The following is a 54,136-nucleotide window of genomic DNA, read 5'->3' as shown; positions in this document are numbered from 1 at the left end:
GTCCGCCCTGAACCCCACAGATGCTCCAACACCTGCCGATGCCCGAACGTCAACACACCCGGCCTCGCCACCAGCACCCCCAACCCAACCAAGATCAGTTGCACTGAAGCCTAGAAACCACCCCGTGGTGGCAGGCGATAACTTCATGATCGACAGGAGAACCACGGGAGGGAGCGCACGATGGGCGAGCGGCTTGCGGTGGTCAGCGGCGGCGGGACGGGAATCGGAGCGGCGATCGCCCGGACGTTCGCCGTCGACGGGTACGACGTGGTGATCGTGGGGCGGCGGACGGACGTACTCGACGCCACCGCCGCCCGGGTGGACGCCGAGTGCGGGCGGACCGGCGCGGTCCGCGCGGTCGGCGCCGACCTCACTGACCCGGACCAGCTCGACCGGGTCCTCGACGCCCTCGACGGCCGCCCCGTCGACGTGGTGGTCAACAACGCCGGCGGCTACCTCGCCGGGGACACCGGCACGCTCGCCGGCACCGCCGCGTGCTGGCGGGCCAACCTGGACGCCAACGTGCTCACCGCCGTGCTGCTCACCGAGGCACTGCGTCCGTCCCTGCGCCGGCCTGGCGGCCGGGTCATCCTCGTCAGCTCGATCGCGGCCCAGCGGGGCGGCGGAGGGCCGTACTCGGCGGCGAAGGCGGCGCTGCACGGCTGGGCGTACGACCTGGCGGCGGAACTCGGCCCGGAACAGATCACGGTCAACGTGGTGAGCCCCGGGTACGTCACGGACACCGAGTTCTTCGGCGACAGGATGACGCCCGAGGGCCACGCCCGACGGGTCGCGGCCACGCTCGTGGGGCGTGCCGGCGAGCCGGCCGAGATCGCCGAGGCGGTCCGCTACCTGGCGAGCCCCGCGGCCGGCTACGTCACCGGCCAGATCCTGGGCGTCAACGGCGGCTCCGTACTAGGCCGCTGACCGCCCCCGCCCGCCCTCCCTCCCCGCCCCCGCCCTCCCTCCCTCCCCGCCCCCGCCCTTCCTCCGCGATCTTGCACTTTGTGCCCCGACAAATGTGGACAAGCTCCGCAACTTGGGGGCACAAACTGCAAGATCGGCGGGGAGGGGGCGGTGGCGTGACTCGCGGGGGTGTCGCTGCGGGCTGGTAGAAATGCCGGATGAGCCAGGATCGGGCGGCGGTACGGGAGCGGGCCGAGGCGGTGCTGCGGCGGTTGGCCGGCGAGCACGCCCGGCTGCGTGAGGACCAGTGGCGGGCCATCGAGGCCCTGGTGGTCGACCGGCGCCGGGTGCTGTGCGTGCAGCGCACGGGATGGGGCAAGTCGGCCGTCTACTTCGTGGCCACGGCGCTCCTGCGCGACCGTGACCGCCCGCTCGGGGCGACCACGACGGTGGACGACGCCCCGTCGGCCGAGAGCACCCCCACGGCGAGCACCCCGACCGCCGGCACCGGCCCCGCTCGCGGCATCCCCGCCACCGGCGCCCCGTCAGCCGCGAGTACCCCCGCCGCAGGCATCCCGGCCACCGGCACCGCGGCCACCGGCGCCCCCGCCGGCACCGCCCCCGCCGCCGGCACCCTGGCTGGCAGCACCACCGCCGGCACCGATGACGCCCTTCCGGGCGACTCTGTCGGCCCCACCGTCATCGTCTCGCCACTGCTGGCGCTCATGCGCAACCAGGTGGAGTCCGCCGCGCGGGCCGGCATCCGCGCCCGCACCATCAACTCCGCCAACCTGGAGGAGTGGGACGCGATCACCGCCGAGATCCACGCCGGCGTGGTCGACGTGCTCCTCATCAGCCCGGAGCGGCTCAACAACCCCGACTTCCGGGACGGGGTGCTGCCGAAGTTGGCCGCCACCACCGGCCTGCTGGTGGTGGACGAGGCGCACTGCGTCTCCGACTGGGGGCACGACTTCCGGCCGGACTACCGGCGGCTGCGGACGTTCCTCGGCAACCTGCCGGCGGGTACGCCCGTGCTCGCCACGACCGCCACGGCCAACGCCCGGGTGACCGAGGACGTCGCCGAGCAGCTCGGCACCGAGCTGGCCGGTCCCGCCGGCCTGGGCGAGGGAGAGCACGCCCTGGCCCGTCCCACCGGCCTGGGCGGGGGAGAGCACGCCCTGGCCCGTCCCACCGGCCTGGGCGGGGGAGAGCACGCCCTGACCGGTCCCACCGACCTCGGCGAGGGAGAGCATGCCCGGACCGGCCACGGGCGGCGCGCCGACGTCCTCGTGCTGCGGGGCTCCCTCGACCGGGAGTCGCTGCGCCTCGGCGTCCTCGACCTGCCGAGCCCCGCGCACCGGCTGGCCTGGCTCGCCGACCATCTCGACCGGCTGCCCGGCTCCGGGATCGTCTACACGCTCACCGTGGCGGCGGCGGGGGAGACCGCCGAGTTCCTCCGGTCCCGCGGGTACGCGGTGGCCGCGTACACGGGGCAGGCCGACGACGCCGACCGCCGGGCCGCCGAGCAGGACCTGCTGGACAACAAGATCAAGGCGCTGGTGGCCACGAGCGCGTTGGGCATGGGCTTCGACAAGCCGGATCTCGGGTTCGTGGTGCACCTCGGGGCGCCACCCTCGCCGATCGCGTACTACCAGCAGGTCGGGCGCGCCGGCCGCGCCGTGGAGCACGCCGAGGTGCTGCTGCTTCCCGGCGCGGAGGACGCCGCCATCTGGCGCTACTTCGCCTCGCTGGCCTTCCCGCCGGAGGAGCAGGTGCGCGCCGTGCTGGCCGCCCTGCACACCGACCGCCCCCTCTCCACCCAGGCCCTGGAACCCCTGGTCGACCTGCGGCGGGCCCGGCTGGAGCTGATGCTCAAGGTGCTCGACGTGGACGGGGCGGTGCGCCGGGTCCGCGGCGGCTGGCTCGCCACGGGCGAGCCCTGGACCTACGACGAGGCCCGGTTGCGGCGCGTCGCCGCCGCCCGCACCGCCGAGCAGCAGGCCATGCGGGAGTACGCGGCCACGTCCGGCTGCCGGATGCGCTACCTGCGGGAGTGCCTGGACGACGCCGGTGCGACGGACTGCGGCCGGTGCGACCGGTGCGCCGGGCCGCTGTTCACCGCGGACGTGTCGGCCGCGGCGCTGACCGCCGCGCAGACCTTCCTCGGCCGGCCGGGTGTGGAGATCCCGCCGAAGAAGCTCTGGCCCACGGGGATGGAGGCGGTCGGCGTACCGCTGAAGGGGCGCATCGTCCCCGCGGAGCAGGCGCTGCCCGGCCGGGCCGTGGGGCGCCTCTCCGACCTGGGCTGGGGCGGCCGGCTGCGCGAGCTGGTCGGCCCCGACGCGCCGGACGTCGCGGTGCCGGAGGACGTGACGGCCGCCGTGGTCGAGGTGCTGAAGGCGTGGGCGCACGGCGACGACCCGTGGCCGCGCCGGCCGGTGGCCGTGGTGGCGGCCGGGTCGCGGCGGCATCCCCGCCTGGTCGGCTCGCTGGCCGAGCGGATCGCCGCGGTCGGCCGGTTGCCGCTGCTCGGCCAGCTTCCGCCCGCCGTGGCGGGTGGCGGCGCCCGGGGCAACAGCGCCCAGCGGGTCCGCGCGCTGCACGACGCGTTCACCGTGCCGGACGGGCTGGCCGCGACGCTGGCCGGGCTGGACGGGCCGGTGCTCCTCGTCGACGACCTGGTGGACTCGGGCTGGACGATGACGCTGCTCGCCCGGGCCCTGCGCCGCGCGGGCGCCCCCGACGTGCTGCCCCTCGCGCTCGCGCTGGCCGGCTGAGCCGCGTCGCCCGCGCGGCGGGAAAAGTTCCCGGCCCCGTCGAGGTGCGACCGTTGCCACGCCGTCGTGACACGGACAGGCCGGGGCCGGGCGCGGCGGTACCGTGGGCGGCATGGATCAGCAGGCCGTCACCCGCACGTACGCCGTAACCGGCATGACCTGCCAGCACTGCGTCCGGGCGGTCACCGACGAGCTGGCCGCGCTGCCCGGGGTCCGGGACGTCCGGGTCGACCTGGCCGCCGGCACGGCCACGGTGACCAGCGACGCGCCGCTGCCGGACGAGGCGGTGCGGGCGGCCGTCGACGAGGCCGGCTACGAGCTGGGCCCCGGCGGTGCCTGAGCAGGTGTCCGCCGCCCCCGACCGCGGCACGCTCCGGCTGGCCCTGTCGGTCGGCGGGCTGGTGCTCGCCGTGCTGCTCGGCTTCGGTCTGGGCCGGATGAACGCCGGCGGCGATCCCGCCGCCGTGGGGCTGGAGACCGCCGACCACACCCATCCGCCGGGCACCGCGCAGCACGACCACGGCACGGGTACGGACCAGCCGGCGGAGACCGCCGGTGGGCTCTCGGTCAGCCAGGCCGGTTACACGCTCGCCCCGCTGGCCGCGGCGTTCACGCCCGGGAAGGCCGGCGAGTTCCGGTTCCAGATCCACGACGCGCGGCGCCGTCCGGTGACCCGCTTCGCCGTCGTCCACGACAAGCCGATGCACCTCATCGTGGTGCGCCGGGACCTCACCGGCTACCAGCACCTGCACCCCACGATGGCTCCGGACGGCACCTGGTCGGTGCCGCTCACCCTGTCGCAGGGCGGCACCTGGCGGGCGTACGCCGACTTCACGGTGGTGGCGGACGACGGCAGCCAGACGGCCCTGACCCTCGGCGTCGACCTGACCGTGCCGGGCCGCTACGACCCGCGTCCCCTGCCCGCCGCGACCACCTCGACCGCGGTCGACGGATTCACGGTGGCGTACGAGGGCACGCCGCAGGTGGGCGCCACGGTGCCCCTGACCTTCCGGATCACCACCGGCGGGACCACCGCGACACTGGAGCGCTACCTCGGGGCGTACGGCCACCTGGTGGCCCTCCGTGAGGGGGATCTCGGCTACCTGCACGTACACCCGGAGCCGCAGCTGGTCGACGGCGCGGTGCGGTTCTGGCTGACCACGCCGGGGCCGGGCCGGTACCGGCTCTACCTGGACTTCCAGGTGGCGGGTAAGGTGCGCACGGCGGAGTTCACCGTCACGGTGCCGTGACGTCCGCGTCGCGCGGCCCTCAGCCGGCGCGCCGGATGGGCCGCCGGGCGAGGTAGCGCAGCAGGTCGCGGATGTGGTGCTTCTCCTCCAGTGGCACGGTCGGGTCGGCGAGCCGGTCGAGGATCACGCGGACGTCCGCCTCGACGGGCCCCTCCTCGCTGCGACGCCGCGGTGCGGGCCCGGCGTCCGGCAGGCCGAGCGCGCGGAACGCCGCGGCGACCGGAAGGTCCAGAGCGGAGCAGAAGCCACGGACCTTGGCCAGTTCGGGGTAGTCCTGCCAGTCGCCGGCGAGCCAGCGGAAGACGGTGGACCGGCCGACGCCGGTGTGGGCAGCCAGGTCGGTGACCGTCCAGCCCCGCTCCTCGCGGGCGTCGTCGATGGCGCGCCGGACGAACCGCGCGAACGCCATCTGTGGCGAAACCTCTGCCGAACGCATCCCTGCGGCTCTTCCCCTCGAGGCGAACACCGGGACGATGTCGCCTCCGAGCGTAGTACCGGACCGGCCGGAAACAATTGACTGACCGCACAAAAGGTCCCGTGTACGGGACCAGTTTCGTGGCGGGACCCGGGCAAAGTGGACCTTTGACGGCAATGGTTGTCGTCGTTCAAGCAATCCGCGCGGTCAGCGGCCCCGCGGCCGTGGTGTCGGCGCCCAGGAGCGTCTCCAGTCGCGGGGTGACCTGCCACTGGTCGACCAGTTCGCGGTAGTCCCGGCGCTGCTCGGCGGTCGGTGGCGCACCGGTGCGCCGGGCGCGGACGAGCAGGTTGCGCGGGGTGTGCCGGGAGTCGACGAACTCGACGACCTCCGCGCGGTAGCCGTGCAGCCGGAGCAGCCCGGCACGCAGCGCGTCGGTGAGCACGTCCGCGAACCGCTCCCGCAGGATGCCCTGGCGGGTCAGCAGCTCGTACGGCGCGGGCGCCGGACGCGAGCGCAACTGGGCCGCGATGTCGTGGTGGCAGCAGGGCGCGGCGAGCACCCACCGGGCGTCCCACCGGACGGCCCGCGCCAGCGCCTCGTCCGTGGCGGTGTCGCACGCGTGCAGGGCCAGCACCAGGTCCGGCGCCGGTTCGACCACGGCGTCGGCGATCGTGCCGGCCACGAAACGGACCCGGTCGCCCCAGCCCAGCCGCTCGGCCAGCTCGGTGTTACGGCGCCGCTGGTCCTCCCGGACGTCCACGCCGGTGAGCCGCACGTCGAGTCCCCGCCCGGAGAGGTACCGGTACGCCGCGAACGTCAGGTACGCGTTGCCGCAGCCCAGGTCCACCACCCGCAGCGGGCCGGTGAGGTCCTCGGGCAGGGTCGCGGCGAGCGCCCGGAGGAAGGCGTCGACCTGCCGGCGCTTCGCCGCCGATCCGCCGATCTCGGCGAACAGCGGGTCGCCCGGGTCCAGCAGGTACTCCTTCTCCCGGTCGTGGCCGGCCGGGGCCGTGGCGGGGCGGGCGGTCGCCGCCCGGTGCACCTGGGCCTCCCCGGACTTGGTCACCCGCAGTTGGAGCGTCGTGTCGGCGGTCTCCACGTGCCAGTTGCCGAACGGCTCGGCCAGCAGCGCGTCCACCGCGGCGTCCGCCTCGGGGCCGGGTGCGACGTTGCGGGTGTACGGGCGGGCGCCGTCGGAGGTGGCGATCTGCAGCCGGGGCCCGGCCTTGAGCGTGACCGGGCGCAGCTCGGCGCGTACGACCGAGGGGCGCTGCCCCCGGCGTCGCCCGGCGGCGACCGCGCGGGTCAGCGCGGGGTCGAGCAGCAGGTTCCGCACCTCGTTCAGCGCGGCGTCCAGCGGTTCCGGCATGTCCTCATCCTCCCTCGCCCGCGACCACCGCCCGAGACCCGCCCGCGTGGTGGGGCGTGGACAGCGCAGGTCCCCCGGCCCGGGTGGGCGCGGGGGACCTGTGGGCGTCTTCTCGGGTCAGTCGCTCGCGGCGCTCGCCTCGGCGGGCGCCGCGGCGCCCCCGGCACCGCCACGGCGGCGCCGACGGCGGCGAGGCTTCGGAGCCGCCTCACCCTCGGCGGTGGCGCTCGCGGCGACCGGGGCGGAGGTGCCGCCCTCGGCGGTCACGCCGGTCTCGCCGCCCGCGACCACCTCACCGGCCCGGCGGCGACGCCGACGGCGCGGAGTGCCCGTTTCCTCCCCGCCGCTGCCCTCGGCGGGCGCGGCGGTGTCCGGGGCGGGCTCGCCCCGGCCGCGTCGCCGGCCCCCGCTGCGACGGACTCCGCCGTCACCGCGGCGGCGGCCACCGCCGAGGTCCTCCTCGACCTCGGCCGAGAGCCCCGCCCGGGTCCGCTCGGCGGTCGGCAGGGTGCCGCTCACGTCGGGCGAGATGTGCAGGTCGGTGTAGAGGTGCGGAGAGGTGTGGTACGTCTCCGGCGGCTCGGGCATCTCCAGCCCGAGCGTCTTGTCGATGATCCGCCAGCGGGGCATGTCGTCCCAGTCGACGAAGGTCACCGCGACGCCACTGGCCCCGGCCCGGCCGGTACGGCCGATCCGGTGGGTGTAGGTGTCCTGGTCTTCCGGGCAGTCGTAGTTGATGACGTGGGTGACGCCGCTGACGTCGATGCCCCGCGCCGCCACGTCGGTGGCGACCAGCGTGTCGATCTTGCCGGCCCGGAACGCGCGCAGCGCCCGCTCGCGCGCGCCCTGCCCGAGGTCGCCGTGCACGGCGGCCACCGCGAAGCCGCGGAAGTCGAGTTCCTCGGCCACCCGGTCGGCGGCCCGCTTGGTCCGGGTGAAGATCATGGTGAGCCCACGCCCCTCCGCCTGGAGGATCCGCGCCACGATCTCGATCTTGTTGAGGGAGTGGGTGCGGTAGACCAGCTGCTCGGTCTGCGGCGACGGGCCCGTCTCGGCGGTGTGCCCGGCGTGGATCGTCACGGGGTGGCGCAGGAAGCGCCGGGACAGCGTGACGATCGGGTCCGGCATCGTGGCCGAGAAGAGCATCGTCTGCCGGTCCTCGGGGAGCATCGACAGGATCTTCTCGACGTCGTCGAGGAAGCCCAGGTCGAGCATGCGGTCGGCCTCGTCGAGGACGAGCGCGTGCACCCGGTCGAGCCGCAGGTGCTTCTGCTTGGCGAGGTCCAGCAGGCGGCCCGGCGTGCCGACGAGGATCTCGACGCCCTTGCGGAGCGCCTCGATCTGCGGCTCGTACGCCACGCCGCCGTAGATCGGCAGGACCCGGACGCCCCGGGTGCTGCCGGCGGTGGCCAGGTCCTTCGCGACCTGGAGGCCCAGCTCACGGGTGGGGACGACGATCAGCGCCTGCGGCAGGCCGTCGCCGCCCTCGGCCGGTGCGAAGACCCGTTCGAGCAGCGGTACGCCGAAGCCGAGGGTCTTGCCGGTGCCGGTGGGCGCCTGGCCGATCAGGTCGGTGCCGCGCATCGCGATCGGGAGCGCGTACTCCTGGATGGCGAAGGCGTGCGTGATGCCGGCCGCGGCCAGCGCGTCGACGGTCTCCTGACGCGCGCCCAGCTCGGCGAAGGTCGGTGCGCCCGTTCGTACGGGTGTGGTGGGGGCCTGGTCGCGGCCCCCCGTGTTGCCTTGCGTCAACTCGGTCATCTGGATGTGGGGGTGCCCTCTCGTGGGTGCGCCCCATCATGTCCGCAGGGCGCGTTCGGTATGGCGCGGGCCACACGGTCGGGGGCGGATCGCCGAGCCGGACCGGGCCGCACGCGCGCCGGGGGCCTGACTTCGATCAGAACTTCGATCAGATCGGCGTCCACGGCAACTGTTCCATACTACCTGAACCGGCAGCATGGCGTCCTGATTCCGGATCGGGGCCGGTCGACCGCCCGGATGATCTGTGCGCCGGGTCACACGTCGGCCGGCGCCTCCCACATGCGCGATCCGTTCGTACGTGTCACCGAACCGGTGGTCCAACCGGTCGTGACAGGTACGGGTCCGACCGCGGCCCGCGTCGAGGGCATGCCCGGGCTGGGCGAGGACTTCGTACGGCTCTGACGGCGCGGGCCGCGGCCGTTGCCCCGTCGGGCGGGGCGTTCCCGTACCGCCCGACGAGGGGCCCCGCGCGTGGGGCCCGGAGCGGTAGCCTGCGCTCGTGTCCGCCCCGACCACCCCCGGCTCCGCCGTCGCCGACCTGCTCGGGCTGGTCGCGCTCGGTGAGCTGCTGGCCTTCGAGCGGATGGCCGCCGACGCCCGGCTCGCGCCCGACCTGCGCCGCCGGGCCGCGCTCGGCGAGATGGCCGCCGCCGAGATCGCCAGCTACCGGCGCCTCGCGGACCGGCTCACCGCGCTCGGCGTACGCCCCGAGGACGCCATGGCCCCGTACGTCGAGGCGTTGCAGGCGTACCACGACTCGACCCAGCCACGGGACTGGGCGGAGGCCGTGACGAAGGCGTACGTCGGGGACGCGATCACCGACGACTTCCTGCGGGCGATCGCGACCGCCCTGGACGAGCCGGACCGGCGCCTCGTCCTCGACGTGCTGCACGAGTCCCGGTACGCCGAGTTCGCCGCCGCCGAGATCCGGTCGGCCGTCGACGCCGATCCGCGGGTGGCGCACCGGCTGTCGATGTGGGCCCGGCGGCTCGTGGGTGAGGCGCTGTCCCAGGCCAACCGTGTGGCGGCCGCCGACCGGGGTGCGCTGACGGCGTTGATCGCGCAGGGGGAGCGGGTGGACGTGCAGGCGCTGTTCCGGCAGTTGACCGCCGCGCACACGCAGCGGATGCTCGCCGCCGGACTGAACAACTGAGCCCCGGACCACCCGGTCCGGGGCTCGTGACGGTGTCCACGACGGGGCCCGCGGGCCCGACGTCGGGGGCGGATCCCGTCTCGCCGACGGGCGGACCCGCGAGCCCGGCGTCCGCGACGGAGGGCCCGGCGCGGACGCCGTGGACGACTAGCGGACGGTGAAGCCGACCGCGCGGGGGGACGCCTCCGCGATCTCGACGTAGGCGACCTTGTCCACCGGGACGACGACCCGCCGGCCCTTCTCGTCGGTCAGGGACAGCGTGCCGCTGTTCTTCGCGATGGCGTCGGTCACGATCTGCTCGATCTCGGCCGGCGTCTGCGCGCTCTCCAGAACCAGCTCGCGCGGCGCGTACTGCACGCCGATCTTGACCTCCACGGTGCCTCCTCAACTGGGGCGAAAGAGCCGCCGTGGGAAGGCTATCCGATCACGGCCGGCACGGTCAGGCTGACTCACCTTGCAGCGGGAAGCTGGCGATGCCGCGCCACGACAGCGCCGCCACGAGCGCCTCGGCCTCGGCCTTCGGCACCTGCCGGCCGCCGGCCAGCCAGAACTGCGCCGCGGTCTCGGCCGCGCCGACGAGACCCGAGGCGAGCAGCTCGGCGTGCTCCCGGCTCACGCCGGTGTCCGAGATGATCGTGTCGGTGATGGCCGCTATGCAGCCCTGCTCGACCCGCTCGACGCGTTGCCGCACCGCCGGGTCGTTGCGCAGGTCCGACTCGAAGACCAGGCGGAACGCCTCGCTCTCGTGGTCCACGAAGTCGAAGTACGCGCGCACCGAGGCGCTGACCCGCTCCTTGTTGTCGCTCGTGCCGCGCATCGCGTCCTGGACCTTCGCGACGATCGCGTCGCAGTGGGTGTCGAGCAGGGCGAGGTAGAGCTCCATCTTGCCGGGGAAGTGCTGGTAGAGCACCGGCTTGGAGACCCCGGCCCGCTCGGCGATGTCGTCCATCGCCGCGGCGTGGTACCCGTGGGCGACGAACACCTCCTGCGCCGCGGCGAGCAGTTGCTTGCGGCGCGCGGAACGCGGCAGGCGTGTCGGCCGACCGGCGGTCTGCGCCCCGTTCCCCACAGCGGTCATGGGAACCTCCGAATTTCGTCGTACGAGCCGGCACTTTCAGCCCGAACCGGTCGGGGCGCGATGACCCGTCGCGGAATTGGCCCGCCGCTGTAACTTATCGCCACTGCCACCACACGGTAGCCTCAGCGGGGGGCGACCAAGGAGCGCGCGGTGAGTGAAGCAGGGCAACCCGGTGCCGCCACCCCGGGAGAGCACGGCGACGGGCCGGGTCAGCAGGACGACCTGAGCCGCCCCGCCGACGAGTGGGCGCCCCCGGCGGCCGGCTGGCCCCGCCCCGGCGATCCGGCCGGCAGGCAGCCGGCGACGCACTGGCCGCCTGACCCGGCCTCCGGCTGGGCCGCCTCCTCTCCCCGCCACGGAGACCTGCCCGCGCCCGTCCCCGGCCTGACCGGCGATCCGGAGCCCCCGGCCCGGGTCAACGGGCACCACGCCAACGGTGTGAACCACCCCGCGGAGGAGCCGTCCGCCGGCCGGTTGTCGCCCGTGAGCGCCCCACCCGACCTCTCCGGCGACGAGCGCCGCGAGCGCGGCGGCGAGCGGTTGGCGGTTCCCGCGCAGCGGCCCGCCCCGGCCGTCGAGCAGACGCGCGGCGGGGCCGAGCCCGACCCGGCCCGGCACGCGTCCGACGAGCCACCGGCCGGGGCGCCCAGCTGGTCCGACCCGCGCCCGCCGACCTCCGCGCCGCCCGCCGTCCAGATCCCGCCGGTCGGCACGTCGCCGTCCGGGTTCGAGGTGCCGCCGGGTTTCCATGCGCCGATCGTCGACCGGTCCGGCCCGGGAGAGCAGCCGGCCGAGCCGCGCGGCTGGGCCGAGGCGTCCCCGCCGGCCGGCGAACCCGGGTCCGCGCAGCCGTGGGGGCCCGCCGAGCCGGCCGCGTCCGGCGAGCCGCCGTCCGAGCCCGACTGGTCCGGGCCGAGCTGGAACCGGCCGAGCTGGGGCAACGCGTGGGCGCCGCCCTGGTCCCGGCCCGGCGAGGAGCCGGCCGGTCGCCGGTCCCGCGAGAGTGACCCACCCCCCGGCCGCCGCTTCCGGGACGGCGAGGAGCCGCCGCACGCCGACGAGGCCGACGAGCCGGTGGGCCGCCGGTCGCGCGAGACGGAGGAGCCGGCCGGGCGCCGCGCGCGAGGCGAGGGCGCGCCCGCCTGGGCCGCCGAGCCGCAGCGGCCGTACGAGCCGGTCCGCGCGGAGCCGAGCCACCCGTACGAGCCGGTCCGCGCCGAGCCGGGCCGGGCCTACGAGGTCCGGCGCGCCGAGCCGGAGCCAGCCGCCGAGGCGGAGGGCCCGGCGACGGGTGATCGACACGCCTGGGCGGCCGGCGGCCCGCCGCTCCTGCCAGCCGGCGGGCCGGAGCCGACCCCCTCGCCCGTCCCCGTCGAGCGGCCGTCCTGGGCCGCCGAGCGGCGCACGTCCGAGGGCACCGGAGCGCAGCCCGAGCGACCGTCCTGGGCGGCGTCGGCCGCGTCGGACGGTCCGGGGCAGGCCGAGCGGCCCTTTCGGGCTCCGGGAACGCCGGACGCCGCGGGCCAACCCGAGCGGCCCTCCTGGGCGAACCGTGGCGCGACCGGCGCCGAGCCGACCGCACCGGGCGGTGCGTCCACGCCGGGCGGCGGTCGACCCGTGCCGGTTCCCGGCGGGGACCGTCCGTCCTGGGCCGGGGGCCCGAGCCGGGGCCAGTCCGCCGGACCGGACCGTCCCTCCTGGGCCTCCGGTGACCCGGGCGCGCCGGCCGGCCACCCTCGTCCGGCCGCGTCGGACCGCCCGTCCTGGGCCTCCGGCGTCCCGGACCCGACGGCCGGCGACCCGGACGGGTCCCGTCCCACCGCCTCCGACCGCCCGTCCTGGGCCTCCGCTGGCCCGACGGGCGCCCCGTCCGCCCTGCCGGACGCGACGACCGACGACCCGGACGTCGCGGCCCGCCCCACGGCCCAGCCGTTCCGCCTCCGCCCCGAGACGCCGGAGCGGGAGGCCGAGAGCCGGCCGACCGCCGGTGGTCGTCGGGCCGCCGTCCCGGGCGCGGACACCACCGACGAGCCAACCACCCCGACGGGTCCCGCCCCGGCCTCCGTCACGAGCGGAGCCGGTCGCCACGACCGCACCCCCGCCGCGCCCGCACCGACGAGCGCTTCCTCCTACGCGGCCCGCCGATCCGCCCACGACCCGGCACCCGCGGCCGACCAGGCCGCTGGCCGACGGCCGGACGCGCCGGCGGCGGTGCTGCCGCAGCGCGTCCCCGCCGAGCCGGACGTGCCCGTCGTGCCGGAGCCGCCAGCCGTGGAGCCACCCGCCGAAACCCCGGAACTCGCCCGCATCGCCACCCACCTGCGCCGCGACGACGAGCCCGCGCCGCCCCAGGAGCGGCCCGAGGGGTTCGACGTCAACGCGATCCTCGGCGCGGTACGCGAGGTGCCGGGGGTCCGTGACGCGTCGCTGCGGCGTACGCCCGCCGGAGCGCACAGCCTCCGCCTCGACCTGGCCGACGGCGCCGATCCCGCCGAGGTGAGCCGCCAGGTCGCCCGCCTGCTCCAGGAGCGGATGGGTCTCGCCGCCGCGCCCCAGAACGTGCCCGACGTGCCGGCCGCGCCCCCGCCGCCCGTACGCCGCCGGGGCACCGCCCGCGTGCCCGAGGCGCGCACAGCCGGCGCCGAGACACGCGCCGCCGGTGGGAGCCGCACCGAGCCCGCCCGGCCGCCGCAGCCCCAGACGGAGCCGCCGCGCCGGCGCCGGCAGGCCGCGCCGCAGCGGGGACGCGCCAGTGTGGACGAGGCCACCCCGGCGGGTGCCACCGGCAGCCCGGCGACCCTCGGGGCGTCGTACTCCGGTGCCCAGCTCACCACGACGGAGAGCGCCCCGTCGCGCCCGCTGGACACCGGCGGCGTCCCCGGCCCCCGGGTGGTGATCGACCACGTCCAGGTGAGCACGTTCGGCCTCGACGCCACCGTGGAGGTCCGCCTCATCGCCGCCGACGAGACCGCCACCGGCTACGCCACCGGGCCCGCCGTCGACGGGTACGTCCTGCGGCTCTGCGCGGTGGCCGCCGCCGCGGCCGTGGACGAGCTGCTGCGCCGCCCCGACCACGCCGAGCGCGGACGCTGCTTCGTCGAGCACGCCGCCGTGGTGCCGTTCGGCAACTGCGAGGTGGCCACCGTGGTGGTGCTGCTGGTGTGTGACGGCTGGGTCGAGCAGCTCGCCGGGTCGGCCCTGGTCGCGGGCGACCCGCGGCAGGCCGTCGTCCGGGCCACCCTGGCCGCGGTGAACCGCCGGCTCGAAGCGCTGCTGGCCTGACCCCGCGACGGACGCCCGACACCCTGCCGGGCGGCGCGGTCCGGGGCAGACTGGAGCGATGAAGCGCGTCACCCTCTGGCCGGAGGACCGGCTTCCCGAGCACGGGGTGCCGCCGCCCTGGCCGGGCCGGGAGGTACGCCTCGACGGCACCGTCACGTACGTCCGGGAGACCCCGGCCACGGCGCCCGGCGCGGAGCCGGCCCTGTACGTGCACGGCCTGGGCGGCTCGTCGCAGAACTGGACCGACCTGGCCGGACTGCTCGCCGCCCGGCTCGACGGGCAGGCGATCGACCTGCCCGGCTTCGGCCGCAGCGAGCCCGGCGCCCGCTACACCGTGCCGGCCTTCGCCGACCGGGTGGTGCGGTGGATCGAGCACTCCGGGCGGGGGCCTGTGCACCTGTTCGGCAACTCGCTGGGCGGCGCGATCTCCGTACGGGTCGCGGCGCTCCGCCCCGACCTCGTACGGACGCTGACGCTGATCTCGCCGGCGTTGCCCTTCCTCGACTTCCGGCGCTCGGTGCAGGGCAGGATGCTGCCGCTGCTCGCCCTGCCCCGCGCCGAGCGGCTGGCCGCCCGGCAACTGGCCCGGATCGCGCCCGAGGTGATGGCCCAGCAGGTGATGGAGGCGTGCGTCGCCGACCTGACCCGGATCTGCGAGCAACGGCGCCGCGAGGCGCTGGAGGAGATCCGGGTCCGCTACCAGGCCGAGCACTACGCCTCCGCGTACGTCCGGACGTTCCGCGGACTGGTGTCCAGCTTCCTGCGGTCGTACCTGCCGGGTTCCGACTCGCTGTGGCGGCTGGCGCGGAAGGTGCGGGCGCCCACCCTCGTGATCGGCGGCCGTCAGGACCGGCTGGTGGACGTGCGGGTGGCGCCGCAGGCCGCCCGGGTGATCCCGGACAGCCGGCTGCTCATGCTGGACGGTGTCGGCCACGTGGCGCAGCTCGAGGTGCCCCGCCTCGTGGCCCGGGCGGTGTTCGGGCTGCTCGCCGAAACGGGGGAGGGTGCGCGCCGGCACGATCTGGCAGGCTGAGCCGGATGCCCAGCTCAGCGCCGTACCGCCCGCACGATCCGCCCGTGGTGGCGGCTCGGCGCCCGGTCGGTCCGTCGGTGCCCGCGCCCCGCCCGGCGTCCGGCGGGCCGGGGGCGTCGCGCCCGTCCGGCGGGCCGCATCCGTCCGGTGGGCCGCGACTCCGGCTCGGCCGCCGGTCGCAGGCGGTCGCCCAGCTGTCGGCGGTGCTGCTGGCGATCGGTGCGGCGGTCACCGTGATCGCGCGGCACCAGGATCCCGCGCCCGGGTCCGCCGGGTCGGCGGCGGCCGCGGCCTCGCCCGTGGTGGCGGAGCCGCCGCCCACCCCGTCGTCGCCGCCCAGCGTGTCACTGTCGCCCTCGTCGCCGCCGCCGGTCGTGCTCCGGCTGCCCGGGCCGGTGCCCTCGACCGGCTCCGGACGGTTCGCGCACGACGACCGCACCGGGCCGGTGCTGGGTCGGGCCGGCACGGTGCAGCGTTACCGCGTCGCCGTCGAGTCGGGCAGCGGTGAGGACGCGGGCGAGTTCGCCCGGCTCGTGCAGGTCGCGCTCACCGGGCCGGGCAGCTGGGTGGACAGCGGCCGGCTGCGGTTGCGGCAGGTGCCGGGCCAGGCCGACGCGCACTTCACCGTCTACCTGGCGACGGCCCGCACGGCGGGGCGGATGTGCGCTCAGGGCGGCGTCGACATCCGGATCGACGGGCGGCCGTACACGTCGTGCCGGGCGCCCGGCAAGGTCATCATCAACCTGGACCGGTGGCGCCTGTCGGTGCCGCACTTCGTGAGCGCGAAGGTGCCGCTGTCGGTCTACCGGACGTACGTGGTCAACCACGAGGTGGGACACCAGTTGGGGCACCGCCACGAGCGCTGCCCGGGGAAGGGCCGGCCAGCGCCGGTCATGATGCAGCAGACGCTCTTCCTGAACGGCTGCGTGCCCAATCCGTGGCCGTACCTCGACGGCCGCCGATACGCCGGCCCGCCACTGTGACGGGATGAGCGGCGGAAATTCCATTTTGTGGGAAATTAGGGCGGATTGCGAATAAAGCCCCGGATGGATCTATAGCGGCATTAGCGTTAATCGGGAAGAATGCGCCCTTGGTCTGGCACTCTGGGAGGCATGACGCAGTCGTCCCCTTACGACCCGCCTGCTCCCGCTCCCCGGCCGTCCGGGCGTCGCCGCCCCGTCCCGCCCCGGGTGTACCGCCGTCGCCGGGCCGCCGTCCTGCTCGGGTTGACCCTGGTCGTCGCGGCCGGGGTCGGGTTCGTCCTGGCCCGCCCGGACGACCCGGCGACGCCACGGTCGGTGGCCGGTCAGCTTCCCGAGGGCGGCGGGGTCGGGGCGCACGCGCCGGTGCCGGACAAGCCGCGTCCGGTCCCGTCCGTCGGTGCCGGCCGGTTCGTGGCCGCCTCCGGCGGTACCCCCGTCCAGGGGGTGGACGGCCCGCTGCACCGCTACCGGGTCGTGGTCGAGCAGGGCACCGGACAGGACCCGGACGAGTTCGCCGCGAGCGTGGACGGGACGCTCGGCGACCCGCGCAGCTGGATCGCCTCGGGCGAGCTGCGGGTGCAGCGGGTGGCCGAGGCGGCGGCGGCCGACTTCACCATCTACCTCGCCACCCCGGTCACCTCGGAGCGGATGTGCGCCGAGGGCGGGCTCCGGACCGAGGGCTACACCTCCTGCCGGCTGCCCGGTCAGGTGATCATCAACCTGGCCCGCTGGACGGAGGCCGTGCCCGACTACGGCGCTCCGCTCGACGTGTACCGCACGTACGTCATCAACCACGAGGTCGGGCACGAGTTCGGCGAACTGCACGAGGCGTGCCCGGGCCCGGGCCAGCCGGCACCGGTCATGCAGCAGCAGACGTACGGCCTGGAGGGCTGCCTCGCGAACGCCTGGCCCTACCTCGACGGCCGCCGGTACGCCGGCGACGTCATCCCCTGACGACCGGCCGCGCCGGGCGGCCGGCCCGACGCCGCGACGCCGTGACGCCGTCGTCCCGCCCACCGTCGCATCGGAGGTCGGCTTTATTCCCGTTCCCGAATGCCGGGCGGCGTGTCCTGCCTCATGGCTGATCGGCCCTCCGCCGAGCGACAATGGCCCGGTTCGCACCGCCGATCCCGGGGAGTCCACCGTGTCGTTGCCCCCGCTCGTCGAGCCCGCCGCCGAGCTGTCCGTTGACGAGATCCGCCGCTACTCGCGCCACCTGATCATCCCCGACGTCGGGGTCGAGGGGCAGAAGCGGCTGAAGAACGCCCGGGTGCTCTGCGTGGGCGCCGGCGGCCTCGGCTCGCCGGCCCTCATGTACCTCGCCGCCGCCGGCGTCGGCACGCTCGGCATCATCGACTTCGACACCGTCGACGAGTCGAACCTCCAGCGCCAGGTCATCCACGGCGTCTCCGACGTCGGCCGGTCGAAGGCCGAGTCCGCCGCGGCGACCATCCGCGAGATCAACCCGCTGGTCAACGTCGAGATCCACGACACCGCGCTCGACCGCGACAACGTCCGCGAGATCTTCGCCCAGTACGACCTGATCGTCGACGGGACCGACAACTTCGCGACCCGCTACATGGTCAACGACGCCGCCGTGCTGCTCGGCAAGCCGTACGTCTGGGGGTCGATCTACCGGTTCGACGGCCAGGCGTCGGTGTTCTGGGCCGAGCACGGCCCCTGCTACCGCTGCCTCTACCCGGAGCCCCCGCCGCCCGGCATGGTCCCGTCCTGCGCCGAGGGTGGCGTGCTCGGCGTCCTCTGCGCGTCGGTCGGCTCGATCCAGGTCACCGAGGCGATCAAGCTCATCACGGGCGTCGGGGAGCCGCTGGTCGGCGGTCTGATGGTCTACGACGCCCTGGAGATGTCGTACCGCAAGATCAAGGTCCGGAAGGACCCGAACTGCGCGCTCTGCGGCGAGAACCCCACGGTCACCGACCTGCTGGAGGACTACGAGGACTTCTGCGGCGCGGTCTCGGTGGAGGCGCAGGAGGCGGTGGTCGACTCGACCATCACGGCGCTGGAGCTCAAGGAGTGGCAGGACGCCGGCAAGGACATCTTCCTGGTCGACGTCCGGGAGCCGGCCGAGTACGAGATCGTCCGCATCCCCGGCGCCACGCTGATCCCCAAGGGCGAGATCCTCTCCGGCGAGGCGCTCGCCCGGTTCCCGCAGGACAAGCAGATCGTGCTGCACTGCAAGTCCGGCGTCCGCTCGGCCGAGGCGCTCGCCGCGCTGAAGGCCGCCGGGTTCCGCGACGCGGTGCACGTGCAGGGCGGCGTGCTCTCCTGGATCAAGCAGATCGATCCGTCGCTGCCGGCGTACTGACCGACCGGGCGGGGCCGGGACGGGCGTGCAGCCCGCCCCGGCCTCGGCCGATTCTCCGAGGCGGAATCGCCTTTGCGCAGGTAGCGTGACCGCCGTGGTCGATTTGGACGCCGCGATCGGCTTCGTCGTGGCTCACGGGGACGCGGTGGAGCGTGCCCGCCTCTCCCGGTTGCGCACCGGCGCCGCCGTGCCGCCCGAGCTGATGGAGCGGGCCGAGGCCGGGCAGGCGTCCGACGGCGGGTGGCCGGCCACTCTCGACGGTGCCGTCGGCTCCGTCGACGCCACCTGCTTCCGCCTCGCCGAGCTGGACGACCTCGGCGCGCTTGGCCGTCCGGCCGCCCGGCGGGCACTCGACTGGCTCGCCGCCCGGCAACTGCCCGACGGCGGCTGGGACGAGGACCCGGCGCTGGCCGACCTCGCGCCGGAGTGGGCCCGTCCGGGTGACCCGGAAGCGCGCTTCTACCTCACCGCGAACGCCGGCTTCTGGCTGACCGTCGCGGGTCTCGACGCCCGGGCCGCCGGCCCGCTCGACCACCGCGTGGGCGGGGCGTACGCCGGGGTCGTGCACGCGGCGGCGCAGGCCGTCGCGGAGCGGATCGGCGCGGACGGCAGCTGGCCCTCGTTCCTGCCGGCCGGCTGGCTGGCCGCGGCGGTGCTGCACCGCCAGGGCATGTACGACGAGTCGGCCCGGATCCAGGCGGTGCTGGCGGAGCGGATCCCGCGGCTGTCCGCGGCCGACGCGGCGTGGCTCGCCGCGACGCTGCACCGGGCGGAGGTGGGCGAGGAACAGTGGCTGCTGGTCGCGGCCCGCCGCCGGCTCGCCGAGACGCAGCGCAGCGACGGCGGCTGGGACAGCGACGACGGGCACCAGTTCGACGTGCACACGACGCTGCGGGCGCTGCGCGCCTGCCTTCCCACGCGGGTGGCGCCGCCGGCCGCCGTGGTGCCCCCGCCGGCTGCCGTGGTGCCCCCGCCGGCTGCCGTGGCGCCCCCGCCACCGCCGGCCGTCGTGGTCCCGCCCCCGACGACGGACGGGCCCGGCGCGCCCGTCAGCGCAGCTGGTTGATCACCAGCGGCCACCAGGCGTCCGGCGCGAACGCGGGCGGGTCGATGCTCTCCAGCACCGTACGCAGGCTCTCCGCGCGTTCGGCCCGCCCGGCCTTGCCCTCGTCGGCCTCCACGAAGAGCGCGAACTGGTAGAGGAACTCGACGAACGTGCGGAAGTTGCTGTTCACCGCCTGGATGTCCTGCTCCTCCAGGTCGAACTGGAGGATCTCGCCGGTCTTCGGGTCGAGCACGTAGAGCAGGTCGGTGTTGTCGGCGACCGCGCCGACCACGATGAGCCGGATGTCCAGCGAGCCGTCCTCTGTGCTCAGCTGGATCGTGTCGAACAGGCGGAACTCACCTTCGAGGTAGGCGGTGTAGACGACCGCCACGTCGAGCGGGATCTCGTCGCCGGCGGGGAGCATGTCCGGCGTGAAGCCGCCGTCCAGCCACGCCGCCCGGGGGTACGGGACGAGTTCGTCCTCGCTCCACAGGGCACGGAACCGCGGGTCAGCAGCCATCGAAAGTTCCTCCGCTCTTTCGGCGTCGGCGGTGGGCGTCAGGAGGCCAGGCCGGTGGCGGCCAGCAGGCGCAGCCAGGTGTCCTCGTACTGGCCCTGGAAGCGGCCCTTGCGTACGCGCTGCTCGCGGACGCCGGGCCCCAGGATCCTGTCGACCACCTGCGGGTACTTGTCGCCGAGCACGAACTCGTCGAAGAACGTGACGATGTCGGGGGCGAAGACGTGGATGTCGACGTCCTCGTCCGGGTGCTCGTAGAGGAACACGTAGTCGTCCGGGTCGATGTGGTAGACGTCGCCGTCCTCGAGGTCGTACGAGATGCCCTCGCCGCCGTCGATCTCGCCGCGCAGGCGCTTCGGCACGCTGTGGAGCTCCTGGCCGATCGAGAGCGCCGGGCCGAGCGGGTCGTTCGGGTTGTCGGGCATCGCCTGGAAGGCGGCGACGCCGGCCAGCTCCGGCGGCTGCGCGAAGCGGAAGTGGCTGCCCTCGATCCGGCCGATGATCCGGAAGACGTCGAACGCGGCCTCGGGAACGCCGGGGAAGGGCTCCAACGGCGCCCCATCGACCAGGACGACGCCGAAGCCGTGTTCCGCCTCGGCTGCCTTGAGCTGCTCGAACTTCGTGCGGATCCGTTCGAGTGGGGCGGCCGTCGCCTCGCTGGTCACGGAATCACCTTCACGATGATCTCGGTGCCGTAGGGGACGTCCTCGAGTGCTCTGTCGATCTCCCGGCCGATCTCGCGGTTGGTCCAGGCGTCCATCAGCCTGAGGTTATCGTACGTGTCGGTGCCGCCCAGTTGGAGCTCGTGGATGTGGTCGGGGTCGACCGTCACGCCGGGGCCGGTCACCGGGAAGCGCTTCGGGTCCTTGCCCCGGTAGAGCGCCTGGACCAGTTCCTTGTTGCTCATGTAGTTCTGGCCCTTGTTGAGCTGCCGGATGATCCGGTCGCGGAAGATCGTGGTGGTCTTCCGGGTGCCCGGCTTGTTCGGGTCCCGGTGCGCGAGCTGCCTGCGTACCGGCTTGGTCTTGACGAGCTTGCCCTCCTGGCCGAGGCGTACCAGGTCGGCGGCCTTGCGGTCGAAGTCCTTCTTCACGAAGTCGGGCCGGTTGCGCAGCACCAGCACGGCCTTCTTCGGAGGCGTGCCCCCGGTCGTCTTGGCCGTCCGGAAGGCGTCCTTGTTCTCCAGCAGCGCCGAGATGATCTTCGCGCCGGCGGCCTGGGTCTGCCGGGGCGGGTTCGTCCGGCGCTTAACCATTGAGCACCGCGTCGGTCGCCATGCCGATCAACTGGTCGATGATCATCCCGGTGATCATCTTGAAGATCGGGATCTCCAGCAGGGACGCGCCGAACGTCGCCACCGCCGTGGCGATCGCCTGCGCGATCTGGATGGCCAGGAGGACGAGCTGGACGATGACCTGGATCTTCAGCGCCAGCACCACGCCGGCGGCGACGATCAGCCCGATCCCGATGATGTTCGTCGGGTTGGTGGTGTCGACGATGTTCCGGGGGGCGGACTCCCCGTCGTTCCACTCACCGGCGAACTCCGTGAAGCTCGCACCGGAGTTGTTGTCGATCACGGTGCGGGCCGCCGCCTCCAGCTCGGCCGCCGCGCCGGAGATGCGGTCGGCCATCCCCGTCCACTCGCCGGCGAGCTGGAAGAGCGCCGTCTCGTCGGACTGCGGCCAGTCGTAGCCCAGCATCGAGAGCAGGGACGCGAGTTCCCCCGGGATCGTGAGTCCCACCTGTCCTACCTTTCGCCGAGGGTCAGCCGCCGAGGGATCCGAGCAGCCGGTCGAAGGCGGCGGAGATGGCCTCCTCGACCGACTGGTAGCCGTCCGCCATGCCGAGCAGCCCGTCGACGTAGTTCTCCAGCTCCCGGACGTTGGTGCTGAAGCACTCCGTCACCGCCTGGACGCAGGCGTCGTGGGCCGTGGCCAGCAGGCTGCCGATGTCGTCGTCGCCGAACGCGTGGGAGTAGCTCGCCACGGCGGACTGGAAGCTCTCGAACGCCTCCCGGACGGTCTCCTTGGCCCGCTCCAACTGCTCCGCGCCCCGGTGCAGCGCGTCGATGTCGACGTCGAGGTTCTCCATGTCAGCTCCGGTGCAGCTTGCGCATGGTCTCGCTGATGGCCTGGGTCATCTGGCGCATCTGCCGGATGCTCTCGTCCTGGAGGCGCTCCACGGTGCTGGCGATCGCGGCGAGGTCGGGCATCGGCTCGGTCACCTCGACGGCGGCCTCCTGCCCGTCGAGCGCGTCGTTCACCGCCCGGCGCAGCTCGGCGGCGAGGTACTCGGAACCCTCGCGGAGCACCCGCGGATCGATGACGATGTCACTGACCCGGCCGTCGGTGCCGATGGTGACCCGGACCCGCCCGTCGGCGGCCTCGGCCGCGGACTCGGTGCGCTCCGGCGGGGTGATGCCGCGGCTCACCTCGCGTAGCGCGGCCCGCGCCTCCGCGAGCTGCTGTTCCAGGGCGTCCTCGCCCAGCATGGCGCCTCCCCAGACAGACCGTGCCGAACCGGCCCCAGACTAGCCGGCCGGTGCGACCACCCGGCTACTCGGTCCACCCGGGACGGTCAGCCGCGCAGGTGCCCGTCGCCGGTCACCACGTACTTGGTGGAGGTCAGCTCCGGCAGCCCCATCGGTCCACGGGCGTGCAGCTTCTGGGTGGAGATGCCGATCTCGGCGCCGAAGCCGAACTCGCCGCCGTCGGTGAAGCGGGTGGAGGCGTTCACCATCACGGCGGCCGCGTCGACCCGGGCCACGAACTCGCGGGCCGCCGACGCCGAGTCGGTGACGATCGCCTCGGTGTGCCCGGTGCCGTAGCGCCGGATGTGCGCCACCGCGGCGTCGAGCGAGTCGACCACCGCGACCGAGATGTCGGCCGACAGGTACTCCGTCGCGTAGTCCTCCTCCGTCGCCGGCACCACGGCGTCGGAGTGGCGCGCCACCTCGGGCGAGCCGTGCACGGTCACCCCGGCCTCGGCGAACGCGGCGAGCATCGGGGGCAGGAACGCGTCGGCGACCGCCGCGTGCACCAGCAGCGACTCGGCGGTGTTGCAGGTGGACAGCCGCTGCGTCTTGGCGTTGAGGGTGATCGCCACGGCCTTCGACACGTCGGCGGCGGCGTCGACGTACACGTGGCAGTTGCCCACCCCGGTCTCGATCACCGGGACGGTCGACTCCTCGACCACGGTGCGGATCAGGGACGCGCCGCCGCGCGGGATCAGCACGTCGACCAGGCCGCGGGCCCGCATCAGCTCCTTCACCGAGTCGCGGGAGGTGGCGTCGAGCAACTGCACCGCGTCGGCCGGCAGCCCGGCGCCGGCGATCGCGTCGCGCAGCACCGCGACCAGCGCCGCGTTCGAGTGGGCCGCGGAGGAGGAGCCGCGCAGCAGCGCCGCGTTGCCGGACTTCAGGCAGATCCCGGCCGCATCGACGGTCACGTTCGGCCGCGCCTCGTAGATGATCCCGACGACCCCGAACGGCACCCGGATCTGGCGCAGCTCCAGGCCGTTGGGCAGCGTCGACCCGCGCACCACCTCGCCCACCGGGTCCGGCAGCGCGGCCATCTGCCGCAGCGCGTCGGCGATGCCGGCCACCCGCCCCTCGTCGAGGGCGAGCCGGTCGAGGATGGCCGTGGTGAGCCCGGCCTCGCGGCCCGCCGTCAGGTCCGCCGCGTTCGCGGACACGATCTCGGGCGTACGCGCCACCAGCGCGTCGGCCATCGCGTGCAGTGCGGCGTCCTTGGTCGTACGCGTGGCGACCGCCAGCGCCTCCGCCGCCGCCCGTGCCCGCCGCGCCTGCTCGGTCACGCTCATCCCGTCACTCCTCACCGAAGGGCCCCGTGCGCGGGGGCCTTACGACAACCACTACAGCAGCACCAGGTCGTCGCGGTGGACGACCTCCCGTTCGTACGCCGGGCCGAGGGCCGCGGCGAGTTCGGAGGTGGAGCGGCCGAGCAGCCCGGGCAGCTCCACCGCGTCGTAGTTGACCAGCCCGCGGGCCACCGGCGCGCCCTGCGTGTCCACGAGGTCCACGGGGTCGCCGGCCGTGAACGCACCGTCGACGGCGGTGATCCCCGCCGGCAGCAGCGACTTGCGCCGCCCGACCACGGCGGCGACGGCGCCCTCGTCGAGGTGCAGCCGGCCCCGCGGCGAGGTGGCGTGCGCGAGCCAGAACAGCCGCGCCGCGGGGCGCTGCCGGCGCGCGTGGAAGAACGTGCCGACGGCCTCCCCGGCGAGGGCCGGTGCGGCCAGCGGGGCGGCCGTGAGCACCACGGGGATCCCGAAACCGGTCGCGATGCGGGCGGCTTCGACCTTGGTCACCATGCCGCCGGTGCCGACCCCGGAGCGGCCCGAGCCGCCGATCGCGACGTGCGCCAGATCCTCCTCGCCGCGCACCTCGGAGATCCGGGCGGCGCCGGGGCGGGTCGGGTCCCCGGTCCAGAGCGCGTCGACGTCGGAGAGGAGCACCAGCAGGTCGGCGTGGACCAGCGCGGCGACCAGGGCGGCCAGCCGGTCGTTGTCGCCGAAGCGGATCTCCTCGGTGGCCACCGTGTCGTTCTCGTTGACGATCGGCACCGCCCGGACGTCGAGCAGCTTGCGCAGCGTCCGGTACGCGTTGCGGTAGTGCGCCCGTCGGGTGACGTCGTCGACGGTGAGCAGCACCTGCCCCACGGTGAGCCGGTGCCGGGCGAAGCTGGCCGCGTACCGGCCGATGAGCAGGCCCTGGCCGACGCTGGCCGCGGCCTGCTGGGTGGCCAGGTCGCGCGGGCGCCGGGCCAGCCCCAGCGGAGCGAGGCCGGCCGCGATGGCGCCGGAGGAGACCAGCACGACCTCCCGGCCGTCGGCGGCCAGCGCCGCGAGGGTGTCGACGAGCGCGTCGACCCGCTCGCCGGCCAGCCCGCCCGCCGCCGTGGTCAACGAGGAGGACCCGATCTTGACAACGACCCGTCGGGCCGCCGTTACCGCTTCGCGCACCCGACCATTCTGCGTGGTCACGGCCGCGCCGCCTCGCCGCGTTCCCATATCGTGGCCGGCTGTGACACCTGACGAGTACGTCGAGGCCGTGCTGGATCTGGTCGAGCGGATCCCGCCGGGCCGGGTGATGTCGTACGGCGCGATCGCCGACGCCCTCGCGGAGCGCTCGGGCCGGTCGTCGGCCCGGCTGGTCGGCACGATCATGGCCCGCCACGGTGGCGGGGTGCCCTGGCACCGGGTGGTCAACTCGGCGGGGCGGCTGCCGCCGGGGCACGAGCGGGAGGCGAGGGCCCGGCTGCGTGCCGAGGGCACGCCGTTGCGGGGAGCCGGGGTCGACATGGCGGCGGCCGTCTGGTCGCCGGAAGAGGGGATGTGACGCCCGCCATAACGTGAGTAACATTCGGCGCCATGGACGCGCCGCCGGCCGGAACGGCTCCGCTCCCGGGCGGCCTGCCGCGTCGGGTGCACCTCGGCTACGCGCTCGGCTCGCTGGCCACCGGCGCCTTCGGCACCGTTCCGGGCCTGCTGCTGCTGCCGTACCTCACCGACACCCTGGGCGTGGCCGCCGGGCTCGCCGCCCTGCTGGTGCTCCTGCCGAAGGCCTGGGACGTGCTGGTCAACCCGGTGGCCGGGCGCGTCTCCGACCGCACCCGGTCGCGCTGGGGCCCCCGCCGGCCGTACCTGCTCCTGGGCGGGCTGGCGCTCGCCCTGCTCTTCGCCGCGATCTTCGCGGCGCCGTTCGGCACCGGGGGCGCGGCCGGGGCGTACGTGGCCGTGGCCTTCCTCGCCACGGCCACCGCGTTCGCCTTCTTCCAGGTGCCGTACGTGGCGATGCCCGCCGAGCTGACCGAGGACTACGCCGAGCGCACCCGCCTCATGAGCTGGCGGATCGCCGTCCTGGCCCTGGCCATCCTGGTCTCCGGGGCGGTCGCGCCCATCGTGGTGACGGCCGGCGGCGAGGGTCTCCCGGGGCACCGGTGGATGGGGCTCTTCGTGGCCGCGCTCATCGCGCTGGGGGCGGTCGGCGCGTTCGTCGGCACCCGCGCCGCACCGACCGGCGCCGTACGTGAGAGCGAACCCACACTCCGCGCCCAGCTCGCCGTCGCCGGCCGCAACCGCCCGTTCCGCGCGCTGCTGATCTGCTTCGTGGTGCAGTCCGCCGGCGTGGCGACCATCCTCGCCGGGGTCAACTACTTCGCCGACCAGATCCTGCGCGACCCGGACACCGGGGCGACCCTGCTCTTCGCCTGCTTCGTCGGGCCGGCGCTGCTCGTGATGCCCGTCTGGACCCGCGTGGGCGCCCGCGTCGGCAAGCTCCGCGGCCTGGTGGCCGCCTCCCTCCTCCTCGCGGCGGGGGCGGCCGCGCTGGCCGTCGCGCCGCTGCTGCCGGCCGCCGCCGTCTACCCGGTCGTCGCCCTGGTCGGCGCCGGGTACGCGGGCCAGCAGGTCTTCGCGCTCGCCATGCTGCCCGACTGCATCACCTGGGACGAGGCGCGCACCGGGCGGCGGCAGGCCGGGGTCTTCACCGGCGTCTGGACGGCCGGCGAGACGCTCGGGCTGGCGCTCGGGCCGGGCATCTACGGCCTGGTGCTCCAGGTGGCCGGGTACGTCTCCTCCGACACCGGCACGGCGGCGGCCCAGTCGGACACCGCGCGCCTCGGCATCCTGCTCGGCTTCACCGTGATCCCCGCCGTCCTGGTCGCCGTGCCCCTGCTGACCCTGCGCCACTACACCCTGCCCCCGACCCCCCGCACCACCTCCACCGGCGGCGATCACGCGGTTGTGGTGGGGGACGAAAGCCGCTGAGCCACACGGAAAGGGCACCACCACTCCATGATCGACGAGAGGACCGGGGCGAGCGCGCTGCCGGAACGCGGACGGCCCGCCGACGAGGTGCTCGCGGAGATCCGCGCGCTGCGGGCCCAGGACCGGCCGACGCACGGCGGGCGGCTGTTCGCGTACGTCTACGACCCGGCGGTACCCGGGCTCGACGAGCTGGCGGCCAGCGCGTACGCGGCCAGCGCGCACGTCAACGGGCTGGACCCGACCGCGTTCCCCTCCCTGCTGGCCATGGAGAACGCCCTGGTCGGCGCGGCGGCGGGGCTGCTCGGCGGCGGGCCGGGAAGCACCGCCCCCGACGTGGTCGGCAGCGTCACGAGCGGCGGCACCGAGTCGCTGATCCTCGCCGTCAAGGCCGCCCGGGACGCCCACCCGGAGATCGCCGAGCCGCGGCTCGTGGTGCCGGCGAGCGGCCACGCGGCCTTCGCCAAGGCGGCGCACTACCTGCGGGTGGCGCTCGACGTGGTGCCGGTGTCCCCGGACACGCTGCGCCCCGACCCCGCCGCGATGGCTGCCGCCATCCGGCCGGAGACCGTGCTCGTGGCGTGCTCGGCCCCGTCGTACGCCCACGGCGTCCTCGACCCGGTCGCCGAGATCGCCGCGGCGGCGGCCGAGGCCGGGGTGCGCTGCCACGTGGACGCCTGTTTCGGCGGGTGGACGCTGCCGTACCTGCGGCGCCTCGGCGCGGCCGTGCCGCCGTTCGACTTCACGGTGCCCGGGGTCACCTCGATCTCGGTGGACCTGCACAAGTACGCGTACGCCCCGAAGGGCGTCTCGGTGCTGCTGCACCGCGACCCGGCGCTGCGCGCCCCGCAGTACTTCGCGTACGCCGACTGGCCCGGCTACACGATGGTCAACCCGACCATCGCCTCGACCCGGTCCGGCGGCCCCATCGCCGCCGCGTACGCCACCCTGCGGCACCTCGGGGACGACGGCTACCTGCGGCTCGCGGAGGCCACCCGGGATGCGGTGGCCGGGCTGGCCGACGCCGTGCGGGCCGTCGACGGGCTGCGGCTGATGGCCGAGCCGGAGTCCACGGTGGTCTGCTTCACCAGCACCGACCCGGGTCTCGACCTCTTCGTCCTGGTCGACGAGCTGACCGCGCGCGGCTGGCACACCCAGCCCCAGCTCGCGTACGCCGGGCTGCCGCCGAGCGTGCACCTCACGGTGACCGCCGCCGTGGCGCCCCGGGTGGCCGAGTTCGGCCCGGACCTCGCCGACGCGGTGGCCGCCACCCGGGCGGCCGGTCCGGTCACGCTGCCGGCCGACCTGCCGGCCCTCGCCGGCACGCTGACCCCCGAGACGCTCACCCCGGAGCTGGTGGGCGGGCTGGCCGCCGGCCTGGGCCTGGCCGGTGGAAAGGGCGCGCCGCAGCGCATGGCGACGGTGAACACGCTCCTCGACGCCGCGCCGCCGGCGCTGCGGGAACGGCTGCTGGTCGAGTTCGTGAGCCTGCTCCAGCGCCCGGCCGGGTAGCACGGGGACGCGCGCGGCTTGCGCCCGCGCGCGGCCTGCGCCCGTTCAACGGGTGGTGCGGCACAGAGGGCCGGTCCGGCGGTCCGGGCGGGCCGGACGCTGTGGTTGACTGGTTCGCAGGTTCGGGAAGGGGGCGGCCGTGCAGCTACCGGGAGTGCTCGGTGAGCCGATCCGGTTCGTGCTGAACTGGGGCCGTCGCTACTCGCTGTGGGTGTTCAACTTCGGCCTGGCCTGCTGTGCCATCGAGTTCATCGCCACGAGCATGAGCCGGCACGACTTCATGCGGCTCGGGGTGATCCCGTTCGCGCACGGCCCGCGCCAGGCCGACCTGATGGTGGTCTCCGGCACGGTGACCGACAAGATGGCGCCGGCCATCAAGCGGCTCTACGACCAGATGCCCGAGCCGAAGTACGTCATCTCGTTCGGCGCCTGCTCCAACTGCGGTGGCCCGTACTGGGACTCGTACTCGGTGACCAAGGGCGTCGACCAGCTCATCCCGGTCGACGTCTACGTGCCAGGCTGCCCGCCCCGCCCGGAGGCGCTGCTGCACGGCATCCTGCGCCTCCAGGAGAAGATCGCCGCGGAGCAGTCCGGCGTCGGCGGCGTCCACCGCCCGGACCTGCTCGCCGCCCCGGTCGACGCGCCGCCCAGCGACGGCGCCGTCCCGCGCTCGGTCGAGTCGCTGACCGCCCCGCCGGTCCGGCCCCCCACGAGCTGACCGGTCGACCGAGCCCGCCCGCTGGCGGGGCAGGGCTAGCGTGCGCAGCATGAGCACCTCCGCGCAGCGGCGCGCCACCCACATCGTCGACGTGCTGATCGCCGAGTTCGGCGAGGGGATGTCACTCGACCCGGCCGCGTTCCGGCGCAAGTTCCGCAAGATGGCCGCGTCGCCGTTCGCCTTCTACCGGGGCAGCGCGTCGCTCTTCTACGCCGACCAGCGCGGCGACTTCGCCGACGACCGCTTCCTCGACGAGCGGACCTCCCGGGTGTGGATCCACGGCGACCTGCACGCGGAGAACTTCGGCACCTACATGAACGCCTCCGGGCAGCTGGTGTTCAACGTCAACGACTTCGACGAGGCGTACGTCGGGCCGTTCACCTGGGACCTGCGGCGGTTCGTGGCGAGCGTGGCGCTGCTCGGCTACGCCAAGGCGCTCTCCGACCACGTGATCACGGAGCTGGTGACCGGCTTCGCCCGCTCGTACCTCACCGAGCTGCGGGCGATCGCCGCGGGCGGGGACGACGCGATCGGCTCGATCACCCTGGAGAACGCCGACGGCGTGCTGCGTCGCGTGCTCCAGCAGGCCCGCCTCAACACCCGGGTGGACCTGCTCGCCGCGCAGACCACGATCGACAACTACGAGCGCCGGTTCTCCCTCGGCGACGGGGTGTTCGAGATCGACGGGGAGACGCGGGAGAAGGTGACGGCCGCGTTCGCCGCGTACCTCGGCACGCTGCCCGCCTCGTCGGCCCGGCTGCGTCCCGTCGAGGCGCGCATCAAGGACGTGGTGCTGCGCAAGGGCGTCGGCATCGGCTCGGCGGGGCTGCCGTCGTACAACCTGCTGCTGGAGGGGCACACCCAGGCGCTGGAGAACGACGTCGTCATCTACATGAAGCAGGCCCAGGTGCCGGCGGTGGCCCGGCACGTGCCCGACACCACCGTCCGCGAGTACTTCCTGCACCAGGGGCACCGGACGGCCGAGTCGCAGCGGGCGCTCCAGGCGCACGCCGACCCGTGGCTCGGCTACACCGAACTCGACGGGGTCGGTCAGCTCGTCGCCGAGGTGTCGCCGTACGCCGCCGACCTGGACTGGGCCGACGTCAACGAGCCGGACGAACTGGCCGGGGTGCTCGCCGACCTGGGCCGGGCGGTGGCCCGGATGCACTCGGTGGCGGACGACGAGTCCAGCCACGACCTGGTGGACTACTCGACGGAGGAGGCGATCGTCGCGGCGGTCGACCCGGACGAGCCGGGCTTCGTGGCCCACCTCGTCGAGTTCGCCCACGCGTACGGCCTGCGCGCCCGCGAGGACCACCAGCTCTTCGTGGACCTGTTCCGCAACGGCCGGCTCCCCGGCATCTGAACCCGCGGTGACCGGCCGGCGGGGTACGGCCGGTCGGTCAGACCGCGAACTCCAGAACGACCTTGATGTCGTCCGGCCCTGCGGCGTACGCGTCGGCGTACCCCGACACCGGCACCCGGCGGCTGATCAGCGAGCCCAGCCAGAGCTGGTCGGCGCGGCGCAGCGCCTCGGCGGCGATGTCCCAGTGCCGCCGGTTGGCGTTCACCGAGCCGAAGACGACGTTGTTCTCCAGCACCAGCGCCCGGTTGAGCGCCCCGGCGTCCAGTTCGATGCTCCGGCCGCCGCTGGACACCCCGGCCAGGCAGACGATGCCGTTCGGCGCCGCCTTGTACATCACGTCGAGCACCACCGAGGGAGCGCCGGTGCACTCGACCACCACGTCGGGCTCGAAGTCCAGTTGGTCGACCGGCACCGAGTGGTACGTCGCGCCCAGCGCACGGACCAGGTCGGGCTTCGGTCCGCTGGTGGCGAGGTCGAGCACGTGCACGGCGAGGCCGCGCTGGCTGGCGAGGAGGGCGGCGAGCAGACCGATCGGCCCGGCGCCGGTGACGAGCACGGTCTGTGGCTGCCACTCGGCCCGGTGCCCGATCCGCTCGATGTGGTCCCACGCCTTCGCCACGATGCTCGTCGGTTCCAGCAGCATGCCGACCTGACCGAGGGAGCGGTCCAGCGGTACGGCGAACCGGGGCTGGATGCGCCAGCGCTCGCGGGCGAAGCCGGGCAGTGCCTTGATCCCGTGCTCGGTGTACCGGCCGTTGCGGCACATGTCCCACTCGCCGACCGCGCAGTTCGGGCACGGCACCGGGTCCGGGTGGCGCACGATCCCGGCCACCAGGTCCCCGGGCTGCAGCGTGCCGGTCGGGTCCTCCAGCACCCGGCCCAGCGACTCGTGCCCGATGACCAGGCGCCGCTCGCCGGGGGGCGCCTCGCCGTACTGCCCGGAGATGATCTCGTGGTCGGTGCCGCAGATGCCGACGGCCAGCGCCTCGACCAGGACGGCGCCCTCCTCGGGTGCCGGCTCCGGCTGGTCCTCGACCAGCTCCAGCGAGTCGGCCACCCCGGGGGTCACAGTCACGGCGCGCACGGTTCCCATCTTCGCCCGCCGGCCGCTCTCCCGCCGCGTAACGCCGCAGATGCCTTCCACCCGGCCGCCGCCAGCGGCGACTCGCGCCCGGGGGACGCCGCGGGCGAGGCCCGCCGCCGGCGGCGACTCGCGCCCGGGCGGACGTCGCGGGCGAGGCCCTAGGATCAGCGGCATGACTCCGGAAGAGGTCGGTCGCCGGATGGCCACGCTGCTCGCGCCGGCCGAGGCCACCGCGTCGGTCTCCGGTGGCGAACGCCATGCCCGGGCCACGGTCGACGTGCCGGTGGCGAGCTGGCGGGACGCGGTCCGGGCCGCCCGCGACGACGCGGAGCTGGGCTGCGACTTCTTCGACTGGCTCTCGGCGGTGGACGAGCTGGCCGAGGGGTTCGACGTCGTGGCGCACCTCTGGTCGGTCCGGCACCGGCACGGGCTGCTGCTGCGTACGCGGCTGCCGCGAGAGGCGCCCACCGTGGCCTCCGTGGTCGACCTCTATCCCGGCGCCGCGTGGCACGAGCGCGAGACGCACGAGATGTTCGGCATCGACTTCACCGGGCACCCCGGGCTGCGTCCCCTGCTGCTGCCGCCGGAGTTCGAGGGCCATCCGTTGCGCAAGGAGTTCGTGCTCGCCTCCCGGGTGGCCAAGCCCTGGCCGGGGGCCAAGGAGCCGGGCGAGTCCGAGGCGGGCGGCGGCCGGCGCCCGATCCGCCCGCCGGGCGTGCCCGCCCCGGGGGAGTGGGGCACGGTGCCCACCCCGGCCGGCGCCGGTGGCGTGGGGGAGGGGCCGCGCGGCGGCACCCCGGCCCGTCCCACCGGTGGTCGGCCCGCGCGGCCGGCTCCCGGTGCCCGTTCCGCGCGTACGCCCCGACCCGCCGCCGGCCCGGCGGCGGACCGCCCGGCGCGCCCGGCCGCGCCGCCCGCGGCGGACCAGGCCGGCTCGCCGCCCGACCGTCCGGCACGCCCCGCCGAGTCCCCGCCCGGCGCGGACCGCCCTCCCGCGCCGCCCCGGCCGGACGCGCCGGAGCCTCCGACCGGTGAGGGAGGTGCGCCCTGATGCCGCTCTGGCTGGAGCTGCTGATCCGGGTGGGCGGGGTGCTGGTCGCCTTCCTCACCCTGCCGCTGCTGGTGGGTCAGGCCGAGCACAAGGTGATGGCGCACATGCAGGGCCGGCTCGGCCCGATGTACGCGGGCGCGTTCCACGGCTGGGCCCAGCTGGTCGCCGACGGCATCAAGTTCGTGCAGAAGGAGGACGTGACCCCGCGCGACGCGGACCGGCCGGTGTTCCGGCTGGCGCCGGCCGTCGCGCTGGTGCCCTACCTGCTCGTGCTGCTGGTCATCCCGCTCGGCCCGGGCGACCTCGTCGGGCAGCCGCTGGACGTCGGGCTCTTCTTCGTGCTCGCCGTGGTGGGCGTGGGCGTCCTCGCGGTGCTCATGTCGGCGTGGGCGTCGGCCAACAAGTACAGCCTGCTCGGCGGCCTGCGCGGGGCCGCCCAGCTGCTCGGCTACGAGCTGCCCCTCGTGCTCGCCGCGGCCTCGGTGGCGATGGCGGCGGGGACGCTCAGCCTCTCCGGCATCGTCGAGGCGTGGCGGCCGTGGTGGCTGCTCTGGCAGGCGCCGGCGATGATCATCTTCTTCGTGGCGGGGCTCGCCGAGATCCGCCGGCCGCCGTTCGACATGCCGGTGGCCGACTCCGAGCTCGTCTTCGGCTACATGACCGAGTACACGGGGCTGCGGTTCGCGTTCTTCCTGCTGGCCGAGTACGTGGGCATCGTCGTGATCGCGGCGCTCACCACCGTGCTGTTCCTCGGCGGCTGGCACGGGCCGTTCGCCGACGGGCAGCTCGGCTGGTTGTGGACGCTGCTCAAGGTCTTCGCCGTCGCCTTCGTGATCATCTGGCTCCGGGTCGCGTACCCGCGGCTGCGCGAGGACCAGCTCCAGCGCCTGTGCTGGCTGGTGCTCGTCCCGGCGTCGCTGGCCCAGCTCGTGCTGACCGCCGCCGTCCGCGTCGCCCTGTAGGAAGGGGCCCTCCTCGACGCCTCGCGTCGAGGAGGGCCCCTCCCGGCGGCCCGCTCAGCGCAGCGGGGTGTGCGCGGGGTCGACGCGCTCCGCGGCCGGCGGCGGCGGGGGCGGGGTGCCGTCGCCGAACGGGCGGCCACCGAGCGCCTCCCGCCCGTGCGGGGTGAGCCAGTTGTCCAGGTCGGGCCCGAGCGGCACGATGCCGGTCGGGTTGATGTCCCGGTGCACCTCGTAGTAGTGCCGCTTGATGTGGTCGAAGTCGATCGTGTCGCCGAAGCCGGGGGTCTGGAACAGGTCCCGGGCGTACGCCCAGAGCACCGGCATCTCGGTGAGCTTCTGCCGGTTGCACTTGAAGTGCCCGTGGTAGACGGCGTCGAAGCGCACGAGCGTCGTGAACAGCCGCACGTCCGCCTCGGTGATCGTGTCGCCCACCAGGTAGCGGCGGTCGGCCAGCCGCTCGCTCAACCAGTCCAGCCGGTCGAAGAGCCGGTGGTACGCCTGCTCGTACGCCTCCTGGCTGCCCGCGAACCCGCAGCGGTAGACACCGTTGTTGACGTCGCGGAACACCAGGTCGTTGACCTCGTCGATCTCGGCGCGCAGCGGCTCCGGGTAGAGGTCCGGCGCGCCCTCGCGGTGGTACGCCGTCCACTGCGTGGAGAGGTCGAGGCTCATCTGCGCGTAGTCGTTGGTCACGACCTGCCCGGTCGGCACGTCCACGATCGCCGGCACGGTGATGCCCCGGTCGTAGCCGGGGAACCGCTTGAAGTACGCCTCGGCCAGCCGCTCGATGCCGAGCAACGGGTCGCGCCCGCCCGGGTCGAGGTCGAACGTCCAGCTCCGCTTGTCGTGGGTGGGCCCGGCCACCGCCATGGAGATGGCGTCCTCGAGGCCGAGCAGCCGGCGGACGATGATGAGGCGGTTCGCCCAGGGGCAGGCGCGGCTGACGGCGAGCCGGTAGCGACCGGGCTCCACCGGCCACCCGTCCCGCCCGTCGGCCGTGATCCGGGTCGCGATGTACCGCTGGTCACGGGTGAACTCGCCGCCCGGCTCGACGTACCTGCCGCCGGTCCGCAGCAGCACCTCCTCGTCGGTCTCCGTCGGTCCACCCTCGCTGGTCGTGCCCACGCTGTTCCTCCGATCGTGTCGCCTCGCCTCATTCTGGCCGCTCGGCGGGCGGCCGGCGGGGTGAGTGCACTCACCCCACCGGCGTTACGCTCGCCCCGTGACCGACACGGAGGCGGCGGCGCGGCGGTTCATCGCCGACGTGTGGAACGCCGCGCGCGAGGAGTCGGCGTACGAGCTGGTCGCACCGCAGTGCCCCGGGCTGGGCGGCACCGGCCCCGAGGCGACGCTGGCCTGGCACCGCGACCGGCGGGCCGCCTTCCCCGACCTGCGCTACAAGATCGTCGACATGGTCGCGGCCGGCGACCGGGTGGCAGTGCGCTGGCGGGCCGCCGGCACCCAGGCCGGCCCGTTCGGTCCCGTGCCGCCCACGGGGCGGGTGGTGAGCTACTCCGGGGCGACGTTCCTGCGCTTCGACGACGCCGGCCGCATCGTCGACGTGTGGAGCGTCAACGAGCTGTTCCAGGTCCTCCAGCAACTCGGCGTCGAGATGATCCCACCGCCCGGCGCGGTGTGACGCGGGCCGTGGGTCCGGCACGGTTCCGGCGGCGGTCAGGGGGTGGTCGCGCGCGCCGGGGGCACAGGGCAGGATGGTCCGCATGAGCGACCGCAGCGAGCGCACACCGGACGACGGCGCCGGTGACCGCGGCCTCCCCGGCTCGGGGCTGGTGAAGGGGCTGGCGGTCACGCTGAAGACGATGACCCGGCGCTCGACCACCCAGCAGTACCCGGACGTGGCCCCCGAGCTGCCGCCCCGCTCGCGCGGCGTGATCGCGCTGCTCGAGGAGAACTGCACCGTCTGCATGCTCTGCGCCCGCGAGTGCCCGGACTGGTGCATCTACATCGACTCCCACAAGGAGGAGGTGGCGGTGCCCGGCGCCGCCCGTCCCCGCCAGCGCAACGTGCTCGACCGGTTCGACATCGACTTCTCGCTCTGCATGTACTGCGGCATCTGCGTCGAGGTCTGCCCGTTCGACGCGCTCTACTGGTCGCCGGAGTTCGAGTACGCCGAGTACGACATCAAGGACCTGCTGCACGACAAGGACCACCTGGGGCAGTGGATGGACACGGTCCCGCCGCCGCCCGCCCACGACCCGAACGGCGAGCCGGCGAAGGAGGAGACCAGCGCCGCGCGCAAGGCGGCGGTCCCCGCCGCCCGGCCCACCACCCCGGCCGTACGCCGTGAGCCCGGCACTCCCGGCGAGGCGGCCACATGACCGGGGCGGACGTGCTGCTGCTGGCGCTCGGCGCGGTGGCGGTCGGTTCCGGGGTGCTGGTGGTCACCACCCGGCACCTGGTCCGGGCCGGCCTCTACCTGGTGGTCTGCCTGGGCGCGCTGGCCGGTGACTACCTGGTGCTCACCGCCGAGCTGGTGGCCTGGGTGCAGGTGCTCATCTACGTGGGCGCCGTCGTGGTGCTGCTGCTGTTCGCCGTGATGCTCACCCGCGCGCCGATCGGCGCGTCCGACGACCTGGACCGGCCCGGCTGGCCGGCCGCGCTGATCGGCGGCGGCGCCGGGCTGGGCCTGGCCGCGCTGCTGGTCGACGCGTACCGCTGGACGGCCGTCGCGCTGCCCGAGGCGGGCACCGCCGAGCGGATCGGCGGGGAGATCTTCCGCAGCTGGGTGCTGCCCTTCGAGGTGCTGTCGGTGCTGCTGCTCTCCGCCCTGGTCGGCGCGGTGATCCTGTCCCGGCCCGACATCGGGCGGCCGGGCGCCGGGCCGTCGAGCGCCGCGCGGCCGGATCCCGCGGGCCGGAGCACGGAGGCGGCCCGGTGAGGCCCGTCATCCCGTACGTCACGGCGGCGCTGCTGTTCGGGCTCGGGGCGTACGGCGTTCTGCGCCGGCGCAACGCGGTGCTGGTCCTGATGGCCGTCGAGCTGATGCTCAACGCCGTCAACCTGATCCTCGTCACGGCCGACACCACGGTGCGGGCGGCGCTGCCGCACAGCGGCCAGGTGTTCGCGCTCTTCGTCATCGTGCTGGCCGCCGCCGAGGTCGGGGTGGGCCTGGCCATCGTGCTCCAGCTCTACCGGCTGCGGGCCAGCGTCGCCGTGGACGAGGTGCCGCTGACCGAGCCGCCGGCCGGCGCACCCGTCGCCGTCGGCACCGCGGCGGCCGATCGTCCCGAGGCGTCCACGACCGGGCACCCGGGCGCTCCCGGCGGGGAGGCGCGGTGAACGGTCCCACGCTGCTCGGCGTGCTGCTGCCGGCCGTACCCCTGGTGGCCGGCCTGCTCGGGCTGCTGCTGCCCCCGTCGCCGCGCGGCCCGGCCGGGGGGCGCGACGCCGGTGAGCAGCGGGCCCGCCGCGCGGCCATCGCCCTCGGCGTGACCGGCGCGGCCGGCGCGCTCGCGCTCGCGGTCGCCCTGCTGGCCACCCTGGACCGGCCCGTCGAGGCGAGCACCACGTGGGTGGACCTGGGCGGCCTGCGCGTCACGCTCGGCGTCCGGCTCGACGGCGCCGCCGCGCTCGTCGCCGTGGCGGTCGGCGCGGTCGCGCTGGCCGTGCAGGTCTACTCGATCGGCTACCTCAAGCGGGGCCCCCACGACGACGTCGACGTCGACCACCGCTACCCGCCGTACGCCGCGCAGATCAGCCTCTTCACCGCCGCCATGCTGCTCGTGGTGGTGGCCGGGGACCTGCTCCTGCTGCTGGTCGGTTGGGAGGTGATGGGCATCTGCTCGTACCTGCTCATCGCCCACGACCGCCGGCTGCCCGAGGCGCCCGCCGCCGCGATGAAGGCGTTCCTCGTGACCCGGGTGGGTGACGTCGGGTTCCTGCTGGGCATCGCGCTGCTCGGCGTCTCCGCCGGCAGTTTCCGGATCGCCGACGTGCTGGCCCACGACCACTCCACCGGTACGCTCACGGCCGCCTGCCTGCTGCTGCTCGCCGGCGTGGCCGGCAAGAGCGCGCAGTTCCCGCTGCACACCTGGCTGCCTGACGCGATGGCCGGCCCGACCCCGATCAGCGCGCTGATCCACGCCGCCACGATGGTGGCCGCCGGCGTGTACGCCGTCACCCGGCTCTACCCGCTCTTCGAGGCCGCACCGGTGGCGCTCACCGTCCTCGGCGTGCTCGCCTCGATCACCCTGCTGCTCGGGGCGCTCGCCGCGACCGCGCAGGACGACATCAAGCGGGTGCTCGCCTGGTCGACGGTCTCCCAGATCGGCTACATGACGGGCGCCCTCGCCGTCGGTGCGCCGGGCGCGGCGCTGTTCCACCTGCTCACCCACGCCGCGTTCAAGGCACTGCTCTTCCTCGCCGCCGGCGCGGTGATCCACGCGGTCGGCACCACGCTGATGTCCCGCATGGGTGGCCTGCGCCGCGGCATGCCGGTCACCTTCTGGTGCACCGTGGTCGGCCTGGGCGCCCTCGCCGGGCTGCCGCCCCTGGCCGGCTTCTGGAGCAAGGACGGCGTGCTCGCGGCCGCGCAGGCGGCCGCGCTGGACGGCGAGGGGCCGACCCCCGCCTGGGTGGGCTGGCTCGTCTGGCTGGCCGGGCTGGCCGGCGTCGCGGTCACCGCCTGGTACGCCACCCGGCTGCTGCTGCGCACGTTCCTGGGCACGACGCGCGTCCCGCTCGCGCACCCGCACGATCCGCCGGGGACGCTGCGCTGGCCGGTGGTGCTGCTCGCCGTACCGGCCGCGCTGCTGGGCTTCGCGGGCTTCGCCGGCGCGTTCGCCGACCGGCTCCAACCCACGCCGCCGGCCACCCCCGACCACCCGTCGAACCTGCTCCCCGCCGAGCCGCTCGTCCACCTCGCGCCGTCGGTGGTGCTGCCGCTGGTCCTGCTGCTGCTCGGGGCCGGGTCGGCCTGGATCCGGTGGCGCCGCGACCCGGCCGCCGACCCGGCGGCCGCACTGGGTCCGCTGCGGCCGGTCTTCGCCGCGGCGTTCCGGCTCGACGACGTCCAGCACGCCCTCGTCGTACGCCCCGCGCGGGCGCTGGCCGCCACCGTCCGCGCCGGTGACGAGCGGGTGGTGGACGGCGCCGTCGAGGGCAGCGGGCGGGCCGCGTCCGGGCTCGGGGGCGGGCTGGCGGCGCTGCACCGGGCGGCGCTGCCCCGGGCCGCCGCCGGGGTGCTGGCCGGCGCGCTGCTCATCGGGCTCGCCGCCGCCCTGATCGGAGGCACCTCATGACCTTCGGGCAGTTCCTGCTGGTCGCGGTCCTGGCGGTGCCGGGGCTCGGCGCGGTCGCGGTGGCCGGGGTCCCCGCAGACCGGGCCGCCCGGCTGGTCGGCACGGTGGCCGCCGGGCTCACCCTGCTCGCCGCGCTGCCGCTCGCCGCCGGTGACCGGGGCTGGTTCGCCTGGTCGGCCGGCGCGCCCGCGGTACGCCCCTGGCACCAGCTCGACGTGCCCTGGGTACCCGCCCTCGACCTGCGGTTCCACCTCGGCGTGGACGGCATCTCGTACCCGCTCGTGGTGCTCACCGCGCTGCTGACCCTGCTGTGTTGCGGCTACACCCTGTGGCGCGTGCCGGCCGGTGGCAGCGGCCGGGCCCTGGTCGCGCTGCTGCTCGTCGTCGAGGTCGGCATCCTGGGCACCTTCCTCGCCCTCGACCTCGTGCTGTTCTTCCTCTTCTTCGAGGTCGTGCTGCTGCCCATGTACGCGGTCATCGCGGGCTGGGGCGGGGAGGACCGGCGGCGGGCCGCCCGCAAGTTCGCCCTCTACACCCTCTTCGGGTCGGTGCTGCTGCTGGTCGGCGTGTACGTGGTGGTCGCCGCCGCCGGCACGGCGGACATCGTGGCGCTGACCGGCGGCGCCGGCCTCTCCCGGGGCACGCAGCTCTTCGCGTTCACCCTGCTCGCGCTGGCGTTCGCGGTGAAGAGCCCGCTCTGGCCGCTGCACTCCTGGCTGCCCGACGCGCACACCCAGGCGCCGACCGTCGGCAGCGTGGTCCTCGCCGGCGTCCTGTTGAAGATGGGCACGTACGGGCTGATCCGGGTGGCGGTCGGCGTGGCCCCGGAGGGCGCCCGCTGGGCCGCCCCGGTGCTCGGGGTGCTCGCCGTCGCGGCGATCCTCGTCGGCGCGCTCGTCTGCCTCGCGCAGACCGAGCTGAAACGGCTCATCGCCTACTCCAGCGTGGGCCACATGGGTTTCGTGCTGCTCGGCGTGGCCACCCTCACGAGCACCGGCATCCGGGCCGCGCTGATCGGCAACATCGCCCACGGGGTGATCACCGGGCTGCTGTTCTTCCTGGCCGGCGCGATCAAGGACCGCGCCCACACCGGCGCGCTGGGCGAGCTGTCCGGGCTGCGGGAGACCGCGCCCCGGCTCGCCGGGCTGCTCGGGTTCGCGGCGGTCGCCTCCCTCGGCCTGCCCGGCCTCGCCGGCTTCTGGGGGGAGGCGTTCGCGGTGATCGCCGCGATCGAGGTGGGCGGGCCCCTCTGGACCACGCTGGGTGTGCTGGCCGCGGTCGGCGGGGCGCTCACGGCCGCGTACTTCCTGCGGCTGCTGCGCCAGGTCACGCACGGCCGGCCGAGCCCGGCGGTCGGGCGGCTCGCCCCGACCCTGGCCGGTGCGGAACTCACCGCGTGGGCGCCGCTCGTGCTGCTCGCGCTGGCCATCGGGCTGGCCCCCGCGCTGGTGCTCGGTATCGCCGAGGCCCCGGTCGACGCCCTGGTGGAGGTGCTTCCATGAGCGTCCAGAGCGTCGACCACGTGGCGCTGCTGCCGGCGTACCTGGCCGCCGCCACCGCCGTCCTGGTGCTGGTCACCGACCTGATGCTGGCCCGTCCCGGGCTGACCCGGGCCGTGGCGGGCCTCGGCGCGCTGGCCACGGCCGCCGGCGCGGCCCTGGTGGGCGCGGGCGGCGAGCGGGGGACGTTCTGCGTCGAGGCCGACTGCTCGTACGTCTTCGGTGGCCGGGCCGCCCTGGTCGGTGCACTGTTCGCCCTGCTCACCCTCGCGGTGCTGGGGCTGTCCGGCGGCCACCTGCGGGCCGGGCGGGCGCCGGCGGGGGAGTACTGCTTCCTGCTGGCCTGCGCGATGACCGGCGGTGTCGTGCTCGGCGCGGCCGGCGACCTGATCACGCTCATCGTGGCGCTGGAGACGCTCACCCTGCCGCTCTACGTGCTGGTCGGGCTGCGCCGCGGCAGCCTGGCGAGCGCCGAGGCGGCCATCACCTTCTTCGTCGTCAGCGTGGTGGCCACCACCGTGAGCCTGCTCGGCGCGGCGCTGCTCTACGCGGTCACCGGCGAGCTGCACCTGGGGCGGCTCGGCACGCTCCTCGCCGAGCGGCCGGACCTGCACGACCTGCCGCTCACGGCCGCCGCGGCCACGCTCCTGCTGCTCGGGCTGGCGTTCAAGGTCGCCGCCGTGCCGTTCCACGCCTGGGCGCCGGCCACGTACGACGGCGCCCCGCTGCCCGTCGCCGCGTACCTCTCGACGGCGTCGAAGCTCGGCGGCGTGGTGGCGCTGCTCGCCGTGGTGACCGCCGCGCTGCCGGCCGACCTCACCGGCCCGGTGCTGGCCCTGCTCGCGGTGCTCACGATGACCGTCGGCAACCTCGTGGCGCTGCGGCAGCGGCGGACGGTCCGGCTGCTCGCCTGGTCGTCGGTGGCCCAGGCCGGCTACATCCTCGCGCCGCTCGGCGCGCTGGCGCTCACCGCCGGCCGCACCGGTGAGGCCCGCGCCGGCGCGTACGCGGCCGCCCTCGCGTACGCCGTCTTGTTCGTCCTGCTGGAACTCGCCGCGTTCGCCGGGGTGACCGCCCTGCGTCCCGCGGACGCCGACGGCGGCACCCTGGACGACCTGCGCGGCGCGGCCCGCCGCCACCCCTGGCTCGGCGCCGGCCTGGGGCTGGCCCTCATCGGGCTGGCCGGGTTGCCGCCCGGCCTGGCCGGCCTCTTCGCCAAGGTGACGGTCGTCCGCTCGCTGCTGGACGGCGGCGCGGGCTGGCTCGCGCTGGTCGTGGCGGTCAACGCGGTCATCGGCCTGGCCTACTACCTGCGACTGACCGCCCGCCTCTACGCCCCGCCGGTCGGGGCGGGTGCGGCGTCCGCGCCGGGCGCGGGACGGGGTGCGGCCGCCGTGCTGGTCGTGGCCAGTGTGGTGGCCGTGGTGGTCGGCTTCGCCCCGCAGCTCGTCCTGGACCTGACCGCCCGCTGAGCGCCATCGCGGGCGCCGGCCGCCCGGACCCGCCTCCGCGCCCACCGGATCGATGCCTGTCGACTGGCTGAACGGCTGCTGGTCGCGCTCCCAGGCAATTCTCAGCCATATCGCGGATGGTTGACGGGTACCGGGTTGTTGAACCGGTCGACGGGTCCCGGCGACCCGTGCACCGAAGGAGTGATCGTGCACCACAACCGTCTCAAGACCGCCGCGTTGCTCGGCCTGCTCACCGCGCTGATCCTCGCGGTGGGCTACTGGTTCGGCGGCAGTGGCGGACTGGTCATCGCCGTCATCATCTCGCTGTTGATGAACGGCATCAGCTACTTCTACTCCGACAAGCTCGCCCTGCGGGCGATGCGGGCGCAACCGGTCAGCGAGGCACAGTTCCCCGAGCTGTACCGGATGGTCCGTGAACTGGCGACCGAGGCCCGGCAGCCGATGCCGCGGCTGTACGTCAGCCCGACCTCGCAGCCCAACGCGTTCGCGACGGGACGTAACCCGCAGCACGCGGCGGTCTGCGTCACGCAGGGCATCACCGAGATCCTCGACTACCGTGAGCTGCGCGGTGTGATCGGGCACGAGCTGTCCCACGTCTACAACCGGGACATCCTCATCTCCAGCGTGGCCGCCGGCCTGGCCGGCATCATCACCACGCTGGCGAACATCGCGTGGTTCATCCCGCTGGCCGGCGGGGACGACGAGGACGCCCCGAACCCGGCCGTGCTGCTGCTCACGATCATCCTGGGCCCGATCGCCGCGACGATCATCCAGCTGGCGATCAGCCGCAGCCGGGAGTTCCAGGCGGACGCCTCCGGCGCCCAGCTCACCCGCGACCCGCTGGCCCTGGCCAGCGCGCTGCGCAAGATCGAGGCCGTGGCGAGCCGACGCCCGCTGCCGGCACAGGGCAACCTGACGAGCGCCGCGCACCTCATGATCGCCAACCCGTTCCGGGGTGGCGGCATCGCGGCGCTGTTCTCCACCCACCCGCGGATGGAGGACCGGGTCGCCCGGCTGGAGCGGATGGCCGCCAACACCGGCCCGATCCAGTACCTGCGCTGACCCCGGACCGTCCCACCGCGCCCGGCACCGCTCGGTGCCGGGCGCGGTGCTGTGTCGCCCGCAATAACCGCTTCATCCGGACGCGCCCCGACCGTTAGGGTCGAAAGCAGCTCACGCTCATTACACCCGGGAGGTTCGTGTGGCCGCGCTGCGCCAGTATCTGGGCGTCTGGCGGATTCCTGGCGCACCGATGCTGCTGGTGACCGGCATCATCGGTCGGCTCGGGATCGGCATGACACCGCTGGCGCTGCTGCTGGTGGTCGAACAGGTGACGGGGCGGTACTCGCTCGCGGCCGTGGCGGGCGGCATCTACGCCGTGGCCGGCGCCGCGCTGAGCCCCGTCGCCGGGCGCGTCGCCGACCGGATCGGCCCCAGCCCGGTGCTGGTCGTCACCGCCGTCGCCCACCCGCTGGCCCTCGTCGGGCTGCTGCTGGCCAGCCACGCCGACGGCCTCGTGACGATCTACGTGGCGGCCGCCGTGGCCGGCGCCACCTACCCACCGCTGACGGCCGCGATCCGCGGCGCCTGGAACGACCTCACGTCCCCGGCGTCCGGCCGGTACCACCTGCGCAACACCGCGCTCGCGGCGGAGACCTCGCTGTTCGAGATCGTCTTCGTGCTCGGTCCGCTGCTGGTTGCCGGCTTCGTCCTGGTCGCCGACGCGACCGCCGCCCTGCTGGGCGCCGCGCTCGTCACGCTCGTCGGCACCCTGGCGGTCGCCGTCGGCCGGGTGATGCGCGGCTGGCGGCCGCACCCCCGCGAGCACCAGGCCCGCGGGCTCGGCCCGCTGCGGGTCGCCGGCTTCCCGGCCCTGCTCGTCTGCGTGGCCGGTCTCGGCATCGCGTTCGGCGCCGCCGGCGTCATCGTGCCGGCGTTCGCCGGCAACTACCGCGCCGACGACGCGGAGAGTCTCGCCGGCATCCTGCTGGCCGTCTGGGGCGTGGGCAGCGCGGTCGGCGGGTTCTGGTTCGGCGTACGCAAGCCGGCCGTCAACATGACCCGGCAGTTCGCCCGGCTGCTCGCCGCGCTCGCGGGCACCTTCGTGGTCTTCGCCGTGATGCCCAACCCGCTGGCGCTGGGCGCCGCGCTGATCGTCGGCGGGGCGACCATCGCGCCCGCGCTGACGCTGGAGAACACCCTGGTCGGGCGGATCGCCCCGGCCGGCATGCTGAACGAGGCGTACACCTGGGTCGTGACCATGTCCGTGGCGGCGAGCGCGGCCGGCGGTGCGGTGGCCGGCGTGATCGTCGACCACGCCGGCGGCGTGCCGTGGGCGTTCCTCTTCGCCGGCGCCGCGGTCGCCGTCGGGGCCGGGGTCGCCGCGCTGCCCGCCGGGCCCATCGCCCGCGCGGAGGCCCGAGCCGTACGCGTCGAGGAGCCCATTCCCGCCTGACGGTTGGCCCGGGCGGGGTCGGGTACTCCCTCGGGCGTGTTCGTCTTCTTCTCGAACCGGGTCGGATGCCTGGGCTCGCTGCTGATCAGCGCGCTCCTCACGGTGGTGCTGCTGCTGATCTTCAACCGCTGACGGCGGTCGCGGCGGTGCTGGTGTCGTCAGGTGCCCGACGCCGGTCGGCGGCGCACGCCCCGGACCACCCAGCGGAGGGCCTGGTGGACACCGACGCCCACGGCCGTGTTGGCGAGCGCGAGAGCCGACGCGCCGAGCAGCCCCGGTTCGAGGCCCATGGCCCCGGTCGCGACGAGCAGGACGGGCCAGAGCAGCGCGGCGGCGGCGAGCGACAGCCGCCACCAGCGACCGGCCACGAGGCCGAACAGGATCAACGTCGGGATCACGGGCGCCCCCTTCCCCGGCGCCTCCACGATACGTCCGGGCGGTGATCCAGTGGGCTGCCCGACCTGCGGTGACGGCAGCGAGGCCCGACGGGCCGTCAGATGCGCGGCGGCGGACTAAACCGGTGGCCGCCGCGGCTCGTTCCGCCCTACCGTGAGCTGGATCTTCTTCTCCGACGCCCTCCCGAGAGGACTTCACCCCGCGTGACGCCGCCTGCTTCGTAGACCTGACACCGTGCCCGCGCATCGGTCGCCGACGTCGCCGTCGGTTCGTTTCCCATGCCTTCCGTCAGGCCCTTCGGAGAAGATCATGTCTACGCGTCCTCGTATCGTGCTGCCCGGGACCGTCGGGCGCACGCGGCTTCCCCTGCTCGCACTCGGCTGCGCCCACCGCTGTCCCGACCTCGGGACGTTCCGCGTCACCGCCGGCGGCGAGTCCCTCGACACCACGCCCCTGGTCGCCCGCGCGTCCCGCGACCACACCAGCACAGTTCGGCCTCTGCTCCTGAGCGCGCGCCGTTGGCCGCAGCCCGGACGGGATGCGCGGTGGCCCCGCCGCGGACTGCACCATGCGGCCGTCCGCGCGCGGTCGGTCATGATGCGCGACAGGTCAGGGCCGTCCCGGTATCGGCGACGACGGTGAACGCCCGGGTGCGCACGTCTGTCCGGTGACCTGGGTCGGCGTCGGCACGGCCGGCGTGTGGGCTGGCGCCCGCACGCCGGCGTGGCCGGTTCGATCGGCGGACGGGCTGCGGGACGCGGTTCGGCCAGGCCGCCGCCAGGTCGGACACTGGACAGACGTGACGTACGACGACCAGCGGCGACGACATCTGCCGTGACAGGCCCCCGGCCGGCCACGACGGCGACGGCTTTACCGGTAGTTGGTGAACTGGAGGGCGACGCCGAAGTCCTCGCCCTTGAGCATCGCGATCACGGCCTGGAGGTCGTCCTTCTTCTTGCCGGTGACGCGGAGCTGGTCGCCCTGGATCTGCGCCTGGACGCCCTTCGGGCCCTCGTCGCGGATCTTCTTGCTGATCGCCTTCGCCTTGTCCGAGTCGATGCCCTGGATGATCTTGCAGTCGATCTTGAACACCTTGCCGGAGGACCGCGGGTCACCCGCGTCCAGCGACTTCAGCGAGATGTTGCGCTTGACCAGCTTCTCCTTGAAGACCTCCAGCGCGGCCCGGACGCGCTCCTCGGTCTCGGCCTGGAGGGAGACCGCCTCCTCGCCCGACCAGGAGATCTCGGCGCCCGTCCCCCGGAAGTCGAACCGCGTCGCGAGCTCCTTCTCCGCCTGGCGGAGGGCGTTGTCGACCTCCTGCCGGTCGACCTTGCTCACGATGTCGAACGACGGGTTCGCTGCCATGCTCATGCTCCTGCTGTCCGGCGGTTTCTGGCGTGCCGTCGCCCGCTGACCAGCGGTACGACCCCCTGACCGTACCCGGTTGCACCGGCGGCGGGGGGAGCCGCTATCCTTGCATCCGTCGCCGCGTCCCCGACGCGGTGATACGCCCTGGCGGGTTGCCCGAGCGGCCAATGGGAGCGGACTGTAAATCCGTCGCGAAAGCTACAGAGGTTCGAATCCTCTACCCGCCACCAGGTGCACAAAGAAGCCCCTGACCAGCGAGAACGCTGGTCAGGGGCTTCTTTCGTGAGCCCACTCGGTCCCCGCTCGATCTCGGATGGCGGTTTCGCAGACGTGTCCGGGCTACCGGCAAGGAGGCCGTGATTGCCGAGGCCATCGAGTCGACCAAGGCCGCTGGCCAGGGCGTACAACGCGCGGTTGTGGCGCGCCGCCGGTCCGGTTGTTTGATCCCGCCTCCGCGACCTTGCTTCGATCGCTGCCGTTCACGGGGGAGCGCCGGGGGAGCGCCGGTACGGGGAGGCGGAGCTGTGGTGGCGAGGAGGTCCCTGGGCCGGCAGTTCGGGTGGTTGTGGGCGGCCTACGCCGTCAGCGCGTACGGCTCCGGGCTGGGGTTCGGCGCCCTGCCGCTGATCGCCGTGCTGCTGTTGGACGCCAGTCCCGCTCAGGTGTCCGCGTTGTCGGCGGTGGGGCCGGCGGTGGGCGCGCTCATCGCGGTGCCGCTCGCGCCGTGGGTGGAGTTCCGCCGCAATCGGCCGGTGATGATCGCGATGGACGTGGTCCGGTTCGCGGTCATGATGACGGTCCCGATCGCGTACGCGTTCGGGCTGCTCGGTTTCGTCCAGTTGCTGGTCGTCTCGGCGGTGGTCGCCGCCGCCAAGATCGCCTTCAACGCGGCCAGCGGCGCGTACCTCAAGACGCTCGTCCGTCGGGACGACCTGCTCGTGGCCAACGCCCGGTTCGAGTCGACGACGTGGAGTTCCATCGCGGTCGGGCCACCGCTGGGCGGCGCGGCCATCGGCCTGTTCGGGCCGGTGACGACCGTGCTGGCGGACGCGTTCAGCTACCTGTTCTCCGCCCTGGGCATCGCCGCGATCCGGGGCAGGGAGGACCGGCCGCGGCGCACCGGGACGAGCCGGGTCCGGGTCGGTGAGTTGCTCGACGGTTGGCGGCACCTCCTGACCCATCCCGGCCTGCGGGCGCTCTACCTCAACCAGCTGCTCGTCAGCGGACTCATCATGGCCACCGAGCCGTTGCTGGCCGTACTCCTGCTCCGTGAACTCGGGTTTCCACCGTGGCAGTACAGCCTCGCCTTCGCCCTTCCCTGCGTCGGTGGGCTGATCGGCTCACGCCTCGCCCGCCGGGTAGTGGCGCGGCACGGCCGGCACCGGACGCTGCGGACGGTCGGCGCGCTGCGGGCGGTCTGGCTGATCGGCCTCGCCTTCGTCCAACCTGGAGTCGTCGGCCTCGTGACGGTGGTCGCCGTCGAGTTCGCGATCATCGTCAACATGAGCCTGTACAACCCGGTGCTGGCCACCTACCGGCTCGAGAACACGCCCCGGGACCGCGTCGTCCGCACCCTGACGGCCTGGTCGATCAGCAGCAGCGCCGCCATCGCCGTCCTCAGCGCCCTCGGCGGTCTGCTCGCCGCGGCCACCAGCCCACGTACCGCCATCACGGTCGCGGGGTTGCTGATCCTGGCGAGCCCGCTGCTGCTACCGCGCCGGCGGGACGTCGCGCCGGCGCCTGACCGCGAGCCGGCGCCCCCCGGCGCCCGACCGGAGACGGTTGCCGGGCGGTAGCGCGGCCGGAGCCCCGGCAGCGGACGCGGGACCGCGTCGGCTTCGCCAGCGGGGACGCCCGGCTACGCCAGCGCCTGCCGGGCGGCCTCGCCCATCGGGTCCTCGCGGGTGGGCAGCCGCTCGATGGTCGGCAGCACCTCCTCCCGGAAGACGCCGTGCAGCCGGCGCAGTTCCGCCGCCGGATGCTCGGCGTCGTCGACCCGCACGTCCCAGATCGGGTACGGCTCGTCGCCGATCACCGTGACGGTCGCCGACCGTGCGCCCTGCCGGTCACCGCCGGCCTCCTCGCCGGCCTCGATGGCCAGCACGAGCCGCTCGGCCAGGTCGAGTTCCCGGCTCTCCTCGAACACTCGGACGATCTCCGCGAGGGTCTCGGGGCCCACCAGCCGGTTGCCCTGCGCCGCGTAACCCGGCCCGGTGTGGTGGCCGGCCCAGTGCCGGGCACGGGAGCCGGTGAAGGCGTACGCGCGTCCCTCGCGATCGACCATGCCGACCTGCCGTACCTCCCGACCCGGATCCCGGGCCAGCAGCACGGTCAGGACGTCCTGCGGCGAGCGGCCCTCGTGGAGCAGCGGCAGGCCGTCGTAGGCCAGGAACGGGTTGGGGGTGGCCTGGGTCGCCACCGCGCCACCGTCGGCGTGGACGTGCGCGACCAGCTTGCCGACCGCTGGTCTGGCCGTGAGGGCTCCCACCCCGAGCTGGCCCGTACGCGGGCAGCGTGCGGCGATCGAGAAGGTCACGGCCGGCGGGTACCCGGAGGGACGCCGGGCATGCCCCGCCCCGACGTGGGCAGGAGCGGGGCACGCCGGGCGCCGGGCAACGGGAACGCGCGGAACCAGGGGAGCGGGGGACGGCGCCGGACAGACGCGAAGAAGTGCCGGACACCGTGAATGACCGGACACGGGGAGGCGAACAGTGTCGGGTTGGCGCGGGGTCCAGCGTGGAATGGCTGAATTGCCCCCGACGTCCCTCTGGTCCTCTTGCGTCAGGCAGGTATGGTGGTCGATGTCCCGGTCGCGGTGCGGGCGACCGAGGCAGTCCGAGACGTGACACAGAGTGATCACACGCGGCTGTTCGAAGGTCGGGCGAGCCGTGGAGGCGAAATGTGCCGTACGTCGTATCAGGCACCCGATGAACCCTGCTCCCGGCACATCAGGCCCTTGATCTGGCCCTGCTCGGCGGGAGTCGTGGCCTGATCGGCGGAACCTCGTCACCGGCACGGCCCTGCCGTGCCCGCACGGCTTTTCTGGTCACCGGCCGTGTGGCACGATCGTGGAACCTCCACCATCCCTGTGACACTTCCCCGACAGGAGCAAACATGTCTGGTCGAAAGCGGGGCCGGCTGCTTGGCTCGTTCCTGGTGCTCGCTGCACTGGCCGCCGGCGTCTTCGTAGGCGACGTCTGGGGCGGGCAGGTGCACACAATGGACGTCATCTGGAACATGGACGTCATCTGGAACGCGCCGGTGCTTCCCTGACCCGAGGGTCAACTGCACCACGATGTGAACCAGCGGGGCCGGTGAGGGGGGCGGCATGGCGGGTCAAGGCCGCGCTGGCTCCCGCACGACGGAGCACGCCTGGCTGATCACCGGGCCGATGGCGTTGTTCGCCGTCGTCTGTTCGACGATCGTCGCCCTCGTCGTCCGGGAGCCGTTCGGTGACTGGCCGATGGCGGCGCTGCTCCTGGCGGCCATGGTGGCCGCCGGGCTGCCGGTGCTCAACTTCACCGTGCGGCGTCACTCCGTCGGCGTGACCCTCACCGAGATCCCGCTGGTTCTCGCGTTCTACCTGCTCCGGCCGCTCACCGTCGTCGTCATCTACACGCTCGCGGCCATCATCACGCACCATCGCCACCGGCTGGGCGCCACCAAGTTCTGGTTCAACGTCGCCCGGGCCGCGGCCGGGTCGTCCCTGGCGGTGCTGGTGCTGCAGGCGCTTCCGCCCGTGCAGGGGGTCGGTCCCGGCACCTGGCTGATCCTGTTCGCGGCGGCCAGCATGGTGAACCTGGTCAGCATCGTCTCCGTGGCGGGGGTCCACACCCTGCTCCAGGGCTGGCAGGCGGGGCGGGAGGCGATCCGGAAGACCCCGCTCGCGCTGCTCACCGCGGCCATCAACATCGCCAGCGGCATGGTCGTGCTCATCCTCATCGCGGAGACGTGGTGGTCCGTGGTGCTGCTGGCGGCCCTCGTCGTCGCGCTGGCGCTCGTCTATCGCGCGTACGCGCAGTTCTTCCGGCAGCACCGCACGCTCGCCGACATGTACGAGCTGAGCCGGGCGATCGCCGAGAGCGGGCAGGACGGCACCCTGGCCGACGCCCTTCTCGGGCGGGTGCGGACGCTGATGCAGGCGGAGTACGCCACGCTCTGGCTGCCCGCGCAGGGCCGGCACCCGGAGGTGCTGCTGACCGCGCGCAACGGCGACTCCGGTCTGCTGGACCTCGCCAAGACTCCCGCCTCGGTGCGGCAGCGGGCCCGGGCGCAGGGCCGCGCCGTCACCGTCGGGCGTGGCATGACCAGCGACCCCGATCTGCGTGCCGACCTGTCCGTCCAGCGGATCAAGGACGTGATCGTCCTGCCGCTGCGCTCCGGCCAGGCGGTCATCGGCACGCTGGAGGTGGCGAACCGCCTCGGCGACAGCAACTACTTCGTCCGCAACGACGTGCCCGTCTTCGAGACGGTGGCCGCGCACGCCGCTGTCGCGCTGGAGAACTCGCGGCTCGTCGACCGGCTGCGGCACGACGCGTACCACGACACGCTGACCAAGCTGCCCAACCGGCGGCGGATCACGAGCGCCCTCGACGAGTCCGTGAAGATCCGGGCGCCGGGGGAGGTCGTGGCGCTGCTCCTCTTCGACGTCGACGGCCTGCGCCAGGTCAACGAGTCGCTCGGCCACGCCGCCGGTGACAAGGTTCTCGTCGAGGTGGCCGACCGACTCCGCGCGTCGGCGCCGTCCTCCGCACTCGTGGGGCGGGCCGGTGGCGACGAGTTCCTGGTGACGATGCGGCTGGAGAGCGCCGAGGCGGCCGTGGACCTGGCCGCCCAGCTGCGCGAGCAGATCCGCGACGAGATGGTCTTCGACGCGCTCACCCTGGACGTGGACACCGCCGTGGGCGTCGCCGTGCACCCCGATCACGGCAGCGACGCCGCGACGCTGCTGCAACGGGTCGACCTGGCCGCCATGGCGGCGAAGTCGGTGCCGGGCAGCGTCCAGCTCTTCAACCCGGGCCTGGAGTCGCGGTCGCTGCGCCGGCTCGGGCTCGCCGGCGACCTGCGCCGGGCGCTGGACGAGGGGAAGCTGGAGATCTACTTCCAGCCCAAGGTCACGCTGCGGGACCGGCGGCTCGTGGGCGTCGAGTGCCTGGCCCGCTGGGAGCATCCGACGCACGGCACCGTGGCCCCGGAGGACTTCGTGGCGGTGGCCGAGCACACCGGCCAGCTCAGCCGCCTCACCGAGATCGTGCTGCGCGAGGGCCTGCGGCGCAGCCGGGACTGGGCCCAGGCCGAGCAGCCGCTCTCCGTGGCCGTCAACCTCAGCCCGCGTACGCTCACCGACCAGCACTTCCCGGACCGCGTCCAGGACCTGCTCACCGAGTACGGTGTGCCGCCGCAGCGGCTCACCCTGGAGATCACCGAGGCGGGGGTGCTGGACGGCACGGACCGCCCCGTGCCCACCCTGCGTCGGCTGCGCGATCTGGGCGTACGGCTGTCGGTGGACGACTTCGGCACCGGTGACTCGTCCCTGGCCCACCTGCGGCGGCTGCCGGTGCACGAGGTGAAGGTCGACCGGTCCTTCGTGCAGGGGATGGCCACCGATCCGGGCGACCTGGCGATCGTCAACGCCGTGGTGACGCTCTCGCAGCAGTTCGGCCTGGCGGTGGTGGCCGAGGGCGTGGAGAGCGAGCTGACGCTGGAGCTTCTCCAGGACATCGGGTGCGAGATCGGGCAGGGATTCCTGTTCAGCCGGCCGCTGCCGTACGAGCGGCTGGAGGCCTGGTTCGGCGCCCAGGTGGACCCCGAAACGATCTCGGGAGCGGAGCTTCCGCGCCTGCGCGTCGTGCCCTGACCTGCGCCGACGCCACGGCGGGGGATCCGATTTCGCGTGCGGGGTGCAGCCGTGTACTCTTACCTCTGCGCGCCCCACGGGGAGATCGCGCAGGCCCCCTTAGCTCAGTCGGCAGAGCGTCTCCATGGTAAGGAGAAGGTCTACGGTTCGATTCCGTAAGGGGGCTCGAGGGTCAGCTGGACCCACCACGGCGGTGTAGCTCAGATGGCAGAGCAAGCGGCTCATAATCGCTGTGTCGCCGGTTCAAGTCCGGCCACCGCTACTCTCGTCCTCCGGGCGTGTTCCCGGTGGTCAGTGGGAGGGGCGCCACAGGCGCCCACTTTGCATGTCCGCGTCATCAGCACGTACGCTGATGCGCCGTAGTTCTAACCGTTAGCGAGGAAGGCGCTCCGCCGTGGCGAAGGCGACCGATGTCCGGCCGAAGATCACTTTGGCGTGTGTGGAGTGCAAGGAGCGCAACTACATCACGCGCAAGAACCGCCGTAACGACCCGGACCGCATCGAGCTGAAGAAGTTCTGCCCCCGGGACGGTCGGCACACCCTCCACCGCGAGACGCGCTGACCTCCGGCCGGCACCGCCCGGCCACCCGTACGCTTCACCGATCGCCGATCTGACCGGTCCGGCGCGGCATCCGCCCGCCACCGACCGCGCAGATCGGCGATCGCGCTTTGCGTGTAGTTTCGCGGCATGTCCCTGGACCCGTCCTACGTCGGCCGGACGTACCCGCCGACCGCCCCCTACCAGGTGGGCCGAGAGAAGATCCGCGAGTTCGCCACCGCCATCGGCGCCACCGATCCGGCCCACCACGACCCCGAGGCCGCCCGGGCGCTCGGCCACCCCGACGTGGTGGCCCCGCCCACCTTCCCCTTCGTGGTGACCATGGCCGCCACCCAGAAGATCGTCGAGGACCCGGCGCTGGGCGTCGACTACAGCCGCGTGGTGCACGGCGACCAGCGGTTCGCGTACACCCGGCCGGTGGTGGCCGGCGACGAGCTGGTCTGCGTGAGCACCATCGAGGACATCACCACGCGGGGCGGGCACGGCTTCCTGACCACCCGCACCGACATCACCACCGCCGCCGGGGAGCCGGTGGTGGCGGTCTGGTCCAAGCTCGTCGTACGTGGGGAGGCCTGACGTGGAGCTGCCAGCCAGGACGTTCCGGGTGACCCGCGCGGACCTGGTCCGCTACGCGGGCGCCTCGGGCGACTTCAACCCGATCCACTGGAGCGACCGGATCGCGACGAAGGTCGGCCTGCCCGGGGTGATCGCCCACGGCATGTTCACCATGGCCCTGGTCGGGCGGGCGGTGACCGAGTGGGCCGGCGCTCCGGACGCGGTGGTCGACTACGGCGTCCGGTTCACCCGGCCCGTCGTGGTGCCCGACGACGACCAGGGCACCGAGATCGAGGTGACCGCGGTGGTCCGCGAGGTCACCGAGGACGGCCTCACCCGGCTCGACATCACGGCCACGTGCGGGGGCGAGAAGGTGCTCTCCCAGGCCCGGGCGACCGTGCGCACGGCCCGCTGACCGCGACCCGACGCGCGATGGGGGTGGACCGGTTGGGAAAGTCGGGTGCCTACCCGTACACTGGTCCGCCGTGGGGCAAGTGACCCCTGCTCGGCCGCGTGTGGTCGGGCAGGGCGAGCGTTGCCGCACAGGGGTGTAGCTCAATTGGCAGAGCAGCGGTCTCCAAAACCGCAGGCTGCAGGTTCAAGTCCTGTCACCCCTGCGCCTCAGGCCTGACCGTTCCCGTGGGTCGCGTCGCCGAGAAGGTGGCGTACGGCCCGTGGTGGTGGCATCGGCGGGGTGGCTCGGAGGCATCGGGCCGCCGGCCGATCCGCCGGCCGCGGCCCGTCGCGGGACGGTTGGTCCGGCCGGCGCGACCAGCGCCGCGCACGCCCCCGGGCGTGCGAACCCGAGATTCCCGCGACGGAGGGCGAAGTGGCCGAGAGCAAGCGGCGCGGCGAGGACGCCGGCGACGATCGTCTGCACGACGAGACCGTCGACGACGACGCCACCGGCGCGGACGAGCCGGTTTCCCGCGGCGGCACCGCGACGCGGTCCCGTGCCCGCGCCGAGTCGGCGGACAAGCCGAAGACCCGGACGGAGACCGACCGGGTGGGCCTGTTCGGCCGCATCGCCCGGTTCTTCCGCGAGGTCGTGGCCGAACTGCGTAAGGTCATCTGGCCGACCCGCAAGGAGTTGCTGACCTACACGGCCGTGGTGGTCACCTTCGTCGCGGTGGTGCTGACGATCGTGGCTGTCCTGGACTACGGCTTCGCCAAGGGCGTGCTGTGGGTCTTCGGCAACCCCAGCTGAGCGGCTGTACCAGCCGATAGTGACGGAAGTGAGCGAGCGTGCCTGAGTACGACGAGACCGCCGAGCCCGCGGACGAGCAGTCCACGGTGGCGACGGCGGCGAACGACGAGTCGGTCGAGGCCGCCAGCGA

50 protein-coding genes, 4 tRNA genes and 3 pseudogenes (1 of these 57 only partly in view) are annotated in these 54,136 nt (G+C 74.3%); 39 read left to right on the top strand and 18 right to left on the bottom strand.

Annotation, left to right across the window (positions count from 1 at the left end; genetic code table 11):
* Positions 1–180 precede the first annotated feature (180 nt).
* The 4 genes from D7I43_RS23500 to D7I43_RS23485 all read left to right on the top strand — a co-directional run bounded on the left by D7I43_RS23500 (position 181) and on the right by D7I43_RS23485 (position 4,933).
* Positions 181–927: an SDR family NAD(P)-dependent oxidoreductase gene (locus tag D7I43_RS23500; RefSeq protein WP_120330718.1), complete on the top strand. Its 747-nt coding sequence runs from the start codon at positions 181–183 to the stop codon at positions 925–927.
* A 197-nt stretch (positions 928–1,124) separates the two neighbouring features.
* Complete coding sequence (locus D7I43_RS23495) at positions 1,125–3,683, top strand: RecQ family ATP-dependent DNA helicase (RefSeq protein WP_120330717.1); 2,559 nt, start codon at positions 1,125–1,127, stop codon at positions 3,681–3,683.
* Between the two features lie 112 nt (positions 3,684–3,795).
* On the top strand, positions 3,796–4,023 hold the full coding sequence (locus D7I43_RS23490) for a heavy-metal-associated domain-containing protein (RefSeq protein ID WP_120330728.1): 228 nt from the start codon (positions 3,796–3,798) through the stop codon (positions 4,021–4,023).
* On the top strand, positions 4,016–4,933 hold the full coding sequence (locus tag D7I43_RS23485) for a hypothetical protein (protein ID WP_120330716.1): 918 nt from the start codon (positions 4,016–4,018) through the stop codon (positions 4,931–4,933). Before D7I43_RS23490 ends, D7I43_RS23485 begins: the two co-directional genes overlap by 8 nt.
* Before the next feature lie 19 nt (positions 4,934–4,952).
* On the opposite strand, the gene D7I43_RS23480 is transcribed toward D7I43_RS23485, so the two are convergent.
* The 3 genes from D7I43_RS23480 to D7I43_RS23470 form a co-directional block, all read right to left on the bottom strand.
* Positions 4,953–5,369, bottom strand: coding sequence for a helix-turn-helix domain-containing protein (locus D7I43_RS23480; RefSeq protein ID WP_120330715.1), 417 nt, complete (start codon positions 5,367–5,369; stop codon positions 4,953–4,955).
* Between the two features lie 169 nt (positions 5,370–5,538).
* Positions 5,539–6,720 carry a class I SAM-dependent methyltransferase gene (locus tag D7I43_RS23475; RefSeq protein ID WP_120330714.1) on the bottom strand — a complete coding sequence of 394 codons (1,182 nt, stop codon included), beginning with the start codon at positions 6,718–6,720 and terminating at the stop codon, positions 5,539–5,541.
* Positions 6,721–6,837: 117 nt separating this feature from the next.
* The gene (locus D7I43_RS23470) at positions 6,838–8,481 is read right to left on the bottom strand and encodes a DEAD/DEAH box helicase (protein ID WP_120330713.1); all 1,644 of its coding nucleotides are present in this window, start codon (positions 8,479–8,481) and stop codon (positions 6,838–6,840) included.
* 499 nt (positions 8,482–8,980) lie between these two features.
* Between D7I43_RS23470 and D7I43_RS23465 the strand changes: the two genes are divergently transcribed.
* Positions 8,981–9,634: a ferritin-like fold-containing protein gene (locus D7I43_RS23465; protein ID WP_120330712.1), complete on the top strand. Its 654-nt coding sequence runs from the start codon at positions 8,981–8,983 to the stop codon at positions 9,632–9,634.
* Between the two features lie 147 nt (positions 9,635–9,781).
* On the opposite strand, the gene D7I43_RS23460 is transcribed toward D7I43_RS23465, so the two are convergent.
* Positions 9,782–10,009 (bottom strand): DUF3107 domain-containing protein, encoded by a 228-nt coding sequence (locus D7I43_RS23460; RefSeq protein WP_120330711.1) that lies wholly within the window; start codon positions 10,007–10,009, stop codon positions 9,782–9,784.
* Positions 10,010–10,073: 64 nt separating this feature from the next.
* The gene (locus tag D7I43_RS23455) at positions 10,074–10,712 is read right to left on the bottom strand and encodes a TetR/AcrR family transcriptional regulator (RefSeq protein WP_120330710.1); all 639 of its coding nucleotides are present in this window, start codon (positions 10,710–10,712) and stop codon (positions 10,074–10,076) included.
* 1,575 nt (positions 10,713–12,287) lie between these two features.
* On the opposite strand from D7I43_RS23455, the pseudogene D7I43_RS34430 reads away from it, so the two are divergent.
* From D7I43_RS34430 to D7I43_RS23425, 6 genes and pseudogenes are all read left to right on the top strand, one after another.
* Positions 12,288–13,994: pseudogene (locus D7I43_RS34430) on the top strand (hypothetical protein); the annotation flags it as partial.
* A 58-nt stretch (positions 13,995–14,052) separates the two neighbouring features.
* On the top strand, positions 14,053–15,027 hold the full coding sequence (locus D7I43_RS23445) for an alpha/beta fold hydrolase (RefSeq protein ID WP_120330708.1): 975 nt from the start codon (positions 14,053–14,055) through the stop codon (positions 15,025–15,027).
* 5 nt (positions 15,028–15,032) lie between these two features.
* Positions 15,033–16,010, top strand: a complete 978-nt coding sequence (locus tag D7I43_RS23440; protein WP_120330707.1) for a DUF3152 domain-containing protein — start codon at positions 15,033–15,035, stop codon at positions 16,008–16,010.
* Between the two features lie 129 nt (positions 16,011–16,139).
* The gene (locus tag D7I43_RS23435; protein ID WP_120330706.1) at positions 16,140–16,964 is read left to right on the top strand and encodes a DUF3152 domain-containing protein; all 825 of its coding nucleotides are present in this window, start codon (positions 16,140–16,142) and stop codon (positions 16,962–16,964) included.
* 190 nt (positions 16,965–17,154) lie between these two features.
* Positions 17,155–18,336, top strand: coding sequence for an adenylyltransferase/sulfurtransferase MoeZ (moeZ, locus tag D7I43_RS23430; protein ID WP_120330705.1), 1,182 nt, complete (start codon positions 17,155–17,157; stop codon positions 18,334–18,336).
* A gap of 25 nt (positions 18,337–18,361) precedes the next feature.
* Positions 18,362–19,246 (top strand): annotated as a pseudogene (locus D7I43_RS23425) (hypothetical protein); the annotation flags it as partial.
* A gap of 139 nt (positions 19,247–19,385) precedes the next feature.
* Here the strand turns inward: D7I43_RS23425 and D7I43_RS23420 are convergent.
* The 8 genes from D7I43_RS23420 to proB all read right to left on the bottom strand — a co-directional run bounded on the left by D7I43_RS23420 (position 19,386) and on the right by proB (position 24,929).
* Positions 19,386–19,901: an SUKH-4 family immunity protein gene (locus D7I43_RS23420; RefSeq protein ID WP_120330703.1), complete on the bottom strand. Its 516-nt coding sequence runs from the start codon at positions 19,899–19,901 to the stop codon at positions 19,386–19,388.
* Positions 19,902–19,939: 38 nt separating this feature from the next.
* Positions 19,940–20,563 carry a hypothetical protein gene (locus tag D7I43_RS23415; RefSeq protein ID WP_120330702.1) on the bottom strand — a complete coding sequence of 208 codons (624 nt, stop codon included), beginning with the start codon at positions 20,561–20,563 and terminating at the stop codon, positions 19,940–19,942.
* Complete coding sequence (locus tag D7I43_RS23410) at positions 20,560–21,153, bottom strand: hypothetical protein (protein ID WP_120330701.1); 594 nt, start codon at positions 21,151–21,153, stop codon at positions 20,560–20,562. Before D7I43_RS23410 ends, D7I43_RS23415 begins: the two co-directional genes overlap by 4 nt.
* Positions 21,146–21,640: a WXG100-like domain-containing protein gene (locus tag D7I43_RS23405; protein WP_120330700.1), complete on the bottom strand. Its 495-nt coding sequence runs from the start codon at positions 21,638–21,640 to the stop codon at positions 21,146–21,148. Before D7I43_RS23405 ends, D7I43_RS23410 begins: the two co-directional genes overlap by 8 nt.
* Before the next feature lie 22 nt (positions 21,641–21,662).
* Complete coding sequence (locus tag D7I43_RS23400) at positions 21,663–21,989, bottom strand: PE domain-containing protein (RefSeq protein ID WP_120330699.1); 327 nt, start codon at positions 21,987–21,989, stop codon at positions 21,663–21,665.
* 1 nt (position 21,990) lies between these two features.
* Positions 21,991–22,389 carry a YbaB/EbfC family nucleoid-associated protein gene (locus D7I43_RS23395; protein WP_120330698.1) on the bottom strand — a complete coding sequence of 133 codons (399 nt, stop codon included), beginning with the start codon at positions 22,387–22,389 and terminating at the stop codon, positions 21,991–21,993.
* 86 nt (positions 22,390–22,475) lie between these two features.
* Positions 22,476–23,720: a glutamate-5-semialdehyde dehydrogenase gene (locus tag D7I43_RS23390; RefSeq protein ID WP_120330697.1), complete on the bottom strand. Its 1,245-nt coding sequence runs from the start codon at positions 23,718–23,720 to the stop codon at positions 22,476–22,478.
* 51 nt (positions 23,721–23,771) lie between these two features.
* The gene (gene proB / locus D7I43_RS23385; protein WP_120330696.1) at positions 23,772–24,929 is read right to left on the bottom strand and encodes a glutamate 5-kinase; all 1,158 of its coding nucleotides are present in this window, start codon (positions 24,927–24,929) and stop codon (positions 23,772–23,774) included.
* 13 nt (positions 24,930–24,942) lie between these two features.
* On the opposite strand from proB, the gene D7I43_RS23380 reads away from it, so the two are divergent.
* The 5 genes from D7I43_RS23380 (at position 24,943) to D7I43_RS23360 (ending at position 30,280) form a co-directional block, all read left to right on the top strand.
* The gene (locus D7I43_RS23380) at positions 24,943–25,257 is read left to right on the top strand and encodes an MGMT family protein (RefSeq protein ID WP_120330695.1); all 315 of its coding nucleotides are present in this window, start codon (positions 24,943–24,945) and stop codon (positions 25,255–25,257) included.
* 32 nt (positions 25,258–25,289) lie between these two features.
* Positions 25,290–26,687, top strand: coding sequence for an MFS transporter (locus tag D7I43_RS23375; protein ID WP_120330694.1), 1,398 nt, complete (start codon positions 25,290–25,292; stop codon positions 26,685–26,687).
* 27 nt (positions 26,688–26,714) lie between these two features.
* A complete protein-coding gene (locus D7I43_RS23370; RefSeq protein ID WP_120330693.1) occupies positions 26,715–28,196 on the top strand; it encodes a pyridoxal phosphate-dependent decarboxylase family protein in 1,482 nt (493 codons plus the stop codon).
* Between the two features lie 139 nt (positions 28,197–28,335).
* Complete coding sequence (locus D7I43_RS23365) at positions 28,336–28,914, top strand: NADH-quinone oxidoreductase subunit B (protein WP_120330692.1); 579 nt, start codon at positions 28,336–28,338, stop codon at positions 28,912–28,914.
* A 49-nt stretch (positions 28,915–28,963) separates the two neighbouring features.
* Positions 28,964–30,280 carry a DUF2252 domain-containing protein gene (locus D7I43_RS23360; protein WP_120330691.1) on the top strand — a complete coding sequence of 439 codons (1,317 nt, stop codon included), beginning with the start codon at positions 28,964–28,966 and terminating at the stop codon, positions 30,278–30,280.
* Between the two features lie 37 nt (positions 30,281–30,317).
* Here the strand turns inward: D7I43_RS23360 and D7I43_RS23355 are convergent, their stop codons facing one another.
* Positions 30,318–31,364 carry a glucose 1-dehydrogenase gene (locus D7I43_RS23355; protein WP_192902247.1) on the bottom strand — a complete coding sequence of 349 codons (1,047 nt, stop codon included), beginning with the start codon at positions 31,362–31,364 and terminating at the stop codon, positions 30,318–30,320.
* 172 nt (positions 31,365–31,536) lie between these two features.
* Between D7I43_RS23355 and D7I43_RS33745 the strand changes: the two are divergent.
* Together D7I43_RS33745 and D7I43_RS23345 are read left to right on the top strand one after the other, a co-directional pair.
* Positions 31,537–32,133, top strand: a pseudogene (locus D7I43_RS33745) (NADH-quinone oxidoreductase subunit C); the annotation flags it as partial.
* Positions 32,134–32,414: 281 nt separating this feature from the next.
* The gene (locus D7I43_RS23345) at positions 32,415–33,377 is read left to right on the top strand and encodes a complex I subunit 1/NuoH family protein (RefSeq protein WP_120330688.1); all 963 of its coding nucleotides are present in this window, start codon (positions 32,415–32,417) and stop codon (positions 33,375–33,377) included.
* A gap of 54 nt (positions 33,378–33,431) precedes the next feature.
* On the opposite strand, the gene D7I43_RS23340 is transcribed toward D7I43_RS23345, so the two are convergent.
* Positions 33,432–34,457, bottom strand: a complete 1,026-nt coding sequence (locus D7I43_RS23340) for a glutathione S-transferase family protein (protein ID WP_120330727.1) — start codon at positions 34,455–34,457, stop codon at positions 33,432–33,434.
* A gap of 142 nt (positions 34,458–34,599) precedes the next feature.
* Between D7I43_RS23340 and D7I43_RS23335 the strand changes: the two genes are divergently transcribed.
* The 9 genes from D7I43_RS23335 to D7I43_RS23295 all read left to right on the top strand — a co-directional run bounded on the left by D7I43_RS23335 (position 34,600) and on the right by D7I43_RS23295 (position 44,064).
* A complete protein-coding gene (locus tag D7I43_RS23335; protein ID WP_120330687.1) occupies positions 34,600–35,016 on the top strand; it encodes an ester cyclase in 417 nt (138 codons plus the stop codon).
* Between the two features lie 73 nt (positions 35,017–35,089).
* Complete coding sequence (locus tag D7I43_RS23330) at positions 35,090–35,716, top strand: NuoI/complex I 23 kDa subunit family protein (protein WP_120330686.1); 627 nt, start codon at positions 35,090–35,092, stop codon at positions 35,714–35,716.
* Entirely contained in the window at positions 35,713–36,276 is a 564-nt protein-coding gene (locus D7I43_RS23325) for an NADH-quinone oxidoreductase subunit J family protein (RefSeq protein WP_120330685.1), read from the top strand. The genes D7I43_RS23330 and D7I43_RS23325 overlap by 4 nt, the downstream gene beginning before the upstream one ends.
* Positions 36,273–36,677, top strand: coding sequence for an NADH-quinone oxidoreductase subunit NuoK (gene nuoK, locus D7I43_RS23320; protein WP_240033106.1), 405 nt, complete (start codon positions 36,273–36,275; stop codon positions 36,675–36,677). The genes D7I43_RS23325 and nuoK overlap by 4 nt, the downstream gene beginning before the upstream one ends.
* Positions 36,674–38,638, top strand: a complete 1,965-nt coding sequence (locus D7I43_RS23315) for an NADH-quinone oxidoreductase subunit 5 family protein (RefSeq protein WP_120330684.1) — start codon at positions 36,674–36,676, stop codon at positions 38,636–38,638. Before nuoK ends, D7I43_RS23315 begins: the two co-directional genes overlap by 4 nt.
* Positions 38,635–40,140, top strand: a complete 1,506-nt coding sequence (locus D7I43_RS23310; protein ID WP_120330683.1) for a complex I subunit 4 family protein — start codon at positions 38,635–38,637, stop codon at positions 40,138–40,140. Before D7I43_RS23315 ends, D7I43_RS23310 begins: the two co-directional genes overlap by 4 nt.
* Complete coding sequence (locus D7I43_RS23305; protein WP_120330682.1) at positions 40,137–41,609, top strand: NADH-quinone oxidoreductase subunit N; 1,473 nt, start codon at positions 40,137–40,139, stop codon at positions 41,607–41,609. The genes D7I43_RS23310 and D7I43_RS23305 overlap by 4 nt, the downstream gene beginning before the upstream one ends.
* 186 nt (positions 41,610–41,795) lie before the next feature.
* Positions 41,796–42,671 (top strand): zinc metalloprotease HtpX, encoded by an 876-nt coding sequence (htpX, locus tag D7I43_RS23300; RefSeq protein WP_120330726.1) that lies wholly within the window; start codon positions 41,796–41,798, stop codon positions 42,669–42,671.
* Between the two features lie 139 nt (positions 42,672–42,810).
* Positions 42,811–44,064 carry an MFS transporter gene (locus D7I43_RS23295; protein WP_120330681.1) on the top strand — a complete coding sequence of 418 codons (1,254 nt, stop codon included), beginning with the start codon at positions 42,811–42,813 and terminating at the stop codon, positions 44,062–44,064.
* A gap of 158 nt (positions 44,065–44,222) precedes the next feature.
* On the opposite strand, the gene D7I43_RS23290 is transcribed toward D7I43_RS23295, so the two are convergent.
* Together D7I43_RS23290 and D7I43_RS23285 are read right to left on the bottom strand one after the other, a co-directional pair.
* Complete coding sequence (locus D7I43_RS23290; RefSeq protein ID WP_120330680.1) at positions 44,223–44,462, bottom strand: hypothetical protein; 240 nt, start codon at positions 44,460–44,462, stop codon at positions 44,223–44,225.
* An 868-nt stretch (positions 44,463–45,330) separates the two neighbouring features.
* Positions 45,331–45,825 (bottom strand): YajQ family cyclic di-GMP-binding protein, encoded by a 495-nt coding sequence (locus tag D7I43_RS23285; protein WP_120330679.1) that lies wholly within the window; start codon positions 45,823–45,825, stop codon positions 45,331–45,333.
* Positions 45,826–45,974: 149 nt separating this feature from the next.
* Here D7I43_RS23285 and D7I43_RS23280 point away from each other — a divergent pair.
* A tRNA-Tyr gene (locus tag D7I43_RS23280) sits at positions 45,975–46,058 on the top strand.
* Positions 46,059–46,355: 297 nt separating this feature from the next.
* Positions 46,356–47,624: an MFS transporter gene (locus D7I43_RS23275; protein WP_120330725.1), complete on the top strand. Its 1,269-nt coding sequence runs from the start codon at positions 46,356–46,358 to the stop codon at positions 47,622–47,624.
* A 62-nt stretch (positions 47,625–47,686) separates the two neighbouring features.
* Here the strand turns inward: D7I43_RS23275 and D7I43_RS23270 are convergent, their stop codons facing one another.
* Entirely contained in the window at positions 47,687–48,364 is a 678-nt protein-coding gene (locus tag D7I43_RS23270) for a DUF1028 domain-containing protein (RefSeq protein ID WP_120330678.1), read from the bottom strand.
* Between the two features lie 578 nt (positions 48,365–48,942).
* Here D7I43_RS23270 and D7I43_RS32805 point away from each other — a divergent pair.
* The 10 genes from D7I43_RS32805 to nusG all read left to right on the top strand — a co-directional run.
* Positions 48,943–49,101: a hypothetical protein gene (locus tag D7I43_RS32805; protein WP_158610137.1), complete on the top strand. Its 159-nt coding sequence runs from the start codon at positions 48,943–48,945 to the stop codon at positions 49,099–49,101.
* A gap of 55 nt (positions 49,102–49,156) precedes the next feature.
* The gene (locus tag D7I43_RS23265; RefSeq protein ID WP_120330677.1) at positions 49,157–51,685 is read left to right on the top strand and encodes a putative bifunctional diguanylate cyclase/phosphodiesterase; all 2,529 of its coding nucleotides are present in this window, start codon (positions 49,157–49,159) and stop codon (positions 51,683–51,685) included.
* Between the two features lie 93 nt (positions 51,686–51,778).
* Positions 51,779–51,851, top strand: a tRNA-Thr gene (locus tag D7I43_RS23260).
* 23 nt (positions 51,852–51,874) lie between these two features.
* Positions 51,875–51,947, top strand: a tRNA-Met gene (locus tag D7I43_RS23255).
* Between the two features lie 132 nt (positions 51,948–52,079).
* Positions 52,080–52,247, top strand: a complete 168-nt coding sequence (gene rpmG / locus D7I43_RS23250) for a 50S ribosomal protein L33 (protein ID WP_093403583.1) — start codon at positions 52,080–52,082, stop codon at positions 52,245–52,247.
* A gap of 126 nt (positions 52,248–52,373) precedes the next feature.
* Positions 52,374–52,820, top strand: coding sequence for a MaoC family dehydratase N-terminal domain-containing protein (locus D7I43_RS23245; protein ID WP_120330676.1), 447 nt, complete (start codon positions 52,374–52,376; stop codon positions 52,818–52,820).
* A 1-nt stretch (position 52,821) separates the two neighbouring features.
* Positions 52,822–53,214 (top strand): MaoC family dehydratase, encoded by a 393-nt coding sequence (locus tag D7I43_RS23240; protein ID WP_120330675.1) that lies wholly within the window; start codon positions 52,822–52,824, stop codon positions 53,212–53,214.
* Between the two features lie 129 nt (positions 53,215–53,343).
* Positions 53,344–53,416, top strand: a tRNA-Trp gene (locus D7I43_RS23235).
* A 212-nt stretch (positions 53,417–53,628) separates the two neighbouring features.
* On the top strand, positions 53,629–54,006 hold the full coding sequence (gene secE, locus D7I43_RS23230) for a preprotein translocase subunit SecE (protein ID WP_120330674.1): 378 nt from the start codon (positions 53,629–53,631) through the stop codon (positions 54,004–54,006).
* 38 nt (positions 54,007–54,044) lie between these two features.
* Positions 54,045–54,136, top strand: the start of a protein-coding gene (gene nusG / locus D7I43_RS23225) for a transcription termination/antitermination protein NusG (RefSeq protein WP_120330673.1). The gene runs 631 nt beyond the window's last position; 92 of the gene's 723 nt are visible here — the first part of the coding sequence; the start codon lies at positions 54,045–54,047; the stop codon falls past the right edge of the window.

Origin of the sequence: Micromonospora globbae (assembly GCF_003610785.1) — a bacterium.
Classification (GTDB): domain Bacteria; phylum Actinomycetota; class Actinomycetes; order Mycobacteriales; family Micromonosporaceae; genus Micromonospora; species Micromonospora globbae.
Note: the sequence above shows the minus strand (reverse complement) of the source record. Positions and strands in the feature narration are given on the sequence as shown.

What these genes read in the sequence shown, in the direction of transcription:
- D7I43_RS23490 (WP_120330728.1), top strand. Translation starts at nt 3,796, where the DNA reads ATGGATCAGCAGGCCGTCACCCGCACGTACGCCGTAACCGGCATGACC.
- D7I43_RS23330 (WP_120330686.1), top strand. Translation starts at nt 35,090, where the DNA reads ATGGTCCGCATGAGCGACCGCAGCGAGCGCACACCGGACGACGGCGCC.
- D7I43_RS23435 (WP_120330706.1), top strand. Translation starts at nt 16,140, where the DNA reads ATGACGCAGTCGTCCCCTTACGACCCGCCTGCTCCCGCTCCCCGGCCG.
- D7I43_RS23310 (WP_120330683.1), top strand. Translation starts at nt 38,635, where the DNA reads ATGACCTTCGGGCAGTTCCTGCTGGTCGCGGTCCTGGCGGTGCCGGGG.
- D7I43_RS23495 (WP_120330717.1), top strand. Translation starts at nt 1,125, where the DNA reads ATGAGCCAGGATCGGGCGGCGGTACGGGAGCGGGCCGAGGCGGTGCTG.
- D7I43_RS23475 (WP_120330714.1), bottom strand. Translation starts at nt 6,720, where the DNA reads ATGCCGGAACCGCTGGACGCCGCGCTGAACGAGGTGCGGAACCTGCTG.
- D7I43_RS23305 (WP_120330682.1), top strand. Translation starts at nt 40,137, where the DNA reads ATGAGCGTCCAGAGCGTCGACCACGTGGCGCTGCTGCCGGCGTACCTG.
- D7I43_RS23470 (WP_120330713.1), bottom strand. Translation starts at nt 8,481, where the DNA reads ATGACCGAGTTGACGCAAGGCAACACGGGGGGCCGCGACCAGGCCCCC.
- D7I43_RS32805 (WP_158610137.1), top strand. Translation starts at nt 48,943, where the DNA reads ATGTCTGGTCGAAAGCGGGGCCGGCTGCTTGGCTCGTTCCTGGTGCTC.
- D7I43_RS23265 (WP_120330677.1), top strand. Translation starts at nt 49,157, where the DNA reads ATGGCGGGTCAAGGCCGCGCTGGCTCCCGCACGACGGAGCACGCCTGG.
- proB (WP_120330696.1), bottom strand. Translation starts at nt 24,929, where the DNA reads ATGGGAACGCGGCGAGGCGGCGCGGCCGTGACCACGCAGAATGGTCGG.
- D7I43_RS23285 (WP_120330679.1), bottom strand. Translation starts at nt 45,825, where the DNA reads ATGGCAGCGAACCCGTCGTTCGACATCGTGAGCAAGGTCGACCGGCAG.
- D7I43_RS23395 (WP_120330698.1), bottom strand. Translation starts at nt 22,389, where the DNA reads ATGCTGGGCGAGGACGCCCTGGAACAGCAGCTCGCGGAGGCGCGGGCC.
- D7I43_RS23400 (WP_120330699.1), bottom strand. Translation starts at nt 21,989, where the DNA reads ATGGAGAACCTCGACGTCGACATCGACGCGCTGCACCGGGGCGCGGAG.
- D7I43_RS23370 (WP_120330693.1), top strand. Translation starts at nt 26,715, where the DNA reads ATGATCGACGAGAGGACCGGGGCGAGCGCGCTGCCGGAACGCGGACGG.
- D7I43_RS23375 (WP_120330694.1), top strand. Translation starts at nt 25,290, where the DNA reads ATGGACGCGCCGCCGGCCGGAACGGCTCCGCTCCCGGGCGGCCTGCCG.
- D7I43_RS23420 (WP_120330703.1), bottom strand. Translation starts at nt 19,901, where the DNA reads ATGGCTGCTGACCCGCGGTTCCGTGCCCTGTGGAGCGAGGACGAACTC.
- D7I43_RS23345 (WP_120330688.1), top strand. Translation starts at nt 32,415, where the DNA reads ATGCCGCTCTGGCTGGAGCTGCTGATCCGGGTGGGCGGGGTGCTGGTC.
- D7I43_RS23410 (WP_120330701.1), bottom strand. Translation starts at nt 21,153, where the DNA reads ATGGTTAAGCGCCGGACGAACCCGCCCCGGCAGACCCAGGCCGCCGGC.
- D7I43_RS23360 (WP_120330691.1), top strand. Translation starts at nt 28,964, where the DNA reads ATGAGCACCTCCGCGCAGCGGCGCGCCACCCACATCGTCGACGTGCTG.
- D7I43_RS23445 (WP_120330708.1), top strand. Translation starts at nt 14,053, where the DNA reads ATGAAGCGCGTCACCCTCTGGCCGGAGGACCGGCTTCCCGAGCACGGG.
- D7I43_RS23480 (WP_120330715.1), bottom strand. Translation starts at nt 5,369, where the DNA reads ATGCGTTCGGCAGAGGTTTCGCCACAGATGGCGTTCGCGCGGTTCGTC.
- D7I43_RS23390 (WP_120330697.1), bottom strand. Translation starts at nt 23,720, where the DNA reads ATGAGCGTGACCGAGCAGGCGCGGCGGGCACGGGCGGCGGCGGAGGCG.
- D7I43_RS23440 (WP_120330707.1), top strand. Translation starts at nt 15,033, where the DNA reads ATGCCCAGCTCAGCGCCGTACCGCCCGCACGATCCGCCCGTGGTGGCG.
- D7I43_RS23245 (WP_120330676.1), top strand. Translation starts at nt 52,374, where the DNA reads ATGTCCCTGGACCCGTCCTACGTCGGCCGGACGTACCCGCCGACCGCC.
- D7I43_RS23500 (WP_120330718.1), top strand. Translation starts at nt 181, where the DNA reads ATGGGCGAGCGGCTTGCGGTGGTCAGCGGCGGCGGGACGGGAATCGGA.
- D7I43_RS23455 (WP_120330710.1), bottom strand. Translation starts at nt 10,712, where the DNA reads ATGACCGCTGTGGGGAACGGGGCGCAGACCGCCGGTCGGCCGACACGC.
- D7I43_RS23325 (WP_120330685.1), top strand. Translation starts at nt 35,713, where the DNA reads ATGACCGGGGCGGACGTGCTGCTGCTGGCGCTCGGCGCGGTGGCGGTC.